At 66.5% G+C, this 56,753-nt stretch carries 51 protein-coding genes, 1 tRNA gene and 1 pseudogene (2 of these 53 only partly in view); 33 read left to right on the top strand and 20 right to left on the bottom strand.

All coding sequences use genetic code 11. The features are described 5' to 3' along the window. The 6 genes from C995_RS0110635 to C995_RS0110660 all read left to right on the top strand — a co-directional run. Positions 1-1,095, top strand: the 3' portion of a protein-coding gene (locus tag C995_RS0110635; protein ID WP_026279069.1) for a radical SAM protein. 78 nt of this gene lie to the left of the window's left edge; 1,095 of the gene's 1,173 nt are visible here — the last part of the coding sequence; the start codon falls outside the window, past its left edge; it ends in the stop codon at positions 1,093-1,095. A 249-nt stretch (positions 1,096-1,344) separates the two neighbouring features. Further along, the gene (locus C995_RS0110640) at positions 1,345-2,682 is read left to right on the top strand and encodes an OmpP1/FadL family transporter (protein WP_018864922.1); all 1,338 of its coding nucleotides are present in this window, start codon (positions 1,345-1,347) and stop codon (positions 2,680-2,682) included. 214 nt (positions 2,683-2,896) lie between these two features. Further along, positions 2,897-3,868, top strand: coding sequence for a hypothetical protein (locus C995_RS0110645; RefSeq protein WP_026279070.1), 972 nt, complete (start codon positions 2,897-2,899; stop codon positions 3,866-3,868). A gap of 142 nt (positions 3,869-4,010) precedes the next feature. Next, a complete protein-coding gene (locus C995_RS0110650; protein WP_018864924.1) occupies positions 4,011-4,430 on the top strand; it encodes a hypothetical protein in 420 nt (139 codons plus the stop codon). Between the two features lie 3 nt (positions 4,431-4,433). Then, a complete protein-coding gene (locus tag C995_RS0110655) occupies positions 4,434-5,480 on the top strand; it encodes a lipoate--protein ligase family protein (protein WP_018864925.1) in 1,047 nt (348 codons plus the stop codon). A gap of 52 nt (positions 5,481-5,532) precedes the next feature. Continuing rightward, positions 5,533-5,919: a hypothetical protein gene (locus C995_RS0110660; RefSeq protein ID WP_018864926.1), complete on the top strand. Its 387-nt coding sequence runs from the start codon at positions 5,533-5,535 to the stop codon at positions 5,917-5,919. A gap of 86 nt (positions 5,920-6,005) precedes the next feature. Here C995_RS0110660 and C995_RS0110665 read toward each other — a convergent pair whose 3' ends face one another. Next, positions 6,006-6,323, bottom strand: a complete 318-nt coding sequence (locus C995_RS0110665; protein ID WP_018862483.1) for a hypothetical protein — start codon at positions 6,321-6,323, stop codon at positions 6,006-6,008. A 245-nt stretch (positions 6,324-6,568) separates the two neighbouring features. Here C995_RS0110665 and C995_RS0110670 point away from each other — a divergent pair, with 245 nt between their 5' ends. From C995_RS0110670 to C995_RS0110680, 3 genes are read left to right on the top strand one after another with little or no spacing between them, the layout of a single operon-like run. Next, positions 6,569-7,429 carry a CbbQ/NirQ/NorQ/GpvN family protein gene (locus C995_RS0110670; protein ID WP_012982064.1) on the top strand — a complete coding sequence of 287 codons (861 nt, stop codon included), beginning with the start codon at positions 6,569-6,571 and terminating at the stop codon, positions 7,427-7,429. Continuing rightward, entirely contained in the window at positions 7,426-9,984 is a 2,559-nt protein-coding gene (locus tag C995_RS0110675) for a nitric oxide reductase activation protein NorD (protein ID WP_018864927.1), read from the top strand. The genes C995_RS0110670 and C995_RS0110675 overlap by 4 nt, the downstream gene beginning before the upstream one ends. Then, entirely contained in the window at positions 9,981-11,201 is a 1,221-nt protein-coding gene (locus C995_RS0110680; RefSeq protein ID WP_018864928.1) for an acetoin utilization protein AcuC, read from the top strand. Before C995_RS0110675 ends, C995_RS0110680 begins: the two co-directional genes overlap by 4 nt. 27 nt (positions 11,202-11,228) lie before the next feature. Here the strand turns inward: C995_RS0110680 and C995_RS0110685 are convergent, their stop codons facing one another. The 3 genes from C995_RS0110685 to C995_RS0110695 all read right to left on the bottom strand — a co-directional run bounded on the left by C995_RS0110685 (position 11,229) and on the right by C995_RS0110695 (position 14,633). Next, the gene (locus tag C995_RS0110685) at positions 11,229-11,795 is read right to left on the bottom strand and encodes an SRPBCC family protein (protein ID WP_026279071.1); all 567 of its coding nucleotides are present in this window, start codon (positions 11,793-11,795) and stop codon (positions 11,229-11,231) included. Positions 11,796-11,865: 70 nt separating this feature from the next. After that, the gene (locus tag C995_RS0110690; protein ID WP_018864930.1) at positions 11,866-13,401 is read right to left on the bottom strand and encodes a GTPase family protein; all 1,536 of its coding nucleotides are present in this window, start codon (positions 13,399-13,401) and stop codon (positions 11,866-11,868) included. Beyond that, a complete protein-coding gene (locus C995_RS0110695; RefSeq protein WP_018864931.1) occupies positions 13,398-14,633 on the bottom strand; it encodes a GTPase family protein in 1,236 nt (411 codons plus the stop codon). The genes C995_RS0110690 and C995_RS0110695 overlap by 4 nt, the downstream gene beginning before the upstream one ends. 133 nt (positions 14,634-14,766) lie before the next feature. On the opposite strand from C995_RS0110695, the gene C995_RS0110700 reads away from it, so the two are divergent. The 8 genes and pseudogenes from C995_RS0110700 to C995_RS14060 all read left to right on the top strand — a co-directional run. Beyond that, the gene (locus C995_RS0110700) at positions 14,767-16,134 is read left to right on the top strand and encodes a replication-associated recombination protein A (protein WP_026279072.1); all 1,368 of its coding nucleotides are present in this window, start codon (positions 14,767-14,769) and stop codon (positions 16,132-16,134) included. A 6-nt stretch (positions 16,135-16,140) separates the two neighbouring features. Continuing rightward, positions 16,141-16,833, top strand: coding sequence for a TVP38/TMEM64 family protein (locus tag C995_RS0110705; protein ID WP_018864933.1), 693 nt, complete (start codon positions 16,141-16,143; stop codon positions 16,831-16,833). 14 nt (positions 16,834-16,847) lie between these two features. Beyond that, on the top strand, positions 16,848-17,552 hold the full coding sequence (locus C995_RS0110710) for a TIGR04283 family arsenosugar biosynthesis glycosyltransferase (RefSeq protein WP_018864934.1): 705 nt from the start codon (positions 16,848-16,850) through the stop codon (positions 17,550-17,552). Next, positions 17,545-18,183: a TIGR04282 family arsenosugar biosynthesis glycosyltransferase gene (locus C995_RS0110715; protein WP_018864935.1), complete on the top strand. Its 639-nt coding sequence runs from the start codon at positions 17,545-17,547 to the stop codon at positions 18,181-18,183. Before C995_RS0110710 ends, C995_RS0110715 begins: the two co-directional genes overlap by 8 nt. A gap of 69 nt (positions 18,184-18,252) precedes the next feature. Then, positions 18,253-18,495, top strand: a complete 243-nt coding sequence (locus tag C995_RS0110720) for a hypothetical protein (protein ID WP_018864936.1) — start codon at positions 18,253-18,255, stop codon at positions 18,493-18,495. A gap of 91 nt (positions 18,496-18,586) precedes the next feature. Continuing rightward, a complete protein-coding gene (locus C995_RS0110725) occupies positions 18,587-18,943 on the top strand; it encodes a DsrE family protein (RefSeq protein WP_018174707.1) in 357 nt (118 codons plus the stop codon). A 356-nt stretch (positions 18,944-19,299) separates the two neighbouring features. Next, on the top strand, positions 19,300-19,575 hold the full coding sequence (locus C995_RS14490; RefSeq protein WP_156015511.1) for a hypothetical protein: 276 nt from the start codon (positions 19,300-19,302) through the stop codon (positions 19,573-19,575). Positions 19,576-19,754: 179 nt separating this feature from the next. Then, positions 19,755-20,198: pseudogene (locus C995_RS14060) on the top strand (uroporphyrinogen-III synthase); the annotation flags it as partial. Between the two features lie 19 nt (positions 20,199-20,217). Here C995_RS14060 and C995_RS0110740 read toward each other — a convergent pair. From C995_RS0110740 to hisI, 5 genes are all read right to left on the bottom strand, one after another. Next, the gene (locus C995_RS0110740) at positions 20,218-22,026 is read right to left on the bottom strand and encodes a long-chain fatty acid--CoA ligase (protein WP_018864938.1); all 1,809 of its coding nucleotides are present in this window, start codon (positions 22,024-22,026) and stop codon (positions 20,218-20,220) included. Positions 22,027-22,118: 92 nt separating this feature from the next. Then, the gene (locus tag C995_RS0110745; RefSeq protein ID WP_018864939.1) at positions 22,119-23,234 is read right to left on the bottom strand and encodes a nickel/cobalt transporter; all 1,116 of its coding nucleotides are present in this window, start codon (positions 23,232-23,234) and stop codon (positions 22,119-22,121) included. An 89-nt stretch (positions 23,235-23,323) separates the two neighbouring features. Continuing rightward, a complete protein-coding gene (locus C995_RS0110750) occupies positions 23,324-23,980 on the bottom strand; it encodes a DUF1007 family protein (protein ID WP_018864940.1) in 657 nt (218 codons plus the stop codon). Between the two features lie 2 nt (positions 23,981-23,982). Beyond that, positions 23,983-25,407: a cysteine--tRNA ligase gene (cysS, locus tag C995_RS0110755; protein WP_018864941.1), complete on the bottom strand. Its 1,425-nt coding sequence runs from the start codon at positions 25,405-25,407 to the stop codon at positions 23,983-23,985. Beyond that, positions 25,404-25,847 carry a phosphoribosyl-AMP cyclohydrolase gene (gene hisI / locus C995_RS0110760; protein WP_038081003.1) on the bottom strand — a complete coding sequence of 148 codons (444 nt, stop codon included), beginning with the start codon at positions 25,845-25,847 and terminating at the stop codon, positions 25,404-25,406. Before hisI ends, cysS begins: the two co-directional genes overlap by 4 nt. Positions 25,848-26,075: 228 nt before the next feature. Between hisI and C995_RS0110765 the strand changes: the two genes are divergently transcribed. Both C995_RS0110765 and C995_RS0110770 read left to right on the top strand, forming a co-directional pair. After that, positions 26,076-27,056, top strand: a complete 981-nt coding sequence (locus C995_RS0110765) for a M14 family metallopeptidase (protein ID WP_018864943.1) — start codon at positions 26,076-26,078, stop codon at positions 27,054-27,056. Between the two features lie 6 nt (positions 27,057-27,062). After that, a complete protein-coding gene (locus C995_RS0110770; RefSeq protein ID WP_018864944.1) occupies positions 27,063-27,842 on the top strand; it encodes a sulfite exporter TauE/SafE family protein in 780 nt (259 codons plus the stop codon). A gap of 122 nt (positions 27,843-27,964) precedes the next feature. On the opposite strand, the gene C995_RS0110775 is transcribed toward C995_RS0110770, so the two are convergent. The 3 genes from C995_RS0110775 to C995_RS0110785 all read right to left on the bottom strand — a co-directional run bounded on the left by C995_RS0110775 (position 27,965) and on the right by C995_RS0110785 (position 31,371). Beyond that, positions 27,965-29,017, bottom strand: a complete 1,053-nt coding sequence (locus C995_RS0110775; RefSeq protein ID WP_018864945.1) for a GTP-binding protein — start codon at positions 29,015-29,017, stop codon at positions 27,965-27,967. A 63-nt stretch (positions 29,018-29,080) separates the two neighbouring features. Beyond that, the gene (locus tag C995_RS0110780; RefSeq protein WP_018864946.1) at positions 29,081-30,622 is read right to left on the bottom strand and encodes a S10 family peptidase; all 1,542 of its coding nucleotides are present in this window, start codon (positions 30,620-30,622) and stop codon (positions 29,081-29,083) included. Beyond that, a complete protein-coding gene (locus tag C995_RS0110785) occupies positions 30,616-31,371 on the bottom strand; it encodes an FKBP-type peptidyl-prolyl cis-trans isomerase (RefSeq protein WP_018864947.1) in 756 nt (251 codons plus the stop codon). Before C995_RS0110785 ends, C995_RS0110780 begins: the two co-directional genes overlap by 7 nt. Before the next feature lie 193 nt (positions 31,372-31,564). On the opposite strand from C995_RS0110785, the gene C995_RS0110790 reads away from it, so the two are divergent. Next, complete coding sequence (locus C995_RS0110790) at positions 31,565-32,926, top strand: sulfite oxidase (RefSeq protein ID WP_026279073.1); 1,362 nt, start codon at positions 31,565-31,567, stop codon at positions 32,924-32,926. Between the two features lie 60 nt (positions 32,927-32,986). Beyond that, positions 32,987-33,310: a cytochrome c gene (locus tag C995_RS0110795; protein ID WP_018864949.1), complete on the top strand. Its 324-nt coding sequence runs from the start codon at positions 32,987-32,989 to the stop codon at positions 33,308-33,310. A 163-nt stretch (positions 33,311-33,473) separates the two neighbouring features. Here the strand turns inward: C995_RS0110795 and rlmKL are convergent, their stop codons facing one another. From rlmKL to C995_RS0110820, 5 genes are all read right to left on the bottom strand, one after another. Then, positions 33,474-35,678: a bifunctional 23S rRNA (guanine(2069)-N(7))-methyltransferase RlmK/23S rRNA (guanine(2445)-N(2))-methyltransferase RlmL gene (rlmKL, locus tag C995_RS0110800; protein ID WP_018864950.1), complete on the bottom strand. Its 2,205-nt coding sequence runs from the start codon at positions 35,676-35,678 to the stop codon at positions 33,474-33,476. A gap of 50 nt (positions 35,679-35,728) precedes the next feature. Continuing rightward, positions 35,729-36,517 (bottom strand): ABC transporter permease, encoded by a 789-nt coding sequence (locus tag C995_RS0110805; RefSeq protein ID WP_018864951.1) that lies wholly within the window; start codon positions 36,515-36,517, stop codon positions 35,729-35,731. Beyond that, a complete protein-coding gene (locus tag C995_RS0110810; RefSeq protein ID WP_026279074.1) occupies positions 36,517-37,422 on the bottom strand; it encodes an ABC transporter ATP-binding protein in 906 nt (301 codons plus the stop codon). The genes C995_RS0110805 and C995_RS0110810 overlap by 1 nt, the downstream gene beginning before the upstream one ends. Positions 37,423-37,583: 161 nt before the next feature. After that, positions 37,584-38,024 (bottom strand): DsrE family protein, encoded by a 441-nt coding sequence (locus C995_RS0110815; RefSeq protein WP_018864953.1) that lies wholly within the window; start codon positions 38,022-38,024, stop codon positions 37,584-37,586. A 288-nt stretch (positions 38,025-38,312) separates the two neighbouring features. Beyond that, a complete protein-coding gene (locus C995_RS0110820; RefSeq protein WP_018864954.1) occupies positions 38,313-38,756 on the bottom strand; it encodes a DsrE family protein in 444 nt (147 codons plus the stop codon). A 493-nt stretch (positions 38,757-39,249) separates the two neighbouring features. Here C995_RS0110820 and C995_RS0110825 point away from each other — a divergent pair, with 493 nt between their 5' ends. Both C995_RS0110825 and C995_RS0110830 read left to right on the top strand, forming a co-directional pair. Beyond that, complete coding sequence (locus tag C995_RS0110825; protein WP_018864955.1) at positions 39,250-40,158, top strand: NAD(P)-dependent oxidoreductase; 909 nt, start codon at positions 39,250-39,252, stop codon at positions 40,156-40,158. A gap of 192 nt (positions 40,159-40,350) precedes the next feature. Continuing rightward, positions 40,351-41,712 (top strand): NRAMP family divalent metal transporter, encoded by a 1,362-nt coding sequence (locus C995_RS0110830; RefSeq protein WP_019623592.1) that lies wholly within the window; start codon positions 40,351-40,353, stop codon positions 41,710-41,712. 39 nt (positions 41,713-41,751) lie between these two features. Here the strand turns inward: C995_RS0110830 and mltF are convergent, their stop codons facing one another. Both mltF and C995_RS0110840 read right to left on the bottom strand, forming a co-directional pair. After that, the gene (gene mltF / locus C995_RS0110835) at positions 41,752-43,335 is read right to left on the bottom strand and encodes a membrane-bound lytic murein transglycosylase MltF (protein WP_018864957.1); all 1,584 of its coding nucleotides are present in this window, start codon (positions 43,333-43,335) and stop codon (positions 41,752-41,754) included. Positions 43,336-43,402: 67 nt separating this feature from the next. Beyond that, positions 43,403-44,263, bottom strand: coding sequence for a diiron oxygenase (locus tag C995_RS0110840; protein WP_018864958.1), 861 nt, complete (start codon positions 44,261-44,263; stop codon positions 43,403-43,405). Between the two features lie 119 nt (positions 44,264-44,382). Here C995_RS0110840 and C995_RS0110845 point away from each other — a divergent pair, with 119 nt between their 5' ends. The 5 genes from C995_RS0110845 to greA all read left to right on the top strand — a co-directional run bounded on the left by C995_RS0110845 (position 44,383) and on the right by greA (position 50,497). Continuing rightward, a complete protein-coding gene (locus C995_RS0110845; RefSeq protein ID WP_018864959.1) occupies positions 44,383-44,724 on the top strand; it encodes a DUF1820 family protein in 342 nt (113 codons plus the stop codon). 93 nt (positions 44,725-44,817) lie between these two features. Next, positions 44,818-44,908 (top strand) — tRNA-Ser (locus C995_RS0110850). A gap of 693 nt (positions 44,909-45,601) precedes the next feature. Beyond that, positions 45,602-46,735 carry a glutamine-hydrolyzing carbamoyl-phosphate synthase small subunit gene (gene carA / locus C995_RS0110855; RefSeq protein WP_018864960.1) on the top strand — a complete coding sequence of 378 codons (1,134 nt, stop codon included), beginning with the start codon at positions 45,602-45,604 and terminating at the stop codon, positions 46,733-46,735. Between the two features lie 52 nt (positions 46,736-46,787). Further along, entirely contained in the window at positions 46,788-50,021 is a 3,234-nt protein-coding gene (carB, locus tag C995_RS0110860) for a carbamoyl-phosphate synthase large subunit (protein ID WP_018864961.1), read from the top strand. Beyond that, positions 50,018-50,497 carry a transcription elongation factor GreA gene (gene greA, locus C995_RS0110865; RefSeq protein WP_018864962.1) on the top strand — a complete coding sequence of 160 codons (480 nt, stop codon included), beginning with the start codon at positions 50,018-50,020 and terminating at the stop codon, positions 50,495-50,497. The genes carB and greA overlap by 4 nt, the downstream gene beginning before the upstream one ends. Positions 50,498-50,507: 10 nt before the next feature. On the opposite strand, the gene yhbY is transcribed toward greA, so the two are convergent. Further along, complete coding sequence (gene yhbY / locus C995_RS0110870; RefSeq protein ID WP_018864963.1) at positions 50,508-50,807, bottom strand: ribosome assembly RNA-binding protein YhbY; 300 nt, start codon at positions 50,805-50,807, stop codon at positions 50,508-50,510. A gap of 73 nt (positions 50,808-50,880) precedes the next feature. On the opposite strand from yhbY, the gene rlmE reads away from it, so the two are divergent. The 5 genes from rlmE to tpiA all read left to right on the top strand — a co-directional run. Further along, the gene (rlmE, locus tag C995_RS0110875) at positions 50,881-51,507 is read left to right on the top strand and encodes a 23S rRNA (uridine(2552)-2'-O)-methyltransferase RlmE (RefSeq protein ID WP_018864964.1); all 627 of its coding nucleotides are present in this window, start codon (positions 50,881-50,883) and stop codon (positions 51,505-51,507) included. A 44-nt stretch (positions 51,508-51,551) separates the two neighbouring features. After that, a complete protein-coding gene (gene ftsH, locus C995_RS0110880; protein WP_018864965.1) occupies positions 51,552-53,507 on the top strand; it encodes an ATP-dependent zinc metalloprotease FtsH in 1,956 nt (651 codons plus the stop codon). 94 nt (positions 53,508-53,601) lie between these two features. Next, complete coding sequence (gene folP / locus C995_RS0110885) at positions 53,602-54,495, top strand: dihydropteroate synthase (protein ID WP_018864966.1); 894 nt, start codon at positions 53,602-53,604, stop codon at positions 54,493-54,495. 33 nt (positions 54,496-54,528) lie between these two features. Further along, positions 54,529-55,869, top strand: a complete 1,341-nt coding sequence (gene glmM / locus C995_RS0110890) for a phosphoglucosamine mutase (RefSeq protein WP_018864967.1) — start codon at positions 54,529-54,531, stop codon at positions 55,867-55,869. 166 nt (positions 55,870-56,035) lie between these two features. Beyond that, a protein-coding gene (gene tpiA, locus C995_RS0110895; RefSeq protein WP_018864968.1) for a triose-phosphate isomerase crosses the window boundary here: on the top strand, positions 56,036-56,753 show its 5' portion. It continues 50 nt past the right edge of the window; the window shows 718 of its 768 coding nt (coding positions 1-718); it begins with the start codon at positions 56,036-56,038; its stop codon lies beyond the right edge, outside the window.

Here is a 56,753-nt window from a genome sequence, read left to right on the forward strand (position 1 = left end):
CGTTCGCCGGAGTACGTGCAGATGTCCACGGCGGCGGCGATCACGCTGGGCCTGGTGCCGGGTACCATGCACCGCACGTCCTGCACCCACTGCCTGAACCTGCTGGTCACCTACCCGGAAGGCTGCCGCGCGAACTGCTCCTACTGCGGCCTGGCGCGCCACCGCGAGGAATCGCGTGACTACGCCGACCGTAACTTCATCCGCGTGGACTGGCCGACCGCCCGCTACGACGAGGTGATCGAGCGCGTCAAGAACAACTCCGACGCCGGTCAGTTCGAGCGCATGTGCATCTCCATGATCACGCACCCGAACTCCGACGCCGACACCGTCGAGCTGCTGGAGAAGTGGGTCGCCGAGGTCAACCACATCCCGGTGTCGATCCTGTCCAACCCGACCACCATGAGCTACGAGGACCTCCAGCTCCTGCGGGACAAGGGCGCGGACATCTTCACCGTCGCGCTGGACGCGGTGACCCCGGAGATCTTCGAGCGCACCCGCGGCAAGTCGGTCGAGAGCCCGCACACCTGGGACAAATACTGGCAGGCAATCGAGTGGGCCGCCGAGATCTTCGGCCCGGAGAAGTTCGGTGCCCACCTGATCTGCGGCATGGGCGAGACCGAGGAAGAGATCCTGCAGGTCTGCCAGCGCATCCGCGACCTGGGTGGCCACAACCACATGTTTGCCTTCTTCCCGGAAGAGGGCTCGCTGATGGAAGACTGGAACCCGGTGCCACGTGACCAGTGGCGCCGCGTGCAGCTGGGCCGCTTCGTGATCGACTACGCCGGCGGCCGTATCGACGACATGAAGTTCAACGCCGACGGCCAGGTGGTGGACTTCGGCCTGCCGCAGTCCGAGGTGGACGAACTGATCGCCTCCGGTAAGCCGTTCCAGACCTCCGGCTGCCCCGGCAAGTCGGACGAGGAAGTCTCGGCCTGTAACCGCCCCTACGGCGATTCCAGCCCGACGGACATCCTGTCCTTCCCGTTTGCCCTCAACTCGACGGACGTCGGGTTCGTCCAGCGGCAGATGGCCGGGGAGGAGGTCGGCACCTTCGACTTCGACGCCGACGAGGCCGAGGACGAGAAGTCCGCATAAAACTCGATGTATGCCGAAAGCCCCGGTCTCCGGGGCTTTCGCACGTCAGGGGGTTGATTAGGCGTTTTGAATATTCAGGTTTCGAGCGGGGATTTTTCAGGGGCCCCGCCGAAAGAACTCCCGGGGGGATGGGTCGTCCACCCGCGAGCGGTCACTGCACCACAAAACCGGACCGGCGGCAGACAAGGGGGCCGCAGGTAACCGGGGTGCCGGGGCCATAAAACAAGAAGACCACCAAAGGAGAACAACATGGAAGCACGCATCATTCGCCGCAGTCTGGTGACGGTCGCGGTCGGCCTTGCGATGGGCACCGCCGGCGTTGCCAATGCCACCAACGGCTACTTCTCGCACGGCTATGGCACCAAGGCCAAGGGCATGGGCGGGGTTGGCATGGCCATCTCCCAGGACGCCTACGCCCCCGGCATCAACCCCGCCGGCATCGCCGGGATGGAAACCCGCTTCGACGCATCGGTCGCCTACTTCCGTCCCGAGCGCTCATTCGAGGCCAGCGATCCGCACCGGCCACCGGAGCAAGGTGAATTCCCGCTTGCCGGCGGCAGTGTTGACAGCGACAGCAACAACTTCTTCATTCCCTCCCTCGCCTTTGTCCAACAAATAGACGAAGACCGTTCTTGGGGTGTTGCCCTTCTTGGGAACGGTGGTATGAACACGGACTACCCAGCAATAGCCAGGGATTGCCCGGATCCACAAGGGGGGACGGCGCCTGTTCCCGGACGAGGTGTTTTTTGCGACGGGACTGCGGGCGTGAATCTCGAACAGCTCGCAATCATCCCAACCTACGCTCAGAAATTCATGGATGGACGAGTAAGCGTCGGGTTCAGCCCGATCATCAGCTATCAGCGGTTTAGCGCGGAAGGGATTAGTACCTTTGGTGAGATGAGTGAAGACCCCGATAACCTGAGTAGCGGCCGGACGGATTCCAGCTGGGGATATGGTGCCCAGGTCGGGTTCCAGGCGGAACTGGCCGAGGGCGCCCGCGTTGGTGCGAGCTACCGCTCCAAGATCCGTGCGGGCGATTTTGATCGCTATGCCGGGTTGTTTGTGGATGGCGGGGACTTTGACATTCCGTCGACCTACGGGCTGGGCTTCTCGGTTGACGTCACGCCCAACGTGACGCTCTCGGCTGACTACCAGAAGATTCGGTATTCCGAGATTGATGCTATTGCCAACCCATCTGCAAATATCTACGGCTTCATGATGGGTGATCCAGATTCACGATTCGGGGGATCTAGTGGCCCCGGGTTTGGCTGGGATGATGTAAACATTTTTCGGTTCGGCGCCCAGATCGATGGCGGTAACGGCTGGACCTGGCGGGTGGGCTACAATCGTGGCGAAAACCCGATCAGCTCGGACGATGTGACACTAAACATCTTGGCGCCAGCCGTGATGGAGGACCACTTCACTGCCGGTTTCACTCGCGAGTTTGGCCAGCACGAAATCAATTTCGCCGCGATGTATGCGCCTCGTCAACGAGTGAGGGGCGAGAACTTCCTTTACGAAGGACAAGACGTCGAGATCGAGATGCGGCAGTACGAGCTCGAGATCGGGTACGCGTACCGCTTCTGATCGATTGCGCCCGGGCGGCCGTGAGTAGGCCGCACCGGTGCCCGGCGCGGGCTTCGGGATGAGCTGCCGGCCCTGGAGGATGGGCTGGTGCCGCTAGGGAGGGCGGACGGTGCCGGACACCGGGACCCATCGGGGGGTGGGGCCCGGGCCGTTTCGTCGGAAGGCATACTGATCGAGCCTGTGCTCGAGCAAGCAAAATCCAAAGGAGGATCCCATGCGAGCAATCCACGCATTGCGCGGAACTATCCGCGTGCCTGCCGTTCTCGCGTTCTTCGGCGCGTGTCTGCTGACCCTGGGCACGGCCGCCACGGCGCTGGCGGACGATGTCTATCGGCCGCTGGTACTGGCCTACACCACGTCCGGCTCCGATGTCAGCGGTGAGGTGGAGGCGGTCCGCGAGCGACTCGAAGAAGCCGATTTCCAGACCCTGGGCGAATACCCGGTCAGCGACGATCGCCATGTGATCGTGGTCACCCACGACGACCTGCTGGCGGTGGCGGGCTCCCAGGACCGGGCAGCGTACATCGCACCCATCCGGGTGGCCGTGACTGCGACCAACGGCGAGGTTCAGGTCAGCTACAACAACCTCGAGTACTTCCGGCATGCCTATCGAATCGACGCCTCGGTGAGCGATGTCAGCGCGCGGCTGGCCGACGTGCTGGGCGATGAACAGCACTTTGGGTCGGAAGACGGGATGACCCCGAGGGAACTGCAGCGCTACCGCTATACCTTCGGCATGGAGCGCTTCAACGCCCCGTATGACCTGGGTAGCCACGGCTCGCGGAGCGCCGCCCTGGAGGAGCTGGATACCGGTCTGGGCGAGCGGCGTGGGGGCGTGTCGGAGATTTACCGGCTGGATATCCCGGGAACGGACGCCACGCTGATCGGTGTGGCGGTCCGGGCGGAAGACGGTGCCGAGTCCGAGGCGACCGACCTCAACACCCTGGAGACCATTGACGTGCGCGAGCTTCGCCACACCGCCTACGTGCCCTACGAGATCCTGGTGGAGGGGGGCGATATCGAGGCGCTGCACATGCGCTTTCGTGCGGCGCTGCACTGGCCGGATCTGCGCATGCTCGGTGACCACAGCTTCATGCAGCTGCGCCGTGTCCCGGGGAGGCTGGAAGACACCCTGCGCGAGGTGGCCGGCTTTGAGGAGCCCGAAGACGATGGCTTCGACTGGTAGAAGCATAACGCCAGGGATGGCGAATGAACCCGGGCAATAGCCCCGGATTACGCTCAAGAACCCCGGTCCGCCGGGGTTTTTTTACGGCCGGGGGCTGGACTTGTTTATGCTCCCGGTTCATTCGCGGCAGGATGCACGCCCCATGAAATCGATGAAGATCGCCAACATTGGCGAGATCCGTAACGAACTCAACAAGTACAAGAAGGGCAAGAAGCTCGACATCCACCAGTTCAACCAGGTCGCGCGCCTGGCCTGGCTGGGCAAGATCGTGATGCAGCCCCTGGATCTCGAGGACCCTGACTGCCAGTCCTTCCTGGTGTACATCCAGGAGCCGGAAGAGCTGGCCGCGCATTTTTTGAATACCGACCAGGAACTGACCGGCGGGATCCACATCATCGACGGCGAGCAGGCCATGGCCATGGTCGAGATCATGCGCGGGGGTGTCGAAGAACGCGCCAAGCTGTACGAAGACCTCTCGCGCAGCGACTTCTACTTCCGCTACTTCTACAAGCCCGGCAAGGACGACGAGAACCCGTCCGAGCAGGACAAACCCGAGGGCTGATCCTTGGTCGCATCCACGGTCACCCCGGAATGGATTGATGCCGGGGCCCGCTCCGCGGAAGAACTCCACACGCTGTATACCGGTCTGGCGAGCAGCACGCCGCCGGAGTCGCCGTTGCGCGTGCTGTGGGTGCACTCGCAAGAGCCACACATCTCCGTGGGCGCCAGCCAGGACCCGGCCGTGGATCTGGACCTGGCCGCCTGCGAGGCCAATGGCGTGCCCGTGGTGCGCCGCCCGCTCGGGGGTGGCTCCGTCTGGGTGGATGCCGACCAGGCCTGCTTCTTCCTGGTGCAGCCCCGCCAGGTCCTCGCCCGTGGCCACCGCCACCTGTTCGCGCTGGGGCTGGGCATCGCGATGGATGTGCTGCGCGAGCTGGGGCTCGAAGGCGTCGAGGCGCGCGGCCAGGACGTCTGGGTGCAGGGGCGCAAGATCATGGGCACTGGCGCGGCCACGCTGAACGAGGGCTGCGTGTTTGGTGCCAGCTTCCTGCGCCGCTTCCCGGTGGAACGCTTTCTCGCCTGCGTGCATGCCCCCAGCGACGGCTATCGCGAGTGGCTGCGCCCGGCACTGGAGGAGGGCATGACCGATTGTGCCGCACAGTGTCCCGAGGCGGCGCCGACCCCGGAACGTCTGGAGGCCGCCCTGAGCGAGGTGCTGGAGCGCCGCTTCAGCACCCCCGCGCGGCGTTACCGTCCAAGTGCCGCGGAATACGACGAGTGGCTGGCGGCCGGGCGCGAGGAGCTCGCCGACCTGGCCGACAGCCAGGGCGGGCCGGCCATCCGCGACGGGATCCGCGTGAATCGCGAGAACCATGTATTCGAGACGCGGGGTCATTGCGGCCGCCTGCGCCTGCATATCACCGGAACACACATTGCCCGCATCTGGTGCGAGGATCCGAGCGTGGATCGTGTGCTGCGCGAGACTCTGGTGGGCGAATCCCCGGAGCGCCTGCGCGTGCGCTCGCGCCTCAACGGCCAGCTCGACACGGTGATTGTCGACGAGGTCAGCGCGCGCATCGACGGCCTCTACCGGGGGATCGCGGCCGCCTGATCGCCGTGCGTGTGTAACCGGCCATTCCCCAACAGCTTTACGAGGCGAACCGATGTCCGAACCGACCATTCAGCGCCGGCTGGAAAAACGCCTGATCCTGATGAGCCGCGATCAGGCAATGATCGAGCAGATCGGCGCCGCACTGCCTGATGACTGGCACCTGCACCCGGTGACCGATCTGGAGGACCTGGGTGCCTGGAACGAGGTGCTGCTTTATCGTTTCCTGCTGCTGGACCTGGACGAGATCGAGGTGTTCGATCCGCTGGACGTGATCCGCATCCTGCGCATGGAGTACCAGATCAACCTGCCCGTGTTCTGTTTTGGCGGGGACCAGGAGATCCGCGACGAGATGCGTCTGGCGCGGGCCGATCGCTTCTTCGAACGAGACGAGATGGTCGAAAAGCTCCCCGAGTTCATCCGCATGTACGACTGGGGCTGAGCGTCCCATCAAAAAGGCCCCGGGCGTCTGCCACGGGGCCTTTTTGATTCGCGGATCCGAGTGACCCGGATCGCGGGGAATGGCTCCTAGCCGATCCAGGCGTGCTCCAGCACGTCGATGCGGATCTTCTCGTGGTAGGTCTCGCCGTTGGCCTCGATCACCAGGTCGCCCATGCGGGTGCCGGCGGTGTCAAAGCTGAACTTGCAGTCGAAGGTGCCCGGCAGGGACACGCTGCTCTCGCACAGGGCCTCGCCTTCCACCGAGAACTTGCACTGGGCGGTGCCGGAGCCGTTCAGCAGGGCCTGCACCCGGAATTCCTCGTTGATCGGGCGCCGGTAGACCTCCGGGTCGCGATTCGGGTTGTACTGCAGGTTGTTCAGCTTGACGAGTTTGACAAGTTTCATACCGGGTCCTCTATTGACGCGCTGAATCCGATTTGCGGGCGCCTTCACCTGCCCGATCCCGCACCGGGAAGGGCGTTTGGTTCATGGAAGTGCGCAGGTTCGATAGAATATAAACAGCCAATGATACAACAAAGCCTGCGGGAACACGACGGGATGCCGAGGGGCATGCCGCCAGCCCGGCGGAGGGTAACGCCGCTCCCGCGCATACACCAGCCCCGGCCCCCGCGGTCGGCATCGGAGACCCCATGAAGAACCTGATTAACCGTATCCGCGGTGTGGAACGCGACGTGATCGAGAAGCCCGGCGACGCGGGCGATGCCCCGTTCTACAAGGCCCAGGGCGACGAGATCGAGATCTTCCAGGCCGCGTACTCGAAGCGCCTGCCGGTGATGCTCAAGGGCCCGACCGGCTGCGGCAAGACCCGTTTTCTCGAACATGTCGCGCATACCCTCGGCCAGCCGCTGGTCACCGTCTCCTGCCACGAGGACCTGACCAGCTCCGACCTGGTCGGCCGCTTCCTGCTGGAGGGCGAGGAGACCGTCTGGCAGGACGGCCCGCTGACCCGCTCGGTCAAGGAGGGCGCGATCTGCTACCTCGACGAGATCGTCGAGGCGCGTACCGACACCACCGTGGTGATTCACCCGCTGACCGACCACCGCCGCCAGCTGCCGCTGGACAAGAAGTCCCAGATCATCGACGCGCACGAGGACTTCATGCTGGTGATCTCCTACAACCCCGGTTACCAGACCGTGCTGAAGGACCTGAAGCCCTCGACCAAGCAACGCTTCGTTGGTATCCACTTCGACTATCCGGCCGAGGATGTCGAACGCGAGATCGTGGCCAAGGAATCCGGTGGGCTGGACGCCGACCGCGTGGAGAAGCTGGTGGCCGCCGGACGCAAGGCGCGCGCGCTGAAGGACCACGGACTGGAAGAGGCGACCTCCACCCGCGCGCTGGCTTATGCCGGCGAGCTGATGCAGGCAGGGCTGAGCCCGCGCGTGGCTTGCCGCGCCGCGATGATCGCCCCGATCACCGATGACCCCGAGCTGATTCAGGCGCTGGAAGAGATCTTCGACGCCCACTTCCCCGAGTCCGAAGCCGCGTGAGCGACCAGGCCCGCAACAACGGCGGGGCGAACACGGAGGCCGAAGACCTCGTCGAGATCGAGGAGGTCCTCCAGCATCTCGAGGACATCAGCTTCGTCGCCCACCGCGACACCAAGGAAGCCCTCCCGGCCATTCGCGCGTTCGGTGCCGCCACCGCGCGGCGCTGGATCGAGACCGTGCGCGAGCTGTTCTTCCACGACCGCGAGGCCGGCAAGAGCTTTATGCGGAATTCCGCACGGCTGGCGGAGAACATGCAGACGGTGGACCTGTGGCTGGAGCAGGCCGCGCAGTTCAAGCAGTGGGTCAACTCGGCCGATGCCCTGGAAGGCTTCATGGCCCAGGCCGATCGCGTGTATGAGGCCTGGGGAGAGGCCGGTGAGCGCGAGTGGGCCGAGATCGGCCTGCGCTGGTGCGAACGCAGCCTGCCCGATGCCCGAGCCTACTTTGAGACGCCGTTCGATAAGCTCTCCGCCGGGCGCGGGATCGAGGGCCTGCGCGCGCTGATCGAGCCGGCCGAGACGCTGTTTGACGAACGCGGCCTGACCCTGGATGCCTACCTCGAGGGCGCCCCGATCGCCCGCAACCTGGTGGGCGATCAGGGTCTGCTGTCCTGGGCGCGGCGCGGCGCGGACCTGCTGAAGGCCGGGCGCTCGCGAGGCGAGGCTTACTTTCGCCTGGAGAGCGACGAGAGCCTGAAGCTGCTCCTGGAGGCGCTGCCGGGCTTTCGCCCGCGCATGCACGGGCGCTTCCTGCGCCTGGTGCTGCTGGCCTGGCTGGATGCCGACATCCCGCTGGCCGATTCCAGCTGGAAGCCGGGCGAGGGTCGCCCGATGCTCGAGACCGACGGCCGGCGGCTGTACATGCCGGCGGTGATGGACTCGCGCGAGGAGGCGATGGTCGCCACCCAGCACGCGGCCGCGCATCTGGCCTTCGATACCTATGCGCAGTCCGACGTCGAGCGGCTGTTCGAGCGCGCCGGCGCCGAGCACCCGCCGCTGGATGATCGCTCGCGTATTACCTGGCGCCCGCTGTTCGCGCAATTCGAGGCGCGCATGTTCCGCTTCCAGGTGCTGTTCGACCTGGCCGAGGACCTGCGCGTGAACGCGCGCCTGGCACCGCGCATCCCGAACTTCCTGCCGCGCCTGGTGGCGCTGGCCGAGGTCCACGGGCGCCCGGAGGGCGCGGCCGGCGTGTACTTCGATTTCGCGCTGAAGGCCCACCAGGCCCTGCTGCGGGGCGAGGCGCAGGACCCGCGTCTGGCGCGCGTGCTGGAGCCGGACGCGGATGTGGTCACCGCCTGGGCAGTCGGCGAGGAGCTGTTCGCCGACGACGCCTTCCCCGAGATCGCCATCGAGGAGCGCGCCGAGGCCTATCTGCCCGGGCTGTCGCTGAACCAGTCGCTGCCGGTGTATCCGCAGCGCAAACGCGACGGCAGCCTGGCCGACTTCCGCGACCACGAGGCGCACGACGAACACCAGTTCGAGCGCGAGAAGCAGGAAGAGCAGCCGCAGCAGGCCCCGGAGCAGGCGCAGAAGGACCCGGACGCCGACATCCAGACCCCGCAGCAGGAGACCTCCGGCACCGGCGGGCGCATCGGCACGGGTATCCCGCAGCCGGCGCAGGTGGCCAAGCGCGCCGCCCCCTACACCCCGAAGAAGGACGGCATCCCGTATCCGGAATGGGACTACCGCGAGCAGCGCTATATCTCCGACTGGGTGAACCTCTACGAGCGGGTGCTGGACGACGAGAACCCGGAACTGGCGGCCACGATCCTGTCGGAGAACGCCGATACCCTGAAGCGCCTGACCCGTGGCCTGGAGATGCAGCGCCCGATGCGCCTGGCGCCGCTGCGCAAGCAGATGGACGGCGACGAGCTCGACACCGAGGCGGTGATCGACTTCATCGCCGACAAGAAGGCCGGGCTGTCGCCCAAGGCCTTCATCTACCGCCGCCGCGCGGTGCAGCACCGCGATACCGGCGTGCTGATGCTGGCCGACATGTCGACCTCGATCATGGCGCGGCATCCGGGCGGGCAGGGCAAGGTCGTCGACCGCGTGCGCGAGGGGATGATGCTGTTCGCCGAGGCGATCGAGAAGGTCGGTGACCCCTATGCGATCGCCGGCTTTGCCTCCAAGCAGCGCGACCAGGTCAACTACTACTGGCTGAAGGACTTCAACGAGGACCTGAGCACCACCGTGCGCAACCGTATCGCCGGGGTCTCGGGGCGACTGGCCTCGCGCATGGGCGCGGGCATCCGCCACTCGCTGGAGGCGTTCCGGCGCAGCCCGGCCCAGCGCCGGCTGCTGCTGATCCTGTCCGACGGCCGCCCGGCCGACTACGACGACGGCGGCGATCAGCGCTACCTGCACGAGGACACGCGCATGGCGATGAAGGAGGCGGTGGACGCCGGCGTGCACCCGTTCTGTATCACCCTGGACCCGTCCGGCTCCGAGTACCTGCCGGCGATCTTCGGTCCCGGCCACTACACCATCATCGACCACGTGGACGAGCTGCCGCGCCGTCTGCCCGAGATCTACCTGAGGCTGCGCCAGTGAGTGCCACCCCCGAAGCCATCGATGCCTCCACCGGGGCCGCGGACCGGCACCCGGAGCCGGCCCGCCGACATGCCACGCTGCTGCATGCCCCGCGCTATCGCGGGCACAGCTACGGCGACAACCACCCGCTCGGGATCCCGCGCGTCTCGCTGACCATCGACCTGATCGAGGCCTATGACGCGATCACGCCGCAGGAGATGGCTGTATCGCGCAAGGCACAGCCGGCCGAGCTCGAGTGGTTCCACACCCGCGAGTACGTGGCCGCGATGCAGCGCGCCGAGGCGCTAGGCAAGGTCTTCCAGCGCTACCGCGACCGCCACAACATCGGCAACTTCGAGAACCCGTTCTTCGCCGGGTTCTTCGCGACCCCGGCGACCGCCACCTGGGGCTCCATCCAGGGCGCCGAGGTGGTGCTGGACGGGCGCATGGCGTTCAACCCGGCCGGGGGCATGCACCACGCCGCCCCCGACCAGGCCCGCGGCTTCTGCTACTTCAATGACCCGGCACTGGCGATCCTGCGCCTGCGTCAGGCCGGGCAGCGCGTGCTGTATCTGGATATCGACGCCCACCACGGCGACGGGGTCGAGGCCGCGTTCACCGACGACCCGGACGTGCTCACCGTCTCCCTGCACATGGACACCGAATACGGCTACCCCTTCGAGGGCGGCCGCATCGAGGACACCGGACCGCTGGGCAACGCCGTGAACCTGCCGCTGCCGAAGGAGACCAACGACACGGAATTCCGTGCCGCCTTTACGGCCGTCTGGGAGGCCGTGCGCACCCGCTGGCAGCCGGATGCGGTCGTGGTCCAGGCCGGCACCGATGCGCTGCTGCCGGACCCGCTCGGCAAGTTCGGCATCTCCACCCAGTGCTTCCTCGCCTGCATCGACGACGTAATCGAGACCAGCCCGCGCCACGCCGACGGCACGCCGAGGCTCCTGGTGCTGGGGGGGGGCGGCTATCACCCGCTGGCGCTGGCGCGCTGCTGGACCGGGGTCTGGGCCCTGCTGACCGGTCGCGAGCTCCCCGCCCCGATTCCCGAGGCCGGCCAGGCCCTGTTGCGCGAGGTCGACTGGGACATGGACGAAGAAGAGGAATGGTACGAGTCCCTCTTTACCTCCCGTCTCGATGCGGATCGCGCCGGTCCAGTACGCGACGAACTGCGAAATCGCCTTCACCGGCTGCTGGCAGGGCACCCGTTGCTCGGACGTTCGTAGAGGACCTGCAGTTCTGGTGTCTGCGCGTCAGCGGTTGGTGCGGTAATCGCGTTCGATGTAGCGCAGCAGCTCGGTCGTCTCCCGCAGGGTGGCGCGCTGGATGCGGGTCTTGCCGATAAAGCCGGGTACCCAGAAGTCCGGTTCCACATGCATCTGGATCGTCAGGCGGGTGCCGCCGGCCTCGGGCTGCAGCTCCCAGCGGGTCGAGCCGGCGCGAAGGTTGCTGTTCTCCGGGTCCACCTCGGCGTCAATGCGCTCGGGGTAGTACTCGGTTACCCGTTCGTGGCGGCGGATGGTCCGGCAGAACACGAATACGCAGCTGTGTACGACACTTGTGACCTCGATTTCGTCATCGGATCGGGAAACGAGGCGGCTCTCGCGGATGGATTCCGAGTAGCGGCTCAGCGCGTCGTAATCGGTCAGATACGACCAGAGAACATCGGGCGGGGCCTCGACGAGGAAGGTCACTCTCAGTTCGTACCGGTCACCATCGGTATCAAAATGCCGGTCAAGCACTTCCACGGCGAGTGCCGCTCCCCCAGGGGTCCACCAGCCGACCGAAGCGGCCAGAAGGAGGGTGAGTAAGACACGCATCGCTTGCGCCTCCGGGTTTGGACCTTCGTGGACCGCTTGTCCACTATTGATCCTGTATTGGAAGCGAGGTTCAGAGGCGGCCAAGCAGGCGACGGGTGCCTTGGTGCGCCTGCCGCCAGAGCCGGCGCCAGGTGTGCGCCGGGGGATAGCGAAGGAGACGGGTCCTGCGGGTTTGCTGCATGGCCGGAATCAGCGCTTCCAGTTCGGTGGTCAGGGCGTCGATGTTGTAGGGCATCGGGCCATCGAGTCGGGCGGGGATGACCTCCTGTTCGGGCAGGCCGAAATCCTCGGCGATCGCCTGGCGGGCGGCCGCGATATTGTGCGCCTTGGGTCGGTCGTCCGGTGGATCGATGGCATACGGTGGCTCCCATTCACGGGCCGGGGACAGGCGGTCGATGTGGCTGGCCACGATGCGAATGGGGGGCTGGCGTCGTTCCGGGCGCTCTTCAAAGAATCGCCGTACGGCCTGCAGGGCTTCGTGGTCCGGGGAGCGGTCGGCCTGGTGCGCCGGTGCGACCCAGAGCACCAGATCCGCGGTCTGGGCGGCTTCAACCAGGGTATCCACGTCCATGCGGTCGCCGAGCCCCGGGGTGTCCACCAGCAGCAGTTCCTGGCCGTCCGCGAGCGTCAGCAGATAGCCCTCCTGCTCGGCGGTCAGCGGCAGTACGTCCGTGGCTGCGCGGTATTCTCCCAGCAGTGCGTTGACCAGCGTGGATTTGCCGGCCTGTGGCTGGCCCACGACCAGTATCTTCGGTCGACCCGGGAACGGGTCCTCCGAGGGGGCGCTCGCCTGTACTTCCTGTTGCGCGATTTCGGCCAGGGCGTCGGTATCGTGCTGCAGACGGCCGGAGTAGAGCTCGATCGCGGCGCGTCCGACCTCCTCGATCCAGATGCGCGCGACCCGTCGTAGCAGGTATTCGCGTGCGGTGCCGGAGAGCTCGTTGAAGAAACGATCGCGCAGCTCCGCCGCCAGGGCATGCAGGGGATTGGCCAGGCGCGCGATGCGGTAGGCCTTGTAGGCTGTGCGCCCGTAGGACAGCCCGGACGCCACCATGGGTCGGTAGCCCCAGACACGCAGGAGCTGGCCCATGCGCACGCGATCCGACAGCGGCACTTCCTCCAGCAGGATCTTGCGCAGCCGGGCGCTGACCCGCTCGCTGAGCAGCAGGGCCTCGGGGACGGTGAACTCCCAGATGGGGTCTTCCTGTTCCGGGTGATAGTGCGCGGCCACCGTGCGCAGGGTTTCTTCGCCTGCTTCCCGCAGGCGGTCGTAGTCGGTGACGATCTCGCCGCTGGCCAGCTCGCTCAGGCGCATCACTTCGGCCCAGGCGGCGTGTTCGAGCGGGGCCCAGTCGCCATCGGCGGCGCGCACGGGTTCGGTCGTCCGCTCGCGGGTGTGGACCTTGATCCGATGGCGCGCCCACAGCGTCATGCCCCATACGCTGCCGGCGGCGATCGCGGCCGCGGCGATCCAGATCAGCAGGGCATTGTGTTCGTAGAGCCAGAGCAGACCCAGGATGAAGGCCGACAGAAAGGGCGACAACAGCAGGAACGCGGCAACGGTCACGCCCGTGACCTGCAGGCGGGTGAGCCAGTGGCGCTTCATGGCGTGTCGCTCCCCGAGGGTTCGGCCTGGCGGTTCCGGGCGAGGTTCAGGGCCTCGCGCAGGGCATCGCGGTAGGCCTGTTCTACCCCGGCGGTGGCCTCGCGCCCGTCATGTCGACGGGCCAGGTAGTGGCGCGCGGCATAGCCCAGCGCATAGGTGGTGGCAAAGCTGGTGGCGGCCGCCGCCGCGGCCCCCGCGGTCTGGCCGTAGACCGGGACCAGCTTGCCGATCTGTCGGGCCCCGTGGCTGAGGCCCAGGCCGAGCAGGGTGCTGGACCCGAGGGCCGCGGAGAATTCGCGCAGGCTGCGGGAGTCCCAGGTGACCCCGTAGATGCTGGCCAGGCTGTGCAGCAGCTTTCCCTGGACCGCCGGCACGGAGAACAGGCCCAGCAGGGGTACGGCATCGGTGGTCGCGGCCACGCTGGCGTAGCCGAGGATGTGCGATCGGGCGCGCTGCCGACGGGCATCACCCCCTGCGGACTGGCGCAGCCCCTGCAGGATCACCCCCATGCGTTCGGGGGCCAGGTTCTCCAAGGCGTCGAGCAGGGCGTCCAGGCCGTAGTGGGTCGGGGTGAAGCCCTCGTCCTCGGGCGTGATGTCGACGGGCACGATCTGCACCGGGCCGGTCCCGGGCAGGTTGCGAAAGGCCTCGGCCTGGGTGCGTCGCGCGCGGGCCAGTTCCTCCAGCCCGGGGCTGCGGTCCAGCTCGGCGTAGGGCGGATGATCGCGCCCGTCGGGATATCCCTCGTGCAGGCAGGTCTGGACCACCAGGACCGGCCAGTTCGGATGCCGACGGCGGATGTCCCGCAGGGCATTCAGGACGGGCTCCTGCTGCAGATCCATCGCGCGCGCCACGGCGACCACCATGTGCGCGTGGCCCGCGAGCTCGGCGAGATCCTCGTCGGGGTCGTAGGCGACCTCGCCCAGACCCCGCGTATCCAGAAAGCGCAGCACCGGCGCCTCGGCCGGGAAGTCATAGGCGTGAGCCGTACGCGTGCAGCTCCTGAATCCGGTCCCGATTGCCACGTCGGAGTCGCCGGTGATCGCGCGCACCAGCGTGCTCTTGCCCGACTGTACCTTGCCCAGCAGCCACAGCACGGGGGCCTGCTCGCGCGCCCGTTCGGCCACGACGTCGACATCGGGAGCCTCCGCTTCGGGCCGCAGGACGGCCTGCATGATCTTGCGCCAGCCGAGGCCCTTCGGCAGGCGCAGGGATTGCCAGGGCAGCTTCATGCTGTGATTCCGTTTCGCTGCATGGAAACCTTTGGTCAGCGGAGAGGGCGCAACCGTGCAGGGCTTGCAAACAGAGGGCCTGCTCACTGCTCAGTTTGCCATGCCTCGGTAATGGCGGGCGCGGTACACTGAAATGATGAGCGATATCTCCGAAGGCGACCTGTTCGGCCCGGATGCGGGCGGATTGCCCCCCGAACCCGAACCGGCCGCACAGGACCCGGACCCGAACGCACCGCTGGCCGAGCGCATGCGGCCGGCGCGGCTGGACGAGATGGTGGGCCAGGATCACCTGGTCGGGCCGGATGCCGCCCTGCGCCAGGCGATCGAGCAGGGGCAGACCCCGTCGATGATCCTGTGGGGCCCGCCGGGCTGCGGCAAGACCACGCTGGCGCGCCTGGTGGCGGCGGCCGGGGCACAGCGTCTGGTGACGCTGTCCGCGGTGCTGGCCGGGGTCAAGGAGGTGCGCGCGGTGGTGGACGCGGCCAAGGCCCGGCGGCGCAACGGGGTCGGCACGCTGCTGTTCATCGACGAGATCCATCGCTTCAACAAGGGCCAGCAGGATGCCCTGCTGCCGCACATCGAGGACGGGACACTGACCTTCGTCGGGGCCACGACCGAGAACCCCTCGTTCGCGCTCAACAGCGCACTGCTGTCGCGGGCGCGCGTCTATCGCATGGAGTCCGTCGGCGCCGAGGCGATCGAGGCGCTGATCGAACGAGCGCTTGACGATACCGAGCGCGGACTCGGGGGGCGGGGCCTGCGGCTGGAGGCCACCGAACGCCAGCGGCTGGCCCGCGCGGCGGACGGCGACGCCCGGCGGGCGCTGAACTGGCTGGAGACCGCCTCGGATCTGGCGCGCGACGGCGAGATCACCGCCGATGCCCTGCGCGCGGTGATGGGGGCGCAGAGCCTGGCCTTCGACCGCCAGGGCGATGCCTTCTATGACCAGATCTCTGCCCTGCACAAGTCGGTGCGCGGATCCGATCCCGGCGCGGCCGTCTACTGGCTGACGCGCATGCTGGATGCCGGCTGCGACCCGGACTACCTCGGCCGGCGCCTGCTGCGCATGGCCTACGAAGACATCGGGCTGGCGGCCGTAGGGCTGGGTGCACGGGTGCTGGCGGCCTGGCAGACGATGGAGCGGCTCGGGCGGCCGGAAGGCGACCTCGCGCTGATCCAGGCGGCGATCGAGCTGGCGGCGGCACCCAAGAGCAACAGCGCCTACACCGCTTTGAACGAGGTCCGCGCCAGTATCCTTGAGACGGGCAGCCCCGGCGTGCCCCTGCATCTTCGCAATGCCCCCACGGAGTTGATGCGCGAGGAGGGGTTCGGTGCGGGATATCGCTATGATCATGACGAACCGGACGGTTTCGCGCGCGGGCAGGTCTATCTGCCCGAAGGGCTGGAGGACCAGCGCTTCTATCGGGCGAAACGCGAGGGCACGGAGCGCGCGCTGGCCGAGCGGCTGGAGCGGCTGCGCGGTGACGACGGAAAAGAATAGAGACACATGCAGATACATCATCCCGGACGCTGGTGGCTGTTGGCAGCGATCCTGCTGGCAGGATCGCTGGTCTGGGTGGCACTGACCACCGAGTGGCCCGATTTGCTGCCGCTGCAGGACGTCGAGGCGTGGCTCGCCAGCTGGGGGGCGGGGGCCTACATGGTGTTTGTGCTGGCGTTCGTCGTCCTCGCGTTGTTTCCGTTGCCCAGTACCTTCTGGATCCTGCTGGGAGGGGCGCTGTTCGGGCCGTTCACCGGCGGGGCCCTGAGCCTGCTGGCAGCAACCATCGCCGCGATCATCGCGTTCATGCTGGCGCGCACCCTGTTGCAACCCTGGCTGGAACCGCGCCTGGGTCCGCGTAGTGCACGGCTGCGCGAGGATGTGGAGGCCGAGGGCTGGCGCGTGGTCGCACTGACGCGTCTGGTGCCGGTATTCCCGTTCGCCCCGACCAACTACGCCCTGGGCCTGGTGCGCATGCCGCTGACCGTGTTCACGGTCACGACCCTGGTCGCACTGATCCCCAGCCTGTTCGCCTATTCCTGGCTGGGGCACGCCACGCGAGAGATGGTGGCGGGCGATGCGGACAACCGGGTCCAGCTGGGGCTGGCGATTCTTGCCGTGCTGGCCCTGCTGCTGTTGCTGCCTCGGCTGCTGCGCCGGATCTGGCAGGGGCAGAAATCCGTCGAGTCGCCGGCCTGAGTCCCACGGCAACCATGTCGCGGGAGTCCCCCTTCCTGTCCGTGATCATACCGGTGCTGAACGAGGCCGAATCCCTCCCGTCCTTGCTGGACCCGCTGGGCGAGATCCTCGACTGTGAGGTGATCGTGGTCGACGGGGGGAGCTCGGACGGGAGTGTCCAGCAGGCCGAGCAACGCGGCGTGAGTGTGCTGTCCAGTGCACCGGGGCGCGCACGTCAGATGAATGTCGGTGCCGAGCGCGCCCGCGGCGAGATACTCTGGTTTCTGCATGCCGACACCACGTTTCCGGACGGAGCCGGGGTGGCGGTGCATGCCCTGCGCGCCGCGGTGGCCCGGGTCGATCGCGCCTGGGGACGTTTCGATGTCCGCCTGTCGGGCGGTCGCGGGATATTCGTGCTGATCGCCGCGATGATGAATCTGCGCTCGCGTCTGAGCGGGATCGCGACCGGGGATCAGGGCATATTCATTACACGCTCGGCGTTCGATGCCGTAGGCGGCTGGCCGGATCAGCCGCTGATGGAGGACATCGAGCTCTCGCGGCGGCTGAAGCGATCGGTGGGGCGCCCAAGGTGCCTGCGCACGCGGCTGGTCACGTCGTCCCGGCGCTGGGAGCGGCAGGGCGCATGGCGCACGATCTGGCTGATGTGGCGGTTGCGCCTGGCGTACTGGCTGGGTGCAAACCCGGACGGGCTGGCGCGACTGTATCGTGGTGATGCCTGAACGTCGGCCGACGGATGCGCTGCGCGTGCTGGTCTTTGCCCGCGCGCCCGAGCCGGGCCGGACCAAGACGCGGCTGATTCCCGCGCTGGGTGCCAAGGGCGCCGCACGGCTGCACGAGCGGCTGCTGGAGCACGCGCTGGACGTGGCCCGTCAGGTGGCACCGGACCATGTGGAGCTGTGGTGCACCCCGGATACCGATCATCCGTTCCTCGAGCGTTGTGCCGAACGCTTTGGCTGTTCCCTGCACAGCCAGGTGGGTGATGACCTCGGGGCCCGCATGCGCCATGCACTGGAGGCGGGGCCGTTTCCGGCACTGGTGATGGGGTCCGATGCCCCGACGCTGGGTGTCGAGGACCTGGTCGCCGCACGTGACGCGCTGGCCGGAAGGCAGGATGTGGCACTGGTGCCGGCGCTGGATGGTGGTTACGTGCTGCTGGCCGCCGCGCGACCCGTCCCCGGGTTGTTCGAGGCCGTCGAGTGGGGCAGCGATCGGGTGCTGGAACAGACCCGTGAGCGGGCCCGGGCGCAGGGTCTTGTATGGACGGAGCTCGAGGCGCGTGTCGATATCGACTGTCCGGACGATCTTGGGCACTGCCCGCCAGCGCTCCTGCGCGGTATCGCGACGTCCTGAGAGTGGTTCACCCGGACCCGGGTGCCGGGCAGTCGCAAGGCGGGTCAGGCTTCCGGTAGGATGCGCGCCATGAAAGCCTTTGTTGCCTGGGTCGACCGTGCCCCGTTGTGGTTGTTCGTTCTGTTTGTGGCCACCCTGGGGCTGTCGCCCTATGTCCCCGAACCGCATATCGTCGAGAAGATCCGCTGGCTCTTCCAGGGCGAGCTAACCCGTCCGCTGGATATCTTCGACCTGATCATGCACGCCATCCCCTGGCTGCTGATGGCCTTCAAACTCTATCGCATGAGCATTGTGTCGAAAGGCGCGCCTTGAATCGGCGTATCTGTGAGGCTTGTGGGAACTCGACGGTCCCGGCCTGGGTCGCTACGGTGCCTGCCACTTTGACGTGACCAAGGAGAGTCCCATGCGCTTTATTGTTTCTGTCACCGCCGGTACCGACGACCCGACCCGCGCCACCCTCGGCATGATCGCCGCCAACGTGGCCAAGCAGCAGGGCCATGACGTGACCGTCTGGCTGCAGGGCGAGGCCGTGAACATCGCCAACCGCAATGTCTACGACAAGATCGTCGGCCACAACATGCCGGCGATGAAGGACATCGTGGATTCGCTGGTCGAGGAAGGCGTCCCGTTCTGGGCCTGCGAGGCCTGCGCCAAGGGCCGCGACGTCGGCGAGCACAACTTCCTGCCGAACGCCGAGATGGCCGGCATGGGTCAGTACGTCCAGGCCGTTGCCGATTTCGACCGCTCCATGAGCTTCTGATCCGGACGGGCAGGGGTGTGAACCTCTGCCCGTTTCCGCGTTCCCCTCCGCCGCCAGCCGAACGTCGGGTCGCGATGACCCCGAATTCACCGGGATTACCGGCCGTGAAGGTTCGTTCGTTGCGGCCTCCATCGGTGGATGACAATCGGTGGATAACCCGTTGCCCTTCCCGACAGGGCCGTTTGTCCTTTTTGTCCTCTGCCGAGATCGCACCGGTCGACGGCCAACTCGGGCATCATGATGAGTCCGGCGGGTTGACAGTACCTGCAAAACGTCTATCTCTCTCTGATACCACACTTCGTTGTGGTGTAACGAACCTGGCAATGTAACGCACACGCATCCCAAGGAGCGCAAACATGTCACTATACGACGACCTCGGCGGGGGCGATGCGCTCCAGGCGGCGCTCGACCGGTTCTACGAGAAGGTTCTTGCCGACCCCCCATTGGCGACCTTTTCGGCGGTCACGACGTCGAGCAGATCAAGAGCAGACAGAAACTCTTCTGGTCAGAGGCGCTCGGGGGCGACGCGAAGTACGACGGCGACCTGCGGGCTTCGCACCAGGGTGTGCGAGATCAGGGGGTCAACGACGAGCTCTTTGACCGGTTCGTGGGCCATTTCGAGGATACCCTGAGAGAATTTGGCGCTCCCGAGGAGAAGATCGGCCAGGTGATGGCCGTTACCGAGAAATATCGGGGCGATATCCTCGGTCGTTGACGGCGGGAAGGCGCACCCGCCTGGCATCCGGCCGGATGCCGGGGCCTCCACGGTGTTTTCGCAGTCGATGCCGGGCCCGCGCGCTGTCGCGTCGTCTTGCCGGAGAGCCGCGGCTGGAGGTCTTCGCTGCCCTGCGGGAGCGGCGCGCGGCCGAGGTCTGGCGCTGCCCGCTGATCGCGATCCACGACAGCTCCGAGCGCGCGGCGATCGAGACGCCGTTCGACCGCCTGACCTTCCTGACCGGCGAGGGCTTCACCCGCCTGACCGGCTTTGCCCGGCGTGCCGGGCGCGAGGACGACTGGCTGGCGGCCATGGCACGGACGCCGACCCTGGTGCGCGGCCCTACAAGCCCGGGCGGCATCTGGACGGGCAGCGCATCGGGGTGCAGATCTACGGCGCGGAACCCAACCGACGCCTGCTCGGGTTCCTGGAGCAAGTGGGTGCCGAGGTCTTTCCGGTCTGGCCTACCGCTACGCCGACGCCGCCGAGACCGGGCGCGTGACCGGATTGGTCGAGGCCCTGATCGCATGGCAGCTGAATGGCGGGCCCGGCGTGGATCTCAGCGCCCGTCGTGACCGGCGTACATCGCCTCGATGGCCTCGCTGTAGTCCTCGACGATCACCGGGCGCTTGAGCTTCATGGTCGGGGTCAGCATGCCGTTTTCCACGGACCAGGCCTCGTGCGTCACATGCACATGGCGGATCTTGGCGTAGCCGGGGAAGTCGCGTAGCTGGTACTGGATGCGCTGCAGCAGGGCGCGTTCGGCCTTGCGCGGCAGCCGGCCCTCGGCCTCGGCGTCGAGGTCGTGGTCTCGGGCGAACGAGGCCCAGGCCTCCGGCTCCGGCACGACCAGCGCGGTCAGGAAGGAGCGATTGTCGCCGACGATCATCACCTGGTCGAACAGCGCATCCAGCGCGATCGCCATCTCCATGTCGGCCGGCGGGACCTTCTCGCCGTTGGTCAGCACGAGGATGTCCTTGATGCGACCGGTGATGAAGACATGCCCGCTGTCATCGATACGGGCCTGGTCGCCACTGTGCAGCCAGCCGTCCTCGTCGATGGTCTCGCGGGTGGCCTCCTCGTTCTTCCAGTAGCCGAGCATCACGCAGGGGCTGCGGGTGAGCAGTTCGTCCATCTCGCCGATCTTCACCTCCACCCCGGGCAGCGGCTTGCCGATCGAGGCGGGCAGGTTGTTGTCCGGGGTGTTCACCGTGACCACCGGACTGGCCTCGGTCATCCCGTAGCCGTGCAGGACCGGCAGGCCCAGGCCGATAAAGAACTGGGCGATCGGTGGCGGGAGGGGGGCGCCGCCGCAGACCGCGAAGCGCAGCTCGCCACCCAGGCGGTCCAGCACCTTGCGCGCGACGATGCGCTCCAGCAGGGGCCAGAGCAGGAAGCCGGGAGACCAGCCGCCCCGGCCCTGCTGGTGCTCGAAGCGCTTCCAGCCGATGTTGACGGTTGCCTTGAACAGGGCGCGGCCGAGGCCCGATTTCTGCTTCAGGCCGGCCTGGATGCGGCCGTGCACGCGTTCGTAGATGCGCGGTACCGAGATCAGTACCGTCGGGCGTACGGTGACCAGGTCCTCCCCCAGGCCCTGGATGGAGCGTGCGAAGGCGACCTCGGCACCGATCAGCATGGGCATGTAGAGCCCGGCGGTGCGCTCCAGCATGTGCGACAGTGGCAGGAACGACAGGAACCGGTCGGCGGGGGACAACGGCCCGGTCTGCGAGGAGGCCCAGGCGTTCTCCAGGATGTTGCGGTGCGAGAGGATCACGCCCTTGGGGCGCCCGGTGGTGCCGGAGGTATAGACGATCGTGGCCATGGCCTCCGGGTCGAGGTCCGGGTGGTGGCACTCGGTGCCTTCGTGCTGCGCGAGCCAGTCTTCCAGTTCGATCACGCGGTCGTCGTCCGGCTCTGTGTCCTGGCCGCCGATGTTCACGATGCGCCGCAGCGACGGCATGTTCGCGAAGTGCTCGGACAGCCGGCGGCTGTGGGCGCTCTCGCCCAGCAGCAGGATGCGCGCCTGGGTCTGGCCGATGATGTAGGCGATGTTGTCCGGGCGATCGTCGGTGTACAGCGGGACCGGGACCAGGCCCAGCCCCATCGCCGCCTGGTCGAACGCGACCCACTCGCGCGAGTTGCCGAGCATCAGCGCCACGCGTTCGCCGGGCTTCAGGCCCTCCGCGGCCAGTGCGGCCTGCCAGCGATCCACCATTGCCCCCATCTCGCGCCAGGAGGTCTGCTGCCATTCTCCGCTTTGGCTGTCGTACTGGCGGTAGGCAGGGGCATCCGGCGTCTGCTCGACGCGGACACGGAACAGCGAGGGGAGGGTTGGGGCCTGGTCGGGACGGATCGCGGAGTCGGGCATCGGCGCGTCTCGCAGCTTGGAGTATGTCCGGGACGTTAGAGGACCCGGTCCTGCGCGGCAACCTGGGGCTTTAGGGAAGCACTTGTGTTTCCCTAAAGCCCCAGCGGGTGGGCGGCGGGCCGGTAGGCCACGGCCCCGATCACCAGGCTGATGCCAATGAGCGCGATGATGCCGCCACCGGCGAGCCCGAAGGCCGGGCCCACGTAGGTCAGACGGCCGACGCGGGTCGGCCCCAGCCAGCGCCGGGTCCAGTCGCGTGCAGAGACGGCCAGCGTGGCCAGAACGGACACCGTCGCCGCGGTCCCCAGGGACATCGCCAGTACGGCCAGCACGCCAGCCCAGGCCAGGCCCAGGGCCGCCGATACCGCCATGATCAGCACCGCACCGGAACAGGGGCGGATGCCCACGGCCGCGACCGTGCCCCACCAGGTCCCGCTGTGGTTCGGGTCGACATGATGCGGCGTGCCACAGCCGCAGTGGTCGTCATGGGTATGATGGTGGTCGCCGTGATGATGGTCTGCGTGCTCGTGCCGGGCCTCCGCGCGCGCTCGGGCATGGGCCTTGTGCAGGCGCCAGGCATGGCGCAGGGCGCGCAGCATCAGCCAGATGCCCAGCAGGGCGACCAGCGCGAAGCTGGCGATCTCCAGCGTGCGCACCTGGCCCAGCGTATCGCGCGCCAGCCAGCCGAGCAGGCCGATCAGCACCCCGACCAGCACGATGGCCGTGACCCCCTGGGCCAGTGCCGAGACGGTGGAGAGCAGGATGCCGCGCTTCAGGTTCTGAGGCTGGGTTAGCAGATAGGCGCTGATCACGGCCTTGCCATGGCCCGGGCCGGCCGCGTGGAACACGCCGTACAGCAGGCTGATCAGGATCAGGGCACCGGCTGTCTGGGCGGTGGGGGCGTCGCGCAGGGCGTGCAGTCCCTGGGTGAGGTCGCGATGCAGCTGGCGCTGGGTCTGCAGCATCCAGGCGGTGACGCGCTCGAGCGCGCCGGGGGGGTCTGCCAGTGGTTCGGGCACGGGTCCGGTGGCGGCATCCGGCGGGGACGGGCGTTCCTCGGTCTCGCCCGCGGGTGCGCCGCCGCCCAGCGGATGGGCCGATTCGCCGGCCTGGGCGCTGAAAGCGCCCAGCAACAGGAAGAACCCCAGGGTCAGGAGGACCAGGGGGGCCGTGAGGCCGTTCAGTCGATGGGCGGGGGTGACGATCATATCGTTACACTATAACGCTGTCCTGCGGGTGCAGCGACCGGTTTTTCGTTCGAATCCTGTGCGAGCGTGCACATCGATCAGTGCTTCACCTAGTCCGAGGTGTTCCGGCATTGCAGGGTGGCGGTCTCGGCAAAGTGGCGTCCGAGATTGTCGACCGGGCTGCGGTCCTGGCGTTCCAGGGTAGCGGCATAGCGCATCAGTTGCGGGTCCGGGCGTGGCTCTTCGATCCGGACCTCGCAGCCCTGGCGATTCTCGATATGCACTACGTCGTCCGCGTCATGCAGCACTTCGATCCAGTAGGTCGGGTCGAACACGCGATAGGTGAAGCCGTTGGCATCGTCGAGGGCGTGCTTGGCCAGCGGCAGGTCGAAACGCAGATAAAGCCGCCGGTCCTCCAGCGAGAGCCGGGCGTTTTCCGCCTGGGGTACCGCGATCTCCGCGTCGTCGTGGCGCAGCTCGGTGAAGTAGTTGTAGGCGGCCAGGTTTTCCAGCATGCGCTCGGCGACCCGATCCAGCGCCTCGTCGATACCGAGATCGCCTTCCAGGTCCCGGGTCATCTCCTCCAGCAGCATGTGGCTGTAGGTCGGATCGATCAGCCAGGCCTGCTGCATGCGCTCCAGCTGGCCGTTGTCGTCGAACACCAGCCCCACGCGCAGGTCGATCCAGGCGTGGGGGTGTGCCAGCGCGAGGCCCGGGATCAGCAGGGCCAGGCCCAGCAGGAGTCGCCGGATGAGGCGGCGGGCCATGTTCAGGCGACGCTCCCGCTGCGCTGCCAGCGTGTCCCCTCCGGGGTGTCCTCGAGTTCGATCCCGCGGGCGGTGAGCTCGTCGCGGATGGCGTCGGCGGTGGCGAAGTCGCGGTTCTTGCGCGCGGCCTGCCGCGCAGCGATGCGTTCCTCTACCCAGGCGGCGAGTTCGTGGTCCTCGCTATCCCCCTGGAACCAGGCTGTCGGATCCTGCTGCAACAGCCCGAGCAGGCCGGCGCCGGCCATCAGCTCGCCTTTCAGGCGGGCGCGTTCGGCCGGGTCGCCAGCCGCGGTCAGGGCATCGGCCAGGCGGTGCAGGGCGGTAATGCCGCCGGGGGTGTTCAGGTCGGCCAGCAGGGCGGTCAACACCGGGGTATCGGCGGCGTCCACGGGTGCCGGTTCGATGTCGGCGTGGTCGCGCAGCACGCGGTAGAGCCCGTTCAGGGCATTGCGCGACTGGTTCAGCGTGTCCTCGGAGAAGTTCAGCGGCGCGCGGTAGTGGCGCGATAGCAGCGCCATGCGCAGCACCTCGCCCGGATAGGCCTGCAGCAGGTCATGCAGCAGCTGAAAGTTGCCCAGCGACTTGGACATCTTCTCGCCGTCGATGGTCACGTGCCCGTTGTGCACCCAGTAACGGGCGTAGTGCGTGCCGTGTTCGGCGCAGCCCTCCGCCGCGCAGCCCTGGGCGATTTCATTTTCGTGGTGGGGGAAGACGAGATCGTGCCCGCCGCCATGGATGTCGATCATCGCGCCCAGGTGGCTGCGGATCATCGCGGTACATTCGAGGTGCCAGCCGGGGCGGCCATAGCCCCAGGGGCTGTCCCAGCCCGGTTCGCCTTCGGCGGCCGGCTTCCACAGCACGAAGTCGCCGGGGTGGCGCTTGTAGCTGGCGACCTCGACCCGGGCGCCGGCCTGCATGTCTTCCAGCGTGCGCCCGGACAGCGCGCCATAGTCCGGGTAGGAGGTGACGTCGAACAGCACGTGCCCCTCGGCCGGGTAGGCATGGCCGCGCTCGATCAGGCGCTCGATCAGCTCGACCATCGGCTGGATGTGATCGGTGGCGCGCGGCTCGATAGTCGGCTCAAGCGTACCCAGTTCGGCGATGTCTTCGTGGAAGGCGCGGGTGAAGCGTTCGGTCAGCGTGGCGATCGGTTCGTTGTTCTCCGCCGCGGCCTTGTTGATCTTGTCGTCGACGTCGGTGATGTTGCGCGCGTAGATCACGTGTTCCGGGCCGTACAGCTCGCGCAGTACCCGAAACAGTACGTCGAATACCACCACTGGGCGGCCATTGCCCACATGCACCCGGTTGTAGACGGTGGGGCCGCAGACGTAGAGCGTGACGCGTTCGGGGTCCTGCGGACGAAAGGGCTCGTCGCGTCCGCCGAGCGTGTTGTGCAGGATCAGCTCGCGACCGGGGGCGGCACTCATTGCGGGTCGTCCTTTTGGCCGTACAGGGTCTCGGGGGCGATCTCCGGGTCGCTGGTGATCACGGCCTCGTCGTTGTCGATCTGCACGTAGAAGCAGCTGCGCCGGCCGGTGTGGCAGGCGGGGCCGGTCTGGTCGACCTTCAGCAGGATGGTGTCGCCGTCGCAGTCCAGGTGCAGGGACTGCAGCTGCTGCACCTGACCCGACTGTTCGCCCTTGCGCCACAGCGCCTGGCGCGAGCGTGAGTAGTAGCACACGCGCCCGGTGCGCAGGGTCTCGTCCAGCGCCTCGCGGTTCATCCAGGCCATCATCAGGACCTCGCCGCTGTCGAACTGCTGGGCGATCGCGGGGATCAGGCCGTCCGGGTTCAGCTTGAGTTTTTCCAGCACCTCGGCGGCTGGCTGGCGGGTGTTGCGCGAGGCTTTTTCGAGTGTCTTGAACATGTACGCCGGCATAGCGGAAACCAGCGCCAAGGGTACCATCCCGCGCCCGCCATGAGCAGACAAACATGGCAGACAAGTACCTGTTCGGGGCCTGTCCAGAGGCAGGTTTGCGTTTCCCGTATCCGGGTAATGCGCGAGCTGACAGGACAGCGTTCAGGTGCGTAGTCGCGCTCGCGGGTTGCGTGCGTACAATGGCGGGCTGATTCCCCGTTCGCCGGAGCTGTCGTTATGTCGTCCCAGCCGCATCCCACCGCCATGCGTTCCCTGACCTTCCACGGCCTGACCCCGGGGCCGCGGCTGATCGTGCTGGGCGCGGTGCATGGCAACGAGACCTGCGGCACGCAGGCGGCCGAACGGCTGCATGACGAACTGGAGGGCGGCGAGCGCCGCCTGCAGTGCGGGACGCTGACGCTGGTCCCGCGCACGAATCCGCTGGCCTTCCAGCTCGGGCAGCGCATGGGCGAGCGCAACCTGAACCGCAACCTGCGCGTGACCGAGGACCCGCAGGACTTCGAGGACCGCATTGCCAACGTACTGTGCCCGCTGCTGGCGGCGCACGACGTCCTGCTGGATCTGCACTCGTTTCATACCGGCGGCCAGCCGTTCATCATGCTCGGCCCGCGAAACAACGAGGGCGCACTGGAGGGCTTCGCCCGTGCCCGCGAGGAAGAGGCCCTGGCCGCCTGCCTGGGCCCGCGGCGCATGGTCGAGGGCTGGCTGGACACCTACGCGCGCGGGGTCGCCCGGCGCATGAAGAACCCGAACGCCAGTCACCGCGCACAGATGCTGTCCACCGACCCCAGCTACGGCATCGGCACCACCGAGTACATGCGCTCGCAAGGCGGCTACGGCGTGACGCTGGAATGCGGCCAGCACGATGACCCCCAGGCCCCGGTGGTGGCCTACAACGCGATCCTCAATACCCTGGCCCACCTCGGCATGATCGAGGCCCCGGCCACGCCCGGGCAGGACGACCCGGAGGTCCTGCGCCTGGTCGAGGTGATCGACCGCGACCACCCCGATGACCGGTTCGTGCGCGAGTGGAAGAGCTTCGATCCCCTGCATGAGGGTGACGTGATCGGTGTTCGCGCGGACGGGACCGAGGTGAAGGCCCCGGCCGACGGCTTCATCGTGTTTCCCAACCCCAACTCGCTGCCGGGCAACGAGTGGTTCTATCGCGCCGAGTTCAGTGACCGCCGCGTGATCTGACGCCCCGTGGAGTTCGCCTTCTCCGGCGTTGCCGCATGGCTGCTTGCCGCCGGGTTCTTCGCCGGTGCGCTGAATGCCCTGGCCGGGGGCGGCAGCTTTCTCACCCTCCCGGCCCTGATGGCCGTGGGTGTCCCGCCGGTGGCGGCTAATGCCACTGGGACCGCCGCATTGCTGCCCGGGTACGCGGCCAGCCTGCTGGTCGATCACCGGCGCCTGCGCACCCTCTGGCGGGATCTGGGCATCCGCCTGCTGGTGCTGTTCCTGGTCGTGGGTGTGCTGGGCGGGGCGCTGGGTGCGGCCCTGCTCCTGCTGACGGGGGACGCGCGTTTTCGGGCCTTCATCCCCTGGCTGCTGTTGTTGGCGACCCTGCTGTTCGCGCTGGGTCCGTGGCTGCAGCGCCGTGCGGCCCATGCGGCCCACCCGGCGCTGGCCCGGGTGGCGGGCGCGGGGCTTGGCTGCGTCTACGGTGGCTATTTCAACGGCGGGGTCGGCATCCTGCTGCTGGCGATCCTGCGGGGCCAGGGGATGGCCGACCTGGCACAGGCCAATGCCCTGAAGAACCTGCTCTCCACGGTGCTGACGCTGATTGCCGTCGTGGTCTTTGTCGTGGGTGGACAGGTGGTTGCGACCGGGCTGCTGGCCGTCGGGGCCGGGGCCATTCTCGGCGCCCGGGTCGGGATTGCGCTACTGGGGGTGCTGCCCGAACCGCGGTACCGGCATCTGGTCACGCTGGTGGGGGCCGGCACCACGGTGCTGTTCTTCGTCGATCCGGGCTGGCTGGGGTAGTGGTTCGGCGTGGGTTTGATGCAATTCGCGGGGCTCATTGCATCCTACGGTTATCCTGGAGGCGCGCGTAGGATGCGATGAGCGTAGCGAATCGCATCGTTTGCCCAGGCCATCCCTGAGGCTTATTGCGTGGTGTGCTGAGGATTGGTGCGAGCCTGTTGCAGGGCGTGGTCGAGCGTGTCCAGTGCCTGGGCGTCGGTCTCCGGCAGGATGGCCTCGATGCGGGGACGGGTCCCGGCGGCGGGCGCTTTCATGGTCTCAAGCCCTCCCTCGCCGTCCACGCGGTTGACGCGCTGCCAGCCCTGATCGGTCAGCACAAGACCCTTGAGGCGTTCTCCGGTGAAGCCGCTCACCAGTGCCTCCAGCGCCGCGTGGTCGAGCGCCTGTCCTTCGGGTAGCAGCCAGCTGCGGCCCAGATAGCCATCGCCGCGGGTGTCGATGGTCACGGGCTCGTCCCCGTGCTCGTGTGGCGCATGATCGTGCCCATGGTCGTGATCGTGGGCATGATCGTGCTGGCCACCGGCGGACAGAAAGGCCCGGGCCTCCGGGAACAGGGCCCCGCCGCGTTCCAGCCGGGGGCGGTCCAGCCACGCCGATTCAACATGCCCCTGGGTCGTCTCGACCACCAGCGGGCGTGGCGGCGGCATGGCGGCGACAAACGCCTGCAGGGCCTCGCGGTCGGCCTCGCTGTAGAGATCGGCCTTGTTGGCCAGCAGTACATCGGCCAGTGCGATCTGGTCGTTCCAGTTCGGGTGTTCGCGATGGCGGGGCGAGGACAGGTGGCGGGCATCCATGACCGTGATGGTCGCGCGCAGGTCCAGCACGCCGTCGTAGGGGGTCTGGGTGAGGGTGCGGATGATCTCCGCCGGGTGCCCGAGCCCGGTGGGCTCGATCAGGATGCGGTCCGGGTGCTGCGAGCGGATCAGCCGGTTCAGGCCGACGGTGAACATCTGCGCGGAGACGCAGCAAAGGCAGCCCCCGGGGATCTCCTCCAGCGCGACGCCGGTATCCGCGAGCAGGCCGCCGTCCACCCCGATCTCGCCGAACTCGTTGACCAGCACGGCCCAGTGCTCGCCCTCGGGGCGCAGCGCGAGCAGCTGGCGGATGGTGGTGGTCTTGCCCACCCCGAGAAAGCCGGTAACCAGGTGGGTGGGGATGTCGTGGTGGGTGGTCATGCGGTGTTGGCCAGGTTGGCGGGCGGACCCGGGCAGCGGGCCCGCCACGCGATTGGTTTCGGTTCAGTCGTCGGCGCGCAGTTCGCCCTGATAGAACGCCTCGGCGTCGTCGAACAGGGCCTCGTTGGTGTCCGCCCGCATGTACAGCATGTGCCCGCCCGGGTAGGCGCGCGGGATGATGCGCGAGTCGGCCTCGTCGCCGGCGGCGAACGCGATCTGGCCCAGCAGCCACTCGGTGGTGAAGTAGGGCGTGATCAGATCCGCCTCGCCATGCACGCTGAAGATCCGGAAGTCGCGGTTGAGCGACAGGGCAGTGGCCAGCTCGTCCATTGCAGTGAAGTGCCCCTCGCGGCCGCTGGCCTCCCAGTCCCAGGCGCGAAACACGTCGCGGCTGAGCAGGCGGTACTGGTGCCCGTGTTCCCAGTCCAGGGTGTTGCGCAGGTGATCCAGCATCGCGGTGGACAGCGGGGCGGTCAGGCCGTCCAGGATGGCATCCGCCTGCGGCCGGATTTGCGTGGGCACCGGGTCGACGTTGTCGATGCCGCCGTCGTACAGGCTGACCAGTCGGCCTTCGTCCATCAGCAGGCCGCGCTGGGTCATGTCCAGCGTGATGCGCCCGCGCGTGGCCTTCAGGCGGTCGCGCGACAGCCCTGTGAAGCGGGCGACCTGGTCGATCCAGTCGTCGTCGATCTGCCCGGGGTGGATCAGGCCCTGCAGGTAGTCGCCCAGGGCGAAGGCCTCGGCCTCTGACAGGCTGGGCGGGTTGTCGCCCAGACGGCCCTGTGCCTTCGCGGCGGCGGTGATCGCCGGCAGGCTCAGGGCCCAGCCGATCGGGCGCGCGGTACCGTGTTCCAGCATGCCGTAATCCAGTGCGGGCGAGATCAGCACCGTGCCGCTCAGGCTGATGCCGGAGCCCTTGGCGATGCGTGCCGGCAGCGCCGCGGCACGGTAGCCCCCGTAGCTCTCGCCCGCCAGGTACACCGCGTCGCCGCGCCGGCCGTGTTCATCGAGCCAGCGCTCCAGCGTCTCTTCCATCGCGGCCAGGTCGCCATCACGGGAGTAGTACTGATCCGCTTCGCCTCCCATCACGCGCGAGAAGCCGGTCCCGACCGGGTCGATGAAGACCAGATCGGTGAAGGCCAGCCAGGTCTTGGGATTGTCGACCAGCCGGGGCGGGGTGGAGGTGGCCAGACCCTTGTCGTCGGTCTCCAGCACCCGCGGGCCCAGGCCGCCCACGTTCAGGTAGGCCGAGGCCGCGCCGGGGCCACCGTTGACCATGAAGGTGACCGGGCGGTCGTGGTCGCTGTCCACCGTGTAGCTGACGGTGAAGACCCGGGCATCGGGTTCGTCCAGCGACTCGCCCAGCGGGACATAGCCGACCGTGGCCTGGTACTCGAGCGCGCTGCCGTCGAGCAACTCCAGCGAGTGCTCGGTGGTCACGGGATCGGGCAGGGGGGGCGTCGGTTCGGTCTCGTCCGCCAGCAGGGGGGCGGACATCCCGGGACCGATCAGCAGGCCGAGCGCCAGCCCGTAGAGCGGGCCGGCGACGGTGCGTGGTGCAGATGTGAGTTTGAGCGGGCGTCGTTCCGGCGCCGTTATCAGCATTGAGCGGTCTCCTCGTGATCGGGGCAGTCATGGCGTACGACACGATCGTCGTCCAGCCATTCCATGATCCCGTCGGTCACGTTGTAGATCTTGTCGTAGTCGAGCCCCTCCGCCAGGGCCTGGGCGAGCGCGCTGGTGCGGTTGCCCACGCGGCAGATCAGGATGACCTCGTCGTCGGAGTCGACCAGCGCGGTGAACTGGCTGCCGAACTCGGGATTGAGGCTGCCGTCTTCCTCGAACGCGGTGATGCGATGGCTGCCCTCCACCACGCCGGTCTCGGCCCATTCGTCCGGGCGGCGGATGTCGACGATGGTCACCCCGTCGTCCAGCTTCTCGGCCAGGCCCTCGTTGTCCAGGCCGGTGAACGGGGCGCGCTCGACCTCGACGACCTCGATCTCGAAACGCAGGGTGGCATTCGGCGGGATGATATTGCCGGCGCCGCGTTCGCCGTAGGCCAGTTCCGGAGGAATGATGGCCTCACGCTTGCCGCCCTCGCGCATGCCCTTCACTGCCTGCTCGAAGCCGGGGATCGTCTGGCCGGAGCCGATCGTTACGGACAGGGGCTGGCCGTCCCGGCTGGAATCGAACTCGGAGCCGTCTTCTTCGAGTCGCCCGACATAATGCACCTTGGCGGAGTCGTGCCGGACCAGCTCCGGTCCTTCTCCTTCTTCGATGTCGCGAATCTCGATGCTATCGGCCAGGGCGAAGGCCGGGGTCAGGAACAGGGCGAACAGAAACCACGCTTTCATCATTTTATCCTTATAAATTGCAAGTGTTTGTTTTGCATGCTGGCTTTTACCAGACCAGAAAACTCCTTCCAAAATTCCTTGGAAAAACTTTGAAATTGATTTGAACCTGATCTAAATGATTCAGGGATCCCTGAGTCGACAAGGCCTTGTTGAGGGGATCTTGACCGCAAGGATCCGTGTGATGGAGGAGCATATGACCAGGAAACAAGAAAACCAATTCTGGGATCGCCTGCGAGGCGTAACGGAAGACGCCGGGGCGGACCCCCAGACCCTCGAGATCTTTGACGAAGCCGTCTCCCGGCGTCGTTTCATGGGTCGCATGGGCGTGGGTGGCGCTGCCCTGACGCTGTTCGGCTTTGGTGCCGGCACCGACGCCGCGATGCGCGGCCTGTTCGGGCGTGGCCTGATCCCGGCCGCCTGGGCCGACGAGGCGAACGGCCTCGAGGACGAGCAGGCGAAGTCCGCGATGTCGGACGCCAGTAAGGAGGACGGCCTGATCGTCCATAACGATCGCCCGCTGAACGTCGAGACCCCGCCGCATCTGCTGGAAGACGAGGTTACCCCGGCCAGCCGTCATTTCATCCGCAACAACGACCTGATCCCGCAGCAGGCACTGGATCGCGACCCGAATGGCTGGTCGCTGAAAATCGACGGCGAGGTGCACGACGAGCTCGAGATCGGCCTCGACGACCTGAAGAGCATGGACAGCAAGGACCTGGTCCTGCACATCGAGTGTGGCGGCAACGGCCGCGCCAACTTCGATCCGCAGCCTCGCGGCAACCCCTGGAACCGCGGTGCGGTGGGCAACGCCAAGTGGACCGGCGTGCCGCTGAAGGACATCCTTGAGCGGGCCGGTGTGAAGGACAGCGCCGTGTACACCGCGCACGAGGGCTACGAGCCGATCCTCGGCGACCGCGGCCCGTTCTCCCGCGGCGTGCCGATCGACAAGGCGATGGAAGAGCACACCATCGTCGCCTATGCGATGAACGGCGAGGACATCCCCGCGACCCACGGCTTCCCGGTGCGTCTGGTGGTGCCGGGCTGGTACGGCTCCTGTTCGCACAAGTGGCTGAACAAGATCACCCTGCGCGATCAGGAACACGACGGTCGTGGCATGACCGGTTATTCCTACCGCATGCCGAAGTACCCGGTGGCCCCGGGCGAGCGCCCGCCGGAAGAGGACATGAAGGTCGGCGGCCCGTGGCTGATCAAGTCCGTGATTACCGGTCCGAAGAAGGACACCGGTCTGGAGCGCGGCGAGACCGTCAAGGTTACCGGCCATGCCTGGGCGGGCGAGGACGAGGTCGCGGAAGTCTGGATCTCCACCGACTTTGGTCTCAACTGGGAAAAGGCCGATCTCAAGGGCGACCCGGTCAACAAGTACGCCTGGGTGCACTTCGAGAAGGAGCTGTCCTTCGAGAACCGCGGCTACTACGAGATCTGGGCCCGGGCCGTGGACGACAAGGGCAATACCCAGCCCATCGTCCAGCCGTGGAACCCGCGTGGCTACGACGGCAACATCGTCCACAAGATCCCGGTTACGGTCGCCGCGTGACAAACCTCCATGCCCGGGGCATCATTGCCCCGGGTTTCTTTTGAGTAGAACGGAGTACGCATGAAGCGTTTTGTAATGCTGTCGCTACTGGGGTTGGCGTTCGCGGCCCTGGCTTCGCCCGTTGTTGCCGAGGAGGCGATCTCCGAGGAAGAACAACAAGCCCAGGAAGAGAAGGCCGACGAGGTCTCGGCGACCAAGGAATTGTTCGAACAAACCTGTGCGGCCTGCCACGGTATCCGTCAGGCGACCAACCAGAACCTGTCGCGCGATGACTGGAACTGGGTCATGGACGACATGGAAGACTACGGCATGACCTGGCTCACCGACGAGCAGCGTGACGACATCGTGGACTTCCTGGTGGAGAACTACGGTTACGGTGATTAGGCCGTACAGGACCGCTTCGCGGTCAGAAGCAGTACTTCCAGGCGCCCCTCGGGGCGCCTTTTTTATGTCTTGGGCTGTTCGCCGCGCTGCAATCCGTGGCCCGATTTTTGGACTGACTGGTGGCTCCTTCCGGGCGCGATGTGCGTCCTGGTGCCTTGCGGCCTCAGATCGGCGTGTGCGAGATGGACCAGCAGCGATGGGGCGGAGGTGGGCGGCGGAAGTCCTCGTCCAGCGTCTCGCGAGTGATCTCGCGGACTTCCAGGCCCGCGAGGGACTCGGTGTCGAGTTCGAAGCGGCGGCGATTGGTCGAGAAGTACAGGATCCCGTCCTCGGTCAGCAGGCGCGCGGCATCGCGGATCAGTTCGACATGGTCGCGTTGCACTTCGAAGTCGGCCTCGGTGCGTTTCGAGTTCGAGAAGGTCGGGGGATCGAGGAAGATTCGCTCGAAGCGCAGCGCCGGGTCTTCAGCGGCCTCCCGCACCCAGGTGATGCAGTCGGCGCGCAGCAGGGCGTGGGTATCCGGCCGACGCCGACTGCGCCCGTCGCGCACCGTGGCCTCGAAGCCGTTGGCCGCGAGGTTGTCGGCGGCCCAGTCGAGGTAGGTATTGGACAGGTCCACCGAGACGGTCTGGCGGGCACCCCCCACGGCGGCATGGGCACTGACCGCGGCGGTGTAGCAGAACAGGTTCAGCAACCGCAGTCCCCTGCATTCTTCCTGCAGGCGGCGCCGCATCGGGCGGTGGTCCAGGAACAGGCCGCTGTCCAGGTAGGCATCCAGCTCCACCTTGAGCCGGCAGCCGTGTTCCTCGACCCAGAAGGGGGCGGCTTGTGCGGTCTCGGCGCGCTGGTACTGCGAGCGACCCTTCTGAGCGCGCCGCTGTTTGTAGTGCAGATGAGCGGGATCGACGCCGGTGACCTCCAGGGTCGCGGCCAGCGCCCCGCGCAAGCGTGCCTCGGCGCGCGCGGGTTCGACCGACGCCGGGGCGGCGAACTCCTGCAGGTGCAGGTGCACGGAGCCGTCGGTGGCCTGGTAGCGGTCGATCAGCAGGGGATATTCGTCCAGGTCCGCGCTGTAGATGCGGTAGCAGGTCACGCCCTGGCGCCGCGCCCAGCGATCCAGGTGCTTCAGATTCTTGCGCAGGCGGTTGGCGAACTCGGGTGCCGGGGGGGGCGCCTCGGCCTGTCCCTCGCGGGCATGGATGTCGAACTCCAGGAGCTGGCAGTCGATCGGGCCGTTGTGTACGCGGTACTTGCGCGTGGCCCGCAGCCCGAGGCGGCGCGAGTCGGTCGTGTCCGCGACCAGCAGGGCCACCTGCCAGCCGCCAAAGGCCTGTTTCAGGTGCTCGCCCAGCAGGCTGTAGAGCTTGATCAGCTCGGGCTGGTCGCCAATGCGTTCGCCATAGGGCGGGTTGCTGATCAGCAGCCCGTTCGGTGCGGGGGGCGTGAGGGTCAGCACGTCGGCGACCTCGAACCGGGTGCAGGCGGCGACCCCGGCGGCGTGGGCCGCCTTGCGCGCGGCCTGGACTGCCCGCGGGTCGCGATCCGAGCCGAGAAGCACTGGACCTGGCCAGGGACGAACCGCCGCCCGGGCCTCGTCGACGCAGTGCTGCCACAGCGTGGGGTCGTGCCCGGCCCAGCCCTGCGGGCGGAAGTCCTGGCGCAGCAGCCCGGGGGCGGTGTGCGTCGCGATCAGGGCCGCCTCGATCACCAGGGTGCCGCTGCCGCAGAACGGGTCCAGCAGCTGCGCCTGTTCCGGGACGTCCTCGACGCGTGTCGGCCAGCCGGCGCGGGCGAGCAGGGCGGCGGCGAGGTTCTCGCGCAGCGGGGCGGCCCCGCCAGCGCCGCGATACCCGCGCCGGTGCAGGCCGCCGTTGCCGATATCCACGGAGAGCCGTGCGTGATCGCCCTGCAGCTGCAACAGGATGCGCACGTCCGGGTGTTTCGGGTCCACGTCCGGGCGGGCGCCGGTTGCCTCGCGGAAGGCATCGGCCACCGCGTCCTTGATGCGTACCCCGGCGAAGTGGGTATGGCGGATGTGGCGGCTCTTGCCGCCGACCTCGACCGCGAAGGTCGCGCCGGGATCGAGCAGCGCGGGCCAGTCGATCGCGCGGGCGGCGGTGTAGCAGCCGTCGCCGTCCGGCTGCTCGAAGCGCGCCAGCGGCAACAGGATGCGGCTGGCGATGCGGCTGCCCAGCAGTACGCGGTACAGCGTCTCGAGATCAGCCGAAAAGTGCACCGCGCCGCCTTCCTCGCGCACGTCGGTGGCGCCGAGTGCGCCCAGTTCCTCGGCCAGCAGGGGGCCGAGCCCGCGGGCGACTGTGGCGCGGTATTCCTGCGGGGTGCTGGGATCGTTCTCGGGCGTGGCCATGCGGTGTCTTCCTGGGGAGGGGGCCTATCTTGCCACAGCCGCCGTTGCGGTCAGCGCAGCAGGCGGCGTCGAATCAGCGCGGTCGCCAGGATGATGGCCGCCGCACCGTAGCCCACGATCACCGCCAGGTGCGGCCAGACGCTGGTCGGCCAGCTGCCGGTCATCAGCGGGCGCACGATCTCGACCACGTGCGCCAGCGGCAGGGCCAGCGCCAGGGTCTGCACCCAGTCGGGCAGCTCCTGCAGCGGGAAGAACACCCCGGATAGCAGGAGCATCGGGGTCACCGCGAGGGTGAAGTAGTACAGGAAGAAGTCGTAGCTGCGCGCCAGCGCGGTGATGACCAGGGCGAGCGCGCCGAAGGTGAACGCGGCGAGGAAGATCACCGGCAAGGCGAGCAGGGCGCGAGCGTCGCTCACCAGCCCCAGGACTGCGGCGACGACGAGGATGGTGGTGGCACTGATCAGGCCCTTGCTGGCGGCCCATATCGCCTCGGCGAAAACGATGTCGTCCAGCGTCAGCGGTGTGGCCAGCATTCCGAGCCAGGTGTTCTGCTCCGCCATGCGCGTGTAGGCGGAATACATGCCCTCGAAGCTCGCGGTGAACATCGCCGAGGAGCAGATGATCCCGGAGGCGATGAACACCATGTAGCTCATGCCGTCGAGGTCACCCACCAGGCGGCCGAAGCCGTAGCCGAAGGCCAGCAGGTAGAGGATCGGCTCGCCGAAGTTGCCGAGCATCGACGGCACCAGCAGCTTGCGCCAGACCAGCAGGTTGCGCCGCCAGACCGCGACGAAGCGCAGGCTGGGGCGGGGGAGCCAGGTCGAGGTCGGGTCGGGCATCAGTCGCGCAGCTCGTGACCGGTGAGTTTCAGGAACACGTCTTCCAGGTCCGCCTCGCGCAGGGTCGGCTCGAGGCCGCGCGCGCGCAGGCGTTCGCGCAGCCGGTCCGGTTCGGCCGTATACACGAGCCAGGTGTCCGCTACCTGGTGGGCGCGATCGCGGGGGCCGATCTCCTGCTCGATCGCGGTGCCGGCATCGGGCCCGCCGACTGTGAGTACCCAGGGTTCGATGTGCTCGGCGATCAGGCGGCTGGGGGCATCACAGGCGATGATGCGGCCGTGGTCGATGATCGCGATGCGATCGCACAGCTCCTGGGCCTCTTCCATGTAATGCGTGGTCAGCACCAGGGTGACGCCGGAGGCGCGCAGCTGCCGGAGTTGGCGCCAGAGGTGGTGGCGCGCCTGTGGGTCCAGCCCGGTGGTCGGCTCGTCGAGGACGACGACCTCGGGTTCGTTGATCAGGGCGCGTGCGAGGGTCAGCCGGCGCTTCATGCCGCCGGACAGGGCATTGATGCGCGCGCCGCGCTTGTCGTTCAGGTTGACCTGCTCCAGCAGGTGATCGATGCGTGCCTGGACCGTTGCGCCGGAGAGACCGAAATACGCGGCATAGGTGCGCATGTTCTCGATAACGGTGAAGTCCGGGTCCAGGGTGTCGAATTGCGGCACGATGCCCAGGCGCTTGCGCACCTCACGCTCGCCCTCCGGCATCGGCAGGCCCAGTACCTCCACCTGCCCGCCGTCGATCGGGGTCAGTCCCAGCAACATGCGCAGGGTCGTCGTCTTGCCCGCGCCGTTGGGTCCCAGCAGCCCGAAGAATTCGCCGCGCGGGATCTCCAGGTTCACGCCATCGACAACGGCTGTGTCGTCGTATCGTTTGCACAGGGACTGGATGCGGATTGCGGGCAAGCAGGCGGTTCGCGGAAGAAAGGAGTGCATACCTTACCGGTTTGCCGCGGATAGCCCAATATGATTCGCGCGTACTCCGGGGTTCTGACGCGGGCACAAAAAAGGCCCGGCAGCTGCCGGGCCTTCAGACGACAAACGTGCGTGTGATGGCAGGTGTCGTTTTACGGGCGCAGGTAGACGAAGCCCTGTTGCTGCAGATGGGCGATCTCGGCCACGCCACTCGGGACGATATCGTCCTCGGAGGCATCGTAGAGCTCGTCGGCGATGCTGATGTTGCCGCGGGTCACGGTGACGTTGCAGATGTTGAAATCAACACCCTGAAGCTTCAGTTCGTCGATGCGGCCGGCCAGGTCATCGTTCTCCTTGGCAGTGCGCAGAAGGCCCAGGCCGGGGCCATGCATGACCACGCGGATGTCCATCTTGTCGGCGCCCACAGCATTGATGTGGTTCTGGATATTGCCCATGGCGGCCATGTGGCGGTCCATGTCGTTGTAGTTCACGTGGTAGACCACCTTTTGGTCGCCGTATTCGGCCAGCGCGGTCGCCGGGGCGATCAGCAGAAAGGAGACCAGAGCCAGGGCGATAATATGCAGGTGCTTCATGACGCGTTTTCCTCGTTAAAGGTCCCGGTTGGGATTTTCCTTTTGTTTTGCAGCCGGTGCTTCCCTTTGGGGCTGCTTGGTCCGGCTTTGATATGACGCGTTAACGGGGTACTTATTCCGGCTGGTCCGGCTGATTTTTGTGAGTGGTTCTATATTCAAATAAAGACTGGAATTTTGGTTGTGCATTTCCTTCGGGAAACCGGGTTCCGCTCAAGAAAAAGGCCCGGCCAAGGCCGAGCCCAAAGGGCCACCGGGAGAACACTCGGTGGCCTGGAGGAAATGTGGTACTTACGGGCGCAGGTAAACGAAGCCCTGCGTCTGAAGGTGGCCGATCTCGCCGACCCCGCTAGGTACCAGGTCGTCTTCGGTGGCATCGAACAGCTCTTCCGAGATGTCCACGTTGCCCCGGGTGACGGTGACATTGCAGATATTGAAATCAACGTCTTGCATCTTCAGTTCTTCGATGCGGGCGGCCAGGTCTTCGTTCTCCTTGGCGTTGCGCAGCAGGTGCAGACCCGGGCCATGCATGACCACGCGGATTTCCATGTTTTCCGCGCCCACGGCATTGATGTGGTTCTGGATGTTGCCCATGGCGGCCATGTGGCGGTCCATGTCGTTGTAGTTCACGTGATAGACGACTTTTTGTTCGCCGTAGTCGGCCATGGCAGCGCCGGGAAGGGTGAGCATGGCGACGGCGGTCAGGGCCAGAGGCAGGACAAAAGCTTTCTTCATTGGTGGGGTCCTCGCGGTTTTTGTGTTCTTTGAAATATGCGGTATGGCGTATGCCGCGCTTCCAGGAAGCACACTGGACTCTTTTGCTTCCGTGGCTTTTTGAATCCAGTTGGGGGTAGGACGGGAACGCAGGGTAATTATTCCGATCTAAATAAAGATAAATGAATTACTAAATACGGTAAATAATAAAATTATGATCAACTGGGTTGGTTGCTTTTGGTGGGGCCATTTACCGGGGATTTTCGTTTCTGGGAGGTCGCAGCGGTGTGGCGGAGGTAGGGCGCAAAGACGAGGAGGAGTGCGGTCGATGTGAGTCTGCTGGGCAAGGGCGAGAGCCCGCTATGACGCTGATAGCGCCAGGAGCGAGCCGATCCGGCGGGCATTTGCGATCGGTCGCGTCCCCACCCTCCATCGGTGTGGGTTGCTAGAGTGTGAGGTTTTCAAATCAACGGGACGGATGCTCGATGGCCGTCCCTCGCCAGGAGCCCTCGCCATGACTACTGCATCCAGCCTCCCCGAAGCACTGCAGCCGATCGGCTGCGTGGGCCTGGGTATCATGGGGGCCCCGATGACCCGCAATCTGCTGCGTGCCGGGGCGGATATCCGGGTCTGGGCACGTCGGCCGGAAGCGGCCGAGGCCCTGGTGGCGGAGGGTGCCGGGGCCGCCTCCAGTCTGGCGGAGTTGGTCCCCAGCCTGCGCGTGCTGATACTCAACGTCTCCGACACCCCCGATGTGGAGCAACTGATGCTGGGCGCGGATGGGGTGCTCGAGCATGCCCGTCCGGGGCTGCTGGTGGTCGACCACAGCACAATCGACCCGATCCGCACCCGCGCGATTGCGCAGGCCGCGGCGGAACGTGAGGTGGTCTTCGTGGATGCGCCGGTCTCGGGCGGCGAGCCGGGTGCACGCAACGGTACGCTCAGCCTGATGGTTGGCGGCCCGGAGAATGCGGTCAACCGGCTGCAGCCGATCTTCGATATTGTTGGCTCGACGCTGACCCATGTCGGTACCAGTGGCGCCGGGCAGATCGCCAAAGCCTGCAATCAGCTGGTGGTGGGCGAGACGCTGGTGGCCATCGGCGAGGCCTTTGCGCTGGCGGAACAGACCGGGGTGGATCCGGCACGGCTGCGAGAGGCACTGATGGGCGGTTTCGCGGGCTCGCGTATCCTCGAGGTGCACGGCCAGCGTCTTTTGGACGGCGACTTCGAGCCCGGTTTTCAGACCGGGCTCTACCACAAGGATCTGGGCATCGTGGCCGGTCTGGGCGAGCAGGTGGGCCTCAGTCTGGACGGGCTGGAGCCGGTGCGCCGCGCGGTGGACAAGGCGCTGGCGGCCGGTCAGGCCGACCACGATGTCGCGATCCTGGCGCGTTTCTGCCTCCACGCCCGTTCGCGGCGCTGAACGTTTCCGGGAAAGCCTGACACTCGGCGGATCCGCGGTAGGAGCCTCGCCAGCGGCAGCAAGCGCGATGGCGTTCGTAGTGCGACAAATGTGGCCCATCAGAGCGGGATACGCTAGGCTCGCGCCCGCAAGGCCGTACAGAGGGTACGGTCATGCCGTTTGATTGGACGCAAGGATTTCGTCGAGGCGCGCATGCAGGCTTTCTGGAGACCCCGTACCAATCTCGGCAAGGCGATCGGGCCGGGGATCCTGATGGCGGGCGCCGCGATCGGCGGTTCGCACCTCGTATCGTCTACCCAGGCCGGGGCGATCTACGGCTGGTCGCTGCTGCTGCTCCTGCTGCTGGCGAACCTGTTCAAGTACCCGTTCTTTCTGTACTCGGTGAAGTACCGCGCCTCCACCGGGGACACCATCCTCCATGGTTATCGCCGTATGGGAAAGGGCTATCTGGCGGCCTTCTTCGGGCTGAATCTGATCAATGCCTTTCTCAACGTGGCGGGGGTGGCGTTCATCACCGCCAGTCTGTTTCTGAATTTCCCGTTTATGGGCGACGGCGATCACGTGATCGCCATCACCATGGGCATCCTGATTCTGTGTGCGGCCCTCATTATCGCCGGGCACTATCAACTGCTGGACAAGATCGCCAAGGTGGTGGTGTTCCTGCTGGCCGTATCCACGTTGACCGCGGTGATTGTGGCCGTCTGGCAGAGTGTGGAGGTGCCGGAGGGTTTTGTCGGGCGCGACCCCTGGGACCTCGCCTCCATTGGGTTCATCATCATGTTCATGGGCTGGATGCCCGCACCGATCGACGTGGCCGCCTGGCCTTCCCTGTGGCGCACATCGCGCGAGATCCAGACCGGACATCGCGCGACGATGCAGGAGTCCACCACCGACTTTCACATCGGCTACATCGTGACCGTGGTGCTGGCGGTCTTCTTCCTGGCGCTGGGTGCCCTGGTGATGTATCGGTCCGGTGCCGGGATCGAGCTGGCCGAGCTGTCGTCCGGACAGTTCGCCGCGCGTTTTATCGAGATGTATACCTCCACGATCGGTGACTGGGCCCACTGGATCATCGTGCTGGCTGCGTTCACCGCGATGTTCAGCACCACCATCACCTGCATGGACGGCTGGCCGCGGTCACTGGCGATGAGCACCATTTTGCTGTTCGACCGCCCGGAAAAGGGATTGCAGCGCGCCCTGACCGCCTGGATCGTGTTCACGGTGGTGGTCTGCATCATCATCATCAATTTCTTCCTCACCGATCTGCTCTCCATGCTCCAGTTCGCCATGGTGGCCTCGTTCCTGTCCTCGCCGGTGTTCGCCTGGCTGAATTACCGTGCAATCCAGCGTCCGGAAGTGGCGCCGGGGGATCGCCCGGGACCGTTCATGCATGTGCTTTCCTGGGCGGGCATGGCGTTCTTCGTCGTCTTTACCCTGATCTTCGCGGTCTGGTTTTTCGGCCTGCAGGAAGCGGCCGAACAGCAGCGTGAAGAAATCATGGAGGAGGAGCAGGCGCTGGTGATCCCCGCCACGTATGGCCCGGCGCGGGCCTGACGCAGGGGGCGGCGTGCGCTTGGGGGCGCAGGCAGGTAACTACAGCGCCAGCGGTGTGCGGCGGTAGAGCTCGGGGGCCGGCGGCTTGAGCTCGTCGGACTCCGGGAAGCGCTGCACCAGCTTGTCGTAATAGCTGCGGATGTTCTGCACGTAGTGGACCGGCTCCCAGCCGCGGGCGTAGCCGTAGCGGGTCTGTTCGTACCATTCGGACTGGGCCAGGCGCGGCAGCCACTGCATCACGTCCAGCCAGCGATCGGGGTCATCGCCGTTGGCGGCGGCGAGGCGCCGGGCGTCGTGCAGATGTCCGAGCCCCACGTTGTAGGCGGCCAGCGTCATCCAGGTGCGATCGGGCTCGGGGATGGAATCCGGCAGCCGTTCGCGCAGATCGATCAGGTAACGTGTGCCACCATCCACGCTGGCGGCCGGGTCGGTGCGATCCTCGATGCCCAGCCCGGCGGCCGTCACCTGGGTCAGCATCATCAATCCGCGCACGCCGGTGGGGGATACCGCGTCGGGATTCCAGTGGGATTCCTGGTACGCCACCGCGGCGATGAAGCGCCAGTCGAGATCGTAGGTCTCTCCGGCCTCCTCGAACAGCGGACGGAACTCTTCCAGACGGTGCTCGACGCGGCGCGCGAAGGTCAGGGCATCGACCAGATCGTGGGTCTCCAGGTGGCCGAGGTAGCGATCGAGCAGCAACTCCAGCTCGCGGTTGTCGCGCAATTGGTCGATGTACTCCTCCGCCGTGTCGATCAGGCTGCGGTCGAGACCCGTGGGGAACAGCCAGCGCACCTCGGCGCTGCGTTCCAGTTCGTGCGCTAGGCGCAGACTCGGGTGTATGCGCCGCAGGCGACGGTATTCCAGGGAGTTCATCACCGCATAGTCGATCTCGCCCCGTTCCAGCGCCTCGCGTAGGGCTTCGGCGTTGGCGTAGGGGACGAGTTCGCCATTCGACGGGTCTGCTTCCTCTTCGCCGTCCAGGGGTGTGGTGATGGGGGCAAACGGGGCCCCTTCGAGTGCTGGTTCGTCCTCGGTGACCGTATCCGGTGCCATCTCCGGTGGTGTCTCCGGCTCCAGGCGGACCTCGGCCAGCAAGGGCTGGCTCAGGCTCTCGGGTATGGGGGCCTGTGCGGTCATGCCGACGCGCGCCCCGGGTGGTATATCGGTCAGCGAAATCAGCGGTGTGGCCCGTTCGTTCTCGTTCCAGAAGACCACGACATGCTGCACACTCAGGATCTCCGGGCCGGCTTCGATCGACGGGTCGTTGGGCGGGACGAGCAGTCCGGCGGCGATGTCGATGCGGCGCTGGCGCAATAGCCGGTGGGCGGCGGCGGCGTCATCCACGCGGGTCACGCGCAGGCGGGTGCCCAGTTCCTCGGCCAGACCGTGCAGCAGTTCCAGTTCGAGCTGGTCGCGCCCCGCGGTAGCGGCGAGCTCGGAGCGGCCCAGCGGGCGCTCGACCAGGGCCACCCGCAACTCGTCACGAAAGGTCAGCTGTTCCAGCGCCGCTGGCGGGTTGTAGTACACCCGCAGCACAATGGCGGTCAGCAGCACGATGAACAGCCCCAGTTCGATCTGGCGCCAGGTGCTGCTCGGGGGGCGGAGTTTCAGATGCGTGCCCATGGCACTGGATCATACCCAATTGCCCCGGTGGTCACCGGGGACGGTAGGGAAACACGTTCGTGTTTCCCTAGCGCCAGTTCAGCACCAGACCCTGGTCGCGCAGGATCTTGAGCGCGGGGTCAACGCAGGTGTCGATGAAGGAGGCGCGGCGTGGGTTCTCGCGGGCGATGCGGCGATAGTCCGGGCCCTCGGGGAGGCCGGCCAGTTCGTAGATGTCGCGGGTAGGGTAGTAGAACGCATGCACGAACTGGCGGAACACGCGCCGCATCAGCGGGCGATAGGCCCATTTCTGCCAGCTCGGGAGCGTATCCAGATAGGACTCCAGCGTGTCGCGGGCATGCGCCATGTGGCGTGCCTCGTCGATCATGTGCCGCGTCACGATGTCGTCTACCGTCGGGCTGATCGAGTCCTTGTGCTGGCGGATCAGCCGGTTCATGCGGTCCGGGACCTCCTCGCCGATCATCACCGCGATCCAGAAGATCGAAGATTCGAACGGCGAGAAACGCCCGACCAGGGTGGCCAGCTTCGGCTTGGGGAAACGGCGTTCCGGCAGGGGTAGCCCGCTGCGGCGCATGAACTCGATAAACATCAGGCTGTGGCCGGCTTCCTCGCGCAGCTCGTGCAGGCGATAATTCAGCCGGTCCAGGCGACCGGTCGAGTGCATGGAGATCCGCGAGATGCGCTCCATGAACAGGCCTTCCAGCCACAGCGCCCCGCTGATGAAATACAGAAACTCGTATTGCGACAGACGCCGTTTGCGGGCATCGTCCAGCGCCGAGTATTCCGGGGTGCCGAAGAGTGATACGGCCTCCTCCGGGATCCAGAAATCGTCCAGCGACAGCGCATCCCAGCGCACGTGAGTGAGCGGGTCCTCGTACGGCTGGCTGTTGCGGCTCAAGTGATCGAGCAGCTCCTGCGAGGAATTCATCGAAGGCGTACCGAAGGCGCTGGGCGGTTAAACGATCGAATCATACCGGCATTGTCGGTCCGGACCAACGCCAACCCGTTGCAATCTGCGGTTGCTACCCCAATATGAGTCAAGTGAATATGCCCACTACACGCTATCGCGTCAGCTTCCTCAACCAGGGCAAGGTCTACGAGATCTTTGCCCGTGAGGTCTATCAGGACGAGCTCTACGGCTTTGTCACCGTCGAGGATCTGTTGTTTGGCGAGCGCTCGCAGGTCGTTGTCGACCCCTCCGAGGAGCGCCTGCGCACCGAGTTCGAGGGGGTCGAGCGCTTCCATGTGCCGATGCACGCGCTGATCCGGATTGACGAGGTCGCGGCCGTCGGTACGCCCCGTATCCGGGATGCCAGCCAGGACAGTGGCAATGTCCACGCCTTCCCGTCGCTGCCGAGTCGCGGTCCGGGCAAGCCCTCGGACGGTTGATGGTGCCCGTGGCGGCGGTCTGCATTGCTAACCGACCGCCGCTGGTTTACCCTTTCGCGCTTCGCGTAGGCCAGTGCCTTCGCGGGACAAACCGGAGAGGTGGCCGAGCGGTCGAAGGCGCACGCCTGGAAAGTGTGTATACGGTAACCCCGTATCGAGGGTTCGAATCCCTCCCTCTCCGCCAGATTCAAGCAAAGGGGTCCAAGTGGCCCCTTTCGCATGTCTGGCCCCTGAGCTATCGGGATTCGAGCCCTCGATACATGAGAAAGCCGGGTTCGACGGGTGACGCGCAGCGGCACCCGAACGTCGCCGCAGGCGACGACCCGAAGGGCGAGGCGCGCAGCGCCGCGTAATCCCTCCCTCTCCGCCAGATTCAAGCAAAGGGGCCCAAGTGGCCCCTTTCGCATGTCTGGCCCCTGAGCTATCGGGATTCGAGCCCTCGATACATGAGAAAGCCGGGTTCGACGGGTGACGCACAGCGGCACCCGAACGTTGCCGCAGGCGACGACCCGGAGGGCGAGGCGCGCAGCGCCGCGTAATCCCTCCCTCTCCGCCAGATTCAAGCAAAGGGGCCCGAGTGGCGCCTTTCGCATGTCTGGCCCCGGAGTGCTGTGATCTGATCCTACCCGGCGGGGCCGCATTTGAAGGCGTTCCACGAGGGCGCAGCGGCTATTCTCGTTGGACGTCGTGCGCGGCGCTCGCGTACACTTGCAGGCGTAACCGCACCCGTAACTCAGCCGCCGAACCGTTGTCCGAACGCGGGGTCCAGCCCCGGTAGACGGTGCGGGCGAGGTCGGGTCAAAGATCCCGAATGCATCGCAGTATCGCCGCCGGCAAATGGCCTGGCGGCCTCGACCCAGACCATCCGGAGGTCCCCGTGTCCGCGCCCGCTCTGCTCGTCCTGGAAGATGGCACTGTGTTTCATGGTCAGGCGATTGGCGCCCTGGGCCAGACGGTTGGCGAGGTGGTGTTCAACACCGCGATGACCGGTTATCAGGAGATCCTGACGGATCCCTCCTACCACCGGCAGATGGTCACGCTGACCTATCCGCATATCGGCAACACCGGCACCAACCCGGAGGACGACGAGTCCGCCCGCGCCCATGCGGCCGGGCTGATCATCCGCGACCTGCCGCCGCTGGTGTCGAACTGGCGCTCGCGCGAATCGCTGCCGGATTACCTGCTGCGCCATGGCATTGTGGCGATCAGCGGGATCGACACCCGCAAGCTGACGCGCATCCTGCGCGAGAAGGGCGCACTGAACGGTTGCATCCAGGCCGGCGATGTGGACGAGGCCGCGGCCCTGGCGGCCGCGCGCGAGTTCCCCGGCATCAAGGGCATGGACCTGGCGCGCGAGGTCACCACGCGCAGCCGCTACGAATGGCTGGAGGGCACCTGGCAGCTCGGCGAGGAGCCGGCCCGGGTGGATCCGGAGAAGGCCGAATACCATGTGGTGGCCTACGACTTCGGCATGAAGCGGAACATCCTGCGCATGCTCGCCGAGCGCGGCTGTCGCGTGACCGTGGTGCCCGCCGAGACGCCGGTAGACGAGGTCATGGAGCTGAAACCCGACGGGGTGTTCCTGTCCAACGGCCCGGGCGACCCGGAACCCTGCACCTATGCGATCGAGGCGATCCGCGAGTTCTGCGAGCGCAAGCTGCCGCTGTTCGGTATCTGTCTCGGGCACCAGCTGCTGGGGATCGCCAGTGGCGGCAAGAGCGTGAAGATGAAGTTCGGCCACCACGGGGCCAACCACCCGATCCGGCACGAGGAAAGCGGGCGGGTGATGATCTCGTCGCAGAACCACGGCTTTGCGATCGACGAGGACAGCCTGCCCGATACGCTGACGCCGACCTACCGGTCGCTGTTCGACGGCACGCTGCAGGGGATCGCCCGCACCGACTGCCCGGCCTTCAGCCTGCAGGGGCACCCCGAGGCCAGCCCGGGCCCGCACGATGTGTCCCCGGCGTTCGACGACTTCGTCGAGATGATGCGCGCCGCGCGCCGCTAGCGCCCTCCCTACTCCAGAATTTCCGATTTCGACAGCCTGCGAGAGCCGTCACATGCCCAAGCGTACCGACATCCAGAGCATCCTGATCCTCGGGGCCGGCCCGATCGTGATCGGTCAGGCCTGCGAGTTCGACTACTCCGGCGCCCAGGCCTGCAAGGCCCTGCGCGAGGAGGGCTACCGGGTGATCCTGGTGAACTCCAACCCGGCGACCATCATGACCGACCCGGAGATGGCGGATGCCACCTACATCGAGCCGGTGGAGTGGCAGACCGTCGCCCAGATCATCGAGAAGGAGCGCCCGGACGCGATCCTGCCGACCATGGGCGGGCAGACCGCGCTGAACTGCGCGCTGGACCTGTCGAACGAAGGTGTGCTCAAGAAGTTCGGGGTGGAGATGATCGGTGCCAACGAGGCGGCGATCGACATGGCCGAGGACCGCGACCACTTCAAGGCGGCGATGGCCGACATCGGCCTGGATACGCCGACCGCGATGCTCGCGCATTCCTGGGAAGAGGCACAGGAGATCCAGCCGAAGATCGGCTTCCCGGTGATCATCCGGCCGTCGTTCACCCTCGGCGGCTCGGGCGGCGGTATCGCCTACAACCGCGAGGAGTTCGAGTATATCGTCAAGAATGGGCTCGACCTCTCGCCGGTGAACCAGGTGCTGCTGGAGGAGTCCGCGCTGGGCTGGAAGGAGTTCGAGATGGAGGTGGTCCGCGACAAGGCGGACAACTGCATCATCATCTGCTCCATCGAGAACCTGGACCCGATGGGGATCCACACCGGGGACTCGATCACCGTGGCCCCGGCGCAGACCCTGACCGACAAGGAATACCAGATCATGCGCGACGCCTCGCTGGCGGTGCTGCGCAAGATCGGCGTGGAGACCGGCGGCTCCAACGTGCAGTTCGCGATCAACCCGGAGAACGGGCGCATGATCGTGATCGAGATGAACCCGCGGGTGTCGCGTTCCTCCGCGCTGGCCTCCAAGGCGACCGGCTTCCCGATCGCCAAGGTCGCCGCCAAGCTGGCGGTGGGCTATACCCTCGACGAGCTGAAAAACGAGATCACCGGCGGGCTGACCCCGGCCTCGTTCGAGCCGTCCATCGACTACGTGGTCACCAAGATCCCGCGCTTCACCTTCGAGAAGTTCCCGCAGGCCGAGGCGCGGCTGACCACGCAGATGAAGGCGGTGGGCGAGGCGATGGCCATCGGCCGCACCTTCCAGGAGTCGTTCCAGAAGGCGCTGCGCTCGATGGAGACCGGGATGGACGGCCTTGACGAGCGCATTGACCTGGAAGCCGACGACGTCGTCGACCAGCTGCGCACGAAGCTCGCCAACCCCAGCCCGGAGCAGGTGCTGTACGTGGCGGATGCCTTCCGCGCCGGCTTCTCGATCCAGGACATCTTCGACCTGACCGCGATCGACCCTTGGTTCCTGGCCCAGATCCAGGAACTGGTCGATGTCGAGAAGGGCCTGCGCGACCGCATCCTGGGTGACATCAAGGCCGAGGAGATGTACCGCCTGAAGCAGCGCGGCTTCTCCGACCTGCGCCTGGCGACGATCCTCAACGAGACCGAGAAGGCCGTGCGCAAGCACCGCCACGCCCTCGGCGTGCGCCCGGTGTACAAGCGGGTGGATACCTGTGCGGCCGAGTTCGCGACCACCACCGCCTACATGTACTCCTCCTATGAAGAGGAGAATGAGGCGGAGCCGACCGACAAGCAGAAGATCATGGTCCTGGGTGGCGGGCCGAACCGGATCGGCCAGGGCATCGAGTTCGACTACTGCTGCGTGCATGCCGCCCTCGCGATGCGCGAGGACGGCTACGAGACCATCATGGTCAACTGCAACCCGGAGACCGTCTCCACCGACTACGACACCTCCGACCGGCTGTATTTCGAGCCGCTGACCCTGGAGGACGTGCTGGAGGTTGTCGCGACCGAGAACCCGGCCGGTGTGATCGTGCAGTACGGCGGCCAGACCCCGCTGAAGCTCGCGCGGGATCTCGAGGCGGCGGGCGTGCCGATCATCGGCACCAGCCCGGACTCGATCGACCTGGCCGAGGACCGCGAGCGCTTCCAGGCCCTGCTGAACAAGCTGGGGCTCAAGCAGCCGCCGAACCGCACCGCGCGCAGCGAGGAAGAGGCGGAGAAGCTGGCCGACGAGATCGGCTACCCGCTGGTGGTGCGCCCGTCCTACGTGCTCGGCGGACGCGCGATGGAGATCGTGCGCGACCGCGAGGACCTGCGCAGCTACATGCAGCACGCGGTCTCCGTCTCCAACGATGCCCCGGTGCTGCTGGACCGCTTCCTGGATGACGCGATCGAGGTCGATGTCGATGCGATCTCGGACGGCGAGAACGTGATCATCGGCGGGATCATGGAGCACATTGAGCAGGCCGGCGTGCACTCGGGCGACTCCGCCTGCTCGCTGCCGCCGTTCTCGCTGTCGATGGCGCTGCAGGACGAGATGGTCGAGCAGGTGCGCAAGATGGCGCTGGGACTCAAGGTCGTGGGCCTGATGAACACCCAGTTCGCGATCAAGGGCGACGACATCTACGTGCTGGAGGTCAATCCGCGCGCCTCGCGCACCGTGCCATACGTGTCCAAGGCCGTCGGACGGCCGCTGGCCAAGATCGCCGCGCGCTGCATGGCCGGCCAGACCCTGCCCGAACAGGGCGTGGGCGATGCCGTGTACCCGGACTACTACTCGGTGAAGGAATCGGTATTCCCGTTTGCCAAGTTCCAGGGCGTGGACCCGATCCTGGGGCCGGAGATGAAGTCCACCGGCGAGGTGATGGGGGTCGGGCGCAGTTTCGCCGAGGCCTTCGCCAAGAGCCAGCTGGGCGCGGGCGTGTTGCTGCCGTCGGCCGGCAAGGCCTTCGTGTCGGTGCGCGAGATCGACAAGCCACTGGTGGGCGAGGTGGCCCGCCGCCTGGTCGAGCTGGGCTTCGAGGTGCTGGCGACCCGGGGCACGGCGAAGATTCTGGAAGAGGCCGATATCGCGGTGACGCGCGTGAACAAGGTCACCGAGGGCCGCCCGCATATTGTCGACATGATCAAGAACGACGAGATCAGCTTCATCATCAACACCGTGGAGGGCAAGCAGTCGACCTCCGACTCCTACACCATTCGCCGCGAGGCGCTGATGCACAAGGTGGGGTACACCACGACCATCGCTGGGGCCCGCGCTACGGTGCAGGCCCTGGACCACCTGGGAGCGAATGACGTCTTCCGGCTGCAGGACCTCCACCAGGAAAATCTTGGAGGGAAGCGCGCATGAACAAGACCCCGCTGACCGTAACCGGCGCCGAGAAGATGAAGGCGGAGCTGAAAAAGCTCAAGGCCGAGGATCGCCCGCGGGTGGTGAATGCGATTGCCGAGGCGCGCGAACACGGCGACCTGAAGGAGAACGCCGAATACCACGCCGCGCGCGAGCAGCAGAGCTTCATTGAAGGACGAATTCGTGAGCTGGAGGCCACGCTTGCGAATGCCCAGATCATCGACGTGACCACCCTGCCGCAGACGGGCAAGGTCGTGTTCGGCGTGACCGTCGTGCTCGAGGCGACCGAAGACGGGCGCCAGGTGACCTACAAGATCGTCGGTGACGACGAGGCCGACATCAAGCAGAACATGATCTCGGTGTCCTCGCCGATTGCACGGGCGCTGATCGGGAAGGAAGAGGGCGATGTCGTGACGGTGCAGGCCCCCGGTGGCGAGACGGAATACGAGATTCTGGAGGTCCGCTACGTAAACTGACGTAGCCGGGTCACGCCGGGTCCAGGGTCACCTTCGGTTCGTCCGGGTTGCGGCGGAACAGGGTTGCCACGTAGCCAATTCGCTGGACCAGTGCCGCACCCGTGCGTTCGCACAAGGCCTCGACGGTGCCATTGCGGGCCTCGCGGTCGCCGATATTGACCTTGATCTTGACCAGTTCGTGATGCGCCAGTGCCTGTTCCAGCTCCTTGACCACGGCGTCCGTCAGGCCATTGCGGCCGATGGTCACGATGGGCTTGCGCGGGTGGGCGAGGCTGCGCAGATGGCGGCGTTGCGCGTCGGTCAGATTCACGTGGGATTCGATTCGGTATTGGAACACGGAAATTGTAGCACGCGGATCGCGTGTTTGAGCCTGGAGAACTGCGGTGCCCAAGCGTAGCCGTTCCAGTCAGCGCTGGCTGAAGGAGCACTTCGACGACCCGTACGTGCAGCGGGCCCAGCAGGAGGGCTGGCGCGGTCGAGCCGTGTACAAGCTGCAGGAGATCGACGAACGTGACCGGCTTCTCAAACCGGGCATGCGTGTGGTCGACCTGGGCGCTGCGCCGGGCGGCTGGACGCAGTACGCCGCGCAAAAGATCGGTCGCAAGGGGGTGCTGGTGGCCTCCGATATCCTGCCGATGGATCCAGTACCCGGTGCCACGATTATCACCGGTGACTTTCGCGAGGACGCGGTCCTGGAGGCGATCCTGGAGGCGCTGGACGGTCAGCGCGCGGATCTTGTGCTTTCCGATATGGCCCCCAACCTGACGGGTACGGATGCCATTGACCAGCCACGCTCGATCCATCTGTGCGAACTGGCACTGGAGCTGGCCTGCGATGTGCTGAACCCTCGGGGTGCGCTGCTGGTCAAGTTGTTTCAGGGCGAGGGATCGGATGCCTTTCTGGCCGAAGTGCGGCGCCGGTTCGAGAAGGTCCAGGTGCGCAAGCCGCAGGCCTCGCGTCCACGGTCACGGGAAGTGTACGTATTGGCGCGCGGCCCCCGGGATGTGTAAAGCTCGCAGGAATCCACGTTCTTATAGTTTCTTGAGGTGTCGTTTTGAACGGTCTGGCCAAGAATTTGATCATCTGGGCGGTCATCGCGATCGTCCTGATGTCGGTGTTCAATAACTTCAGCCCGCAACAGCAGCAGGATGTGCGGAGTATTACCTATTCCGAGTTCATCCGGGATGTACAGGGCGGTCGTATCGACAGCGTCACCATCGAGGGCGACAAGATTCGCGGTCAGACCATCGAGGGTCAGCGTTTCAGCACCGTGAATCCCAACGACACCGGGCTGATCGGGGATCTCCTCCAGAACAATGTGGAGATCAACGCGCAGGAGGATGCCGAGCGCGGGTTGCTGATGAGCATTCTGATCAGCTGGTTCCCGATGCTGCTGCTGATCGCCGTGTGGATCTACTTCATGCGCCAGATGCAGGGTGGCGGTGGCGCCGGTCGTGGGGCGATGTCCTTCGGCAAGTCGAAGGCCAAGCTCATGTCCGAGGACCAGGTCAAGGTCACGTTTGGCGACGTGGCCGGGTGCGACGAGGCGAAGGACGAGGTCTCCGAGCTGGTCGACTTCCTGCGTGACCCCTCCAAGTTCCAGAAGCTGGGCGGACAGATCCCGCGCGGCGTGCTGATGGTCGGCTCGCCGGGTACCGGGAAGACGCTGCTGGCCAAGGCCATCGCCGGCGAGGCCAAGGTCCCGTTCTTCAGCATCTCCGGTTCCGACTTCGTCGAGATGTTCGTCGGCGTGGGTGCCTCGCGAGTGCGTGACATGTTCTCCGAGGCCAAGAAGCACGCCCCCTGCATCATCTTCATCGACGAGATCGATGCGGTCGGCCGCCAGCGTGGCGCCGGCATGGGTGGTGGTCATGACGAGCGCGAGCAGACGCTGAACCAGCTGCTGGTCGAGATGGACGGCTTCGAGGGTACCGAGGGGATCATCGTGATTGCCGCGACCAACCGCCCGGATGTACTCGATCCGGCGCTGCTGCGCCCGGGCCGATTTGACCGTCAGGTGGTGGTGCCGCCGCCAGACGTGCGGGGCCGCGAGCAGATCCTGAAGGTCCACATGAAAAAGACGCCGCTGGCGGATGATGTGCGCCCCGATCTGATCGCGCGGGGTACGCCGGGGTTCTCCGGTGCGGATCTTGCGAACCTGGTCAACGAGGCGGCGCTGTTTGCGGCGCGCGCCGGCAAGCGCCTGGTCGACATGAGCGACTTCGAGCGCGCCAAGGACAAGATCATGATGGGCGCCGAGCGCAAGTCCATGGTGATGTCCGAGGACGAGAAGAAGCTGACGGCCTACCACGAGGCGGGCCACGCGATCGTCGGACTGACGGTCCCCGAGCACGACCCGGTGTACAAGGTCAGCATCATCCCGCGCGGGCGCGCCCTGGGCGTGACCATGTTCCTGCCGGAGGAAGACCGCTACAGCCACTCCAAGACTCGGCTGGAGAGCCAGCTGGCGAGCCTGTTCGGTGGGCGCCTGGCGGAAGAGATCATCTTCGGCGACGAGAAAGTGACCACCGGTGCCTCCAACGACATCGAGCGTGCCACCCAGATCGCCCGCAACATGGTGACCAAGTGGGGGTTGTCCGAGAAACTGGGCCCGCTGGATTACGGAGAAGAGGAAGGGCAGCCGTTCCTGGGTGGTCAGATGGGCAAGTCCAAGCCGATGTCTGACGAGACCGCGCGGCAGATCGATGCCGAAGTGCGCCGGATCATCGACACCAACTACCAGCATGCGAAGCAGATTCTGCTGGACAATCTCGACAAGCTGCACGCGATGGCCAAGGCGTTGATGAGGTACGAGACCATCGACGACAAGCAAATCGAGGACATCATGGCCGGCCGCGAGCCGCGTGAACCGGCGGACTGGGACAGCGACAGCGGTTCCGGCGGCTCGGCGGAGGCGAGCGACGAGTCCGCCGCCGATTCCGACTCCGACGATGGCCGGGAGGACGGCGACAGCAAGGGCGTCGTCGGCGGACCTGCTCCGCAGTCCTGATCGACGCACCAATCGGGTGGCAACAGGCAACAGGCCACCATGGGCCGCCAGGGACTCTCTGGCGGCCTTTTCATTTGGCGGGGAGCACCAAGACATGGGCATGGATACGCAAGGCGTGACCGCGACCCTGCGTTGCGGAGGGCACCGGCTGGCGCTGGACCGTCCTCGAATCATGGGCATCCTGAACATCACCCCGGACTCGTTTTCCGATGGTGGGTCGTATCACCGTGTGGAGCAGGCCCTGGCGCACGCCCGCGCGATGGTGGAACAGGGTGCCGACCTGATCGATATCGGGGGCGAGTCGACGCGCCCGGGGGCGCAGCCGGTTGCGCTCGAAGAGGAACGCCGGCGGGTGTTGCCCGTGATCGAGGCCCTGTCCGCGGAACTGGATGTGCCGTTGTCGGTGGACACGATGAAACCGGAACTGATGTGCGAGGCCGTGGCGGCCGGGGCCACGCTGCTGAACGACGTCAACGGGTTCCGCGCCGAGGGGGCCTGGGAGGCCGCCGTGGCCGCCGCGCGCGAAAAGGGTGTGGCCCTGTGCGCGATGCACATGCAGGGGGAGCCGCAGTCCATGCAGCAGGCTCCGCACTACGAAGATGTCGCGCGGGAGGTCGGCGAGTTTTTGCGCGACCGGCGCGAGGCGCTGGTGCGTGCGGGCGTTCCAGGCGAGCAGTTGCTGCTGGATCCGGGCTTCGGGTTCGGCAAGACGCTGGAGCACAACCTGGCGCTGTTCCACGCACTGCCCGTGCTGGCCGACCTCGGGTCCCCACTGCTGGTGGGGGTGTCGCGCAAGTCGATGATCGGTGCCCTGCTGGGTGATCGCCCGGTACAGGAACGTGATGCCGGTTCCGCGATTGCGGCGCTGCTGGCGGCACAGGCCGGCGCGCGTGTCCTGCGTGTGCACGATGTCGCAGGGACGCGGGATGCGCTGGCGCTATACTTCGCACTGACACCACAGGCATGGCGGGGCTCCCGCCAGCCGTGATTCATATTCGACGTTAAGGGAGAAGCAAGCGGCATGGGGCGTTATTTCGGCACCGACGGGATTCGTGGGCGGACTGGCGACTGGCCGATGACGCCCGAGTTCGCGCTGCGTCTGGGCTATGCGGTGGGTGAGGTACTGGGCGCGAGATGCCAGCGTCAGGGCCCGGTGCTTGTCGGGAAGGACACCCGGGTCTCGGGTTACATGTTCGAGTCGGCCTTGCAGGCCGGCTTGTCGGCGGCGGGTCTGGATGTGGCCCTGCTGGGTCCCATGCCGACGCCCGCGGTCGCCTACCTCACACGCACCTTCCGCGCGACGGCCGGTGTGGTGATCAGCGCTTCGCACAATCCGTTTCACGATAATGGCTTCAAGTTCTTCACTCCGGAGGGCGACAAGCTCGCCGATGAGGTGGAGGAGGCCATCGAGGCGCGGCTGGAAGAGCCGCTGCGCTCGGTGGACGGAGAGCACCTGGGCAAGGCCGTGCGCATCGCGGACGCCGCCGGCCGCTATATCGAGTTCTGCAAGAGTGCGATTCCGGCACGCTCGGAGCTGCGCGGCCTGCGCGTGGTGGTTGATTGTGCCCATGGGGCGACCTACAACGTGGCCCCGCCGGTATTCGAGGAGCTCGGGGCCGAGGTGGAGGTGCTGGGCGCCCGCCCGGATGGTTACAACATCAACGCGGGTGTGGGCGCGTTGTACCCCGAGGTGATGGCCGAACAGGTAAAGGCCTCCGGAGCTGACCTCGGCATTGCCCTGGACGGCGACGGCGACCGGGTGATCCTGGCGGATGCGAATGGCAACATCGTTGATGGCGACCAGATCCTGGGGATCCTCGCGCTGGATCGCCAGCAGTCCGGCCTCCTCCGCGGAGGGGTGGTCGGCACGTTGATGACCAACCTCGGGCTCGAGAACGCCCTGAGTGAGCAGGGCATTCCGTTTGTTCGTGCGAAGGTGGGGGACCGCTATGTGCTCGAGGAGCTGCGTCAGCGTGACTGGATGCTGGGCGGTGAAGGGTCGGGCCACATTGTCTGCCTGGAGCATACGACCACGGGCGATGGAATCGTCGCGGCGTTGCAGGTGGCCCACTTGATGCATCGTACCGGCCGCTCGCTCGCCCAGCTCGCGGTGAAGATCCCGAAGCTGCCGCAGTGTCTGGTGAATGTCCCGCTTGCGGGCAAGGCCAATGGCTGTCTTGAAGCACCCGCGGTGCGTTCCGAGGTCGCCGCGGTGGAGGCCGAACTGGGCGTGCACGGGCGTGTCCTCCTGCGTCCGTCGGGTACCGAGCCGCTGGTGCGTGTGATGGTGGAGGCCGAGGACGAGAGCACTACCCGCCAGGCCGCCGAACGCATCGCCGACAGTATCCGCACGGTCGTTTGACCCGGATCATCGGGCGCGCGGTGCCCGTTCGTGCTTCCCCCCGACCAAGTGCCGGGCTCGGTTGATTTGCGCCGGGTGCGCCGGTAACATCCCGCCGCTCTAATCATTATGATCGGACTCCGTGTATCTGACCGGATCCGACCGTTCTCGCAGGAGGAAGATCCGCATGCGCAAGCCGCTGGTCGCCGGTAACTGGAAGATGAACGGTTCGCGCGAGGCGAACCGCGCCCTCCTGTCGGCCCTGAAGGGTAGTCTGGATGACCTGCAGGGCGTCGACGTCGCGGTGTGTCCGCCCGCCGTCTATCTCGCCGAGATCGCCGACACCCTGTCGGGCAGTGTGATCGAGGTGGGTGCCCAGGACTGCTCGGATCAGGAAAAGGGCGCCTATACCGGTGAGCTGGCCGGTTCCATGCTGGCCGAGGCGGGCTGTCGTTACGTGATCGTTGGTCACTCCGAGCGCCGCGAGCGCCAGAACGAGACCAGCGAATGGGTGGCGGCCAAGTTCATCGCCGCCCAGGCCGCCGGCCTGACTCCAATCCTGTGTGTCGGCGAGCAGAAGAACGATCGCGAGGACGGACGCACCGAGTCGGTGGTGTCGGAACAGCTGGACGCGGTACTCGATGCGGCCGGCGTCGAGGCCTTCGACCGTGCCGTGATCGCCTACGAGCCGGTCTGGGCGATCGGGACCGGTCTGACTGCCACGCCCGAGCAGGCGCAGGAAGTGCATGCCTTTATCCGCAACCGCATCGCGGGGCGTGATCCCCGCGTGGCCGCGGATCTGCGCATCCTCTACGGCGGCAGCATGAAGGCCGACAACGCCGCGGGTCTGCTCGCGCTGGAAGACATCGACGGCGGCCTGATCGGTGGCGCCTCGCTGGATGCCG

The organism is Thioalkalivibrio sp. ARh3 (assembly GCF_000377265.1).
GTDB lineage: Bacteria > Pseudomonadota > Gammaproteobacteria > Ectothiorhodospirales > Ectothiorhodospiraceae > Thioalkalivibrio > Thioalkalivibrio thiocyanoxidans.

Excerpts from the sequence above, each read along its gene's own strand:
- C995_RS0110640 (WP_018864922.1), top strand. The coding sequence starts at position 1,345 with ATGGAAGCACGCATCATTCGCCGCAGTCTGGTGACGGTCGCGGTCGGC.
- C995_RS14490 (WP_156015511.1), top strand. The coding sequence starts at position 19,300 with ATGTCACTATACGACGACCTCGGCGGGGGCGATGCGCTCCAGGCGGCG.
- C995_RS0110685 (WP_026279071.1), bottom strand. The coding sequence starts at position 11,795 with ATGCGTGTCTTACTCACCCTCCTTCTGGCCGCTTCGGTCGGCTGGTGG.
- hisI (WP_038081003.1), bottom strand. The coding sequence starts at position 25,847 with ATGTTCAAGACACTCGAAAAAGCCTCGCGCAACACCCGCCAGCCAGCC.
- C995_RS0110690 (WP_018864930.1), bottom strand. The coding sequence starts at position 13,401 with ATGAAGCGCCACTGGCTCACCCGCCTGCAGGTCACGGGCGTGACCGTT.
- C995_RS0110660 (WP_018864926.1), top strand. The coding sequence starts at position 5,533 with ATGTCCGAACCGACCATTCAGCGCCGGCTGGAAAAACGCCTGATCCTG.
- rlmKL (WP_018864950.1), bottom strand. The coding sequence starts at position 35,678 with ATGGCCACGCCCGAGAACGATCCCAGCACCCCGCAGGAATACCGCGCC.
- C995_RS0110830 (WP_019623592.1), top strand. The coding sequence starts at position 40,351 with ATGCAGGCTTTCTGGAGACCCCGTACCAATCTCGGCAAGGCGATCGGG.
- C995_RS0110820 (WP_018864954.1), bottom strand. The coding sequence starts at position 38,756 with ATGAAGAAAGCTTTTGTCCTGCCTCTGGCCCTGACCGCCGTCGCCATG.
- C995_RS0110710 (WP_018864934.1), top strand. The coding sequence starts at position 16,848 with ATGTCGCGGGAGTCCCCCTTCCTGTCCGTGATCATACCGGTGCTGAAC.
- C995_RS0110815 (WP_018864953.1), bottom strand. The coding sequence starts at position 38,024 with ATGAAGCACCTGCATATTATCGCCCTGGCTCTGGTCTCCTTTCTGCTG.
- cysS (WP_018864941.1), bottom strand. The coding sequence starts at position 25,407 with ATGAGTGCCGCCCCCGGTCGCGAGCTGATCCTGCACAACACGCTCGGC.
- C995_RS0110670 (WP_012982064.1), top strand. The coding sequence starts at position 6,569 with ATGAAGAACCTGATTAACCGTATCCGCGGTGTGGAACGCGACGTGATC.
- C995_RS0110825 (WP_018864955.1), top strand. The coding sequence starts at position 39,250 with ATGACTACTGCATCCAGCCTCCCCGAAGCACTGCAGCCGATCGGCTGC.
- greA (WP_018864962.1), top strand. The coding sequence starts at position 50,018 with ATGAACAAGACCCCGCTGACCGTAACCGGCGCCGAGAAGATGAAGGCG.
- carB (WP_018864961.1), top strand. The coding sequence starts at position 46,788 with ATGCCCAAGCGTACCGACATCCAGAGCATCCTGATCCTCGGGGCCGGC.
- C995_RS0110805 (WP_018864951.1), bottom strand. The coding sequence starts at position 36,517 with ATGCCCGACCCGACCTCGACCTGGCTCCCCCGCCCCAGCCTGCGCTTC.
- C995_RS0110650 (WP_018864924.1), top strand. The coding sequence starts at position 4,011 with ATGAAATCGATGAAGATCGCCAACATTGGCGAGATCCGTAACGAACTC.
- C995_RS0110845 (WP_018864959.1), top strand. The coding sequence starts at position 44,383 with ATGCCCACTACACGCTATCGCGTCAGCTTCCTCAACCAGGGCAAGGTC.
- C995_RS0110775 (WP_018864945.1), bottom strand. The coding sequence starts at position 29,017 with ATGACCACCCACCACGACATCCCCACCCACCTGGTTACCGGCTTTCTC.
- C995_RS0110840 (WP_018864958.1), bottom strand. The coding sequence starts at position 44,263 with ATGAATTCCTCGCAGGAGCTGCTCGATCACTTGAGCCGCAACAGCCAG.
- C995_RS0110720 (WP_018864936.1), top strand. The coding sequence starts at position 18,253 with ATGAAAGCCTTTGTTGCCTGGGTCGACCGTGCCCCGTTGTGGTTGTTC.
- C995_RS0110750 (WP_018864940.1), bottom strand. The coding sequence starts at position 23,980 with ATGGCCCGCCGCCTCATCCGGCGACTCCTGCTGGGCCTGGCCCTGCTG.
- C995_RS0110705 (WP_018864933.1), top strand. The coding sequence starts at position 16,141 with ATGCAGATACATCATCCCGGACGCTGGTGGCTGTTGGCAGCGATCCTG.
- mltF (WP_018864957.1), bottom strand. The coding sequence starts at position 43,335 with ATGGGCACGCATCTGAAACTCCGCCCCCCGAGCAGCACCTGGCGCCAG.
- glmM (WP_018864967.1), top strand. The coding sequence starts at position 54,529 with ATGGGGCGTTATTTCGGCACCGACGGGATTCGTGGGCGGACTGGCGAC.
- C995_RS0110740 (WP_018864938.1), bottom strand. The coding sequence starts at position 22,026 with ATGCCCGACTCCGCGATCCGTCCCGACCAGGCCCCAACCCTCCCCTCG.
- folP (WP_018864966.1), top strand. The coding sequence starts at position 53,602 with ATGGGCATGGATACGCAAGGCGTGACCGCGACCCTGCGTTGCGGAGGG.
- C995_RS0110780 (WP_018864946.1), bottom strand. The coding sequence starts at position 30,622 with ATGCTGATAACGGCGCCGGAACGACGCCCGCTCAAACTCACATCTGCA.
- C995_RS0110765 (WP_018864943.1), top strand. The coding sequence starts at position 26,076 with ATGTCGTCCCAGCCGCATCCCACCGCCATGCGTTCCCTGACCTTCCAC.
- C995_RS0110715 (WP_018864935.1), top strand. The coding sequence starts at position 17,545 with ATGCCTGAACGTCGGCCGACGGATGCGCTGCGCGTGCTGGTCTTTGCC.
- C995_RS0110785 (WP_018864947.1), bottom strand. The coding sequence starts at position 31,371 with ATGAAAGCGTGGTTTCTGTTCGCCCTGTTCCTGACCCCGGCCTTCGCC.
- C995_RS0110665 (WP_018862483.1), bottom strand. The coding sequence starts at position 6,323 with ATGAAACTTGTCAAACTCGTCAAGCTGAACAACCTGCAGTACAACCCG.
- C995_RS0110700 (WP_026279072.1), top strand. The coding sequence starts at position 14,767 with ATGATGAGCGATATCTCCGAAGGCGACCTGTTCGGCCCGGATGCGGGC.
- C995_RS0110725 (WP_018174707.1), top strand. The coding sequence starts at position 18,587 with ATGCGCTTTATTGTTTCTGTCACCGCCGGTACCGACGACCCGACCCGC.
- C995_RS0110695 (WP_018864931.1), bottom strand. The coding sequence starts at position 14,633 with ATGAAGCTGCCCTGGCAATCCCTGCGCCTGCCGAAGGGCCTCGGCTGG.
- C995_RS0110790 (WP_026279073.1), top strand. The coding sequence starts at position 31,565 with ATGACCAGGAAACAAGAAAACCAATTCTGGGATCGCCTGCGAGGCGTA.
- C995_RS0110795 (WP_018864949.1), top strand. The coding sequence starts at position 32,987 with ATGAAGCGTTTTGTAATGCTGTCGCTACTGGGGTTGGCGTTCGCGGCC.
- C995_RS0110745 (WP_018864939.1), bottom strand. The coding sequence starts at position 23,234 with ATGATCGTCACCCCCGCCCATCGACTGAACGGCCTCACGGCCCCCCTG.
- C995_RS0110645 (WP_026279070.1), top strand. The coding sequence starts at position 2,897 with ATGCGAGCAATCCACGCATTGCGCGGAACTATCCGCGTGCCTGCCGTT.